Below are 41055 nucleotides of genomic sequence, written 5' to 3' on the forward strand. Positions count from 1 at the left end.
CCGCCTCCTCCAGCGCGGCGGCGGAGGTGTCGTAGGCGTCGATCAGCAGGGCGGTCAGCAGGTCGTCCCGGTGCGGGAAGACGCCCGCGACCGCGGCGGCGGGCAGGCCGCTCGCCCGCGCCACGGCGTCGGGTGTGAGCCCGGCCGGCCCTGTGGTGGCGAGAAGTTGACGGGCCGTTGACATGACGGCCGGCTGAGGGGTGTCTCCCCCGGAAGTGTCCATGGCCGCACGCTACCTGCCGGCCGGCAGGCACCCGGCCGGCAGGCACCCTTCCGGCGGCCCTACGGACTCCGCCGGTCCCCCGCCCCGGAGCCCTGCCGGGGCGGGGGACCGGAGTCCTCCCGGGACGCAGGTCCGGAGTCCTCCCGGGACGCCGGCCCGAGGCCGAACTCGCACCACACCGACTTGCCGCTCCCCCGCGACTCCACGCCCCACACGTCCGCAAGCCGGTCGACGAGGAGCAGGCCGCGGCCGGAGACGCCCGACTCGCCCGGTTCACGGCGGCGGGGCAGGGCACTGGAGCGGTCCTCGACCTCGACGCGGAGGCGGCGTTCGGCACCGGGGACCATGCGGATGGTCACCACGGCAGCGCCGTCCGTGTGCAGCAGGGCGTTGGTGGCCAGCTCGTCGGCGGCGAGCTCGATGTCGTCGGCCCGCTCCCGTACCCCCCAGGCGCGGACCGCCGTGCGGATCATGTGCCGGGCGGCGGACAGCGCTTCGGGGTCGGCGGGGGCGATGTGCTGCTGGAGCCGACCGCCCGGGCGGGCCACGCTGCCCTGCCGGCGCAGCAGGAGGATGGCCATGTCGTCCTCGCCGACGCGCTCCTCGACCACGTCGCACAGCCGGTCGGCGAGGTCGTGCAGGTCCTCGGGGCCCTCCTCGACGAGCCCGGCGAGCTGCCGAATGCCCTCGTCGAGGTCGGCGCCGGGCTGTTCGACCAGGCCGTCGGTGAACATCATCAGCGTCTCGCCGGGTTCGAGTTCCACGGTGGTCACCGGGTAGTCGAGCCGCCCGAACTCGGCGGACAGGCCCAGCGGCAGGCCACCGGCGACGGGCAGCCGGCGGGAGGTGCCGTCGGCGTGCCGCAGCAGCGGGTCTATGTGCCCGGCGCGGACCAGTTGCACGCTGCCGGTGGCCAGGTCGGCCTCGGCGTAGGCGCAGGTGGCGAAGCGGTCGGTGTCGAGCTCGTGGAGGAAGGCCGAGGCGCGGGCCATGACCGTGCCCGGGGAGTGCCCCTCGGCCGCGTAGGCGCGCAGCACGATACGGAGCTGGCCCATGACGGCGGAGGCGTGGGTGTCGTGGCCCTGGACGTCGCCGATGACGGCGGCGACCCGGCCGCCGGGCAGCGGGACCACGTCGTACCAGTCGCCGCCGATGTCGCGGCCCATCCGGGCCGAGCGATAGCGGACGGCGATCTGGGCGCCGGGCACCTCGGGGATCCGGCGCGGCAGCATGGCCTGCTGGAGGCCCTCGGCGAGGTCGTGCTCCTGGTCGAAGAGCATGGCGCGGGCGATGCTCTGGGCGAGGCTGCTGCTCAGGGCGATGAAGAGGTCGCGTTCCTGCCGGGTGAAGCCGCGGGCCTCGCGGTAGAGGAGGCCGAGCGCGCCGATGGGCCGGGCCTGGGCGATCAGCGGCAGGTAGGCGGCGGAGGAGATGCCGATGTCCTTGATCCGCTCCCACAGCCAGGGGTAGCAGCGGGCCCACTCCTCGCGGGACTCGATGAAGCGCGGGGTCATGGTGCGGATGACCTCGCTCATCGGGAAGTCGTCGTCGATCCGGGTGTAGCGGGTGCCGGGGATGAAGTGCTCGGACGGGCCTTCGGCGACGAGGTGGACGCGCCCGGACTCGACCAGTCCGAGGACGAGGAGGTCGGAGCCGAGGTGTTCGACGGCGCGGGCGTCCTTGAAGAAGTCGATGACGTCCTGGACGGTCCTGGCGTGGGCGAGGGCCGCGGTGGTGGTCTCGACGACGGTGGTCGTGTGGCGGCGGTCGCCGTTCTGCTCTCCCGGCCGGTCGGGCAGCCGCAGCTCCTCGTTCGCCTCGCGGAGGACGCCGAGGATCCGGCGGGGCCGGCCCGCCGCGTCCCGCTCGATGCGGCCCTGGGTGTAGGCCCAGCGGAGCCCGTCGGAACAGCGGACCCGGTGGTACGCGCCGTAGCTCTCGCTGCCGTCCTTCAGGGCCCGCGCCACCAGGGCGTCGAGCCGGGCGCCGTCCGCGCGCGGCACCCGGGCGGCGAGGTCGGTGACGTTGCCGTGGAACTCGCCGGGCGGCACGCCGAGGATGCCGAGGGCGACGGGGTCGAGGTGGAGCCGCCCGCTGAGCAGGTCCCAGTCGAAGGTGCCGACGTGGTTGACGGCGAGGCAGCGCTCCGGGCGGGCGGGCCAGTCGTCCGGCAGCGCTCCGGAGGCAGGCGTGGCTCCCCGATCAACCATGGATTCACTCTGCCACCTTTTGTCCGTTTCTTCGATGCGACTGGGCGGTCGACGGGGGCGGGCGGGGTACTCGGACGCCATGGAGTGGTTCACGGCGCCCGGGTACTGGCTGAGCCGCCTGGTCTTCCAGCGCGGGCTCGCCCTCCTCTACCTGGTCGCGTTCGCCTCGGCGGCGCTGCAGTTCCGGGCGCTGATCGGGGAGCGCGGCATGCTGCCCGTACCGCGCTACCTGGCGTACGTCCCCGCGCGCCGGATCCCGACCCTCTTCCGGTGGCACTACTCGGACCGCTTCTTCGCGGGCTGTGCCTGGGGCGGGGCGCTGCTGGCCGCCGCGGTGGCGGCGGGCGCGGCGGACCTGGTGCCGCTGTGGGCGGCGATGCTGATGTGGCTGGTGCTGTGGGGCCTGTACCTGTCGATCGTCAACGTCGGCCAAACGTGGTACGGCTTCGGGTGGGAGTCGCTGCTCCTGGAGACCGGGTTCCTGGCGGTGTTCCTGGGGAACGAGCGGACCGATCCGCCGGTGCTGGTGCTGTTCCTGCTGCGCTGGCTGCTCTTCCGGGTGGAGTTCGGCGCCGGACTGATCAAGATTCGCGGCGACCGCTGCTGGCGCGATCTGACCTGCCTGTACTACCACCACGAGACGCAGCCGATGCCCGGCCCGCTGAGCTGGTTCTTCCACCGGCTGCCGCGCCCGCTGCACCGGGTGGAGACGGCGGCCAACCACGTCGCCCAGCTGGTGGTGCCCTTCGGCCTCTTCGCGCCGCAGCCGGTGGCGAGCGTCGCGGCGGGGCTGGTGATCGTCACCCAGTTGTGGCTGGTCGCCTCGGGCAACTTCGCCTGGCTGAACTGGGTGACGATCGTGCTGGCGTTCGCGGCGGTGGACGGCGCCGCGATGGCGGACCTGTTCGGCCTGCCGGGCCACTCCCCCGCCCCCTCGGCGCCGGTCTGGTACGAGGTCCTGGTGGTGGCGGTGACCGTGCTCGTCGCCGTGCTGAGCTGGTGGCCGGTGCGGAACCTGCTCTCGCGGGGGCAGCGCATGAACATGTCCTTCAACGCGTACCACCTGGTCAACACGTACGGCGCCTTCGGGAGCGTCAACCGGAGCCGGTACGAGGTGGTGGTCGAGGGGACGTCGGACACCGTGCTCGGCCCGGAGACGGAGTGGCGGGAGTACGGCTTCAAGGGCAAGCCGGGTGATCCGCGCCGCCTGCCCCGGCAGTTCGCACCGTGGCATCTGCGGCTGGACTGGCTGATGTGGTTCGCGGGCATCTCCCCGGCCTACGCCCGGGACTGGTTCGGCCCCTTCGTCGAACGACTGCTCGACAACGACCGGGACACCCTGCGCCTCCTCCGCCACAACCCGTTCCCCGACGCCCCGCCCGCGCACGTCCGCGCCCGGCTCTACCTCTACCGCTTCACCACCTGGCGCGAGCTGCGCGCCACCGGCGCGTGGTGGCACCGCGAGCTGGTGCGCGAGTTCCTGCCGCCGGCGGCGCTGCGGCGCCCGTGAACCCCGAGACGGAAGGGAAACCCGATGGACCCCGTGGAGGCACTCGAACGGATCGCCTTCCTCCTGGAACGCGACGGGGCCCCGACCTACCGCGTCCAGGCGTTCCGGACGGCGGCCGGCGTGGTCGCCGCGATGCCCGCCGACGACGTCCGCCGCCGCTCGGAGGCCGGGTCGCTCACCGACCGCAAGGGCATCGGCCCCAAGACGGCGGCCGTCGTCGCCGAGGCGCTGCGCGGCGAGGTACCGGCCTACCTGGCCCGCCTCGAACAGGAGGCGGACCGGCCGCTGACCGAGGGCGGCGCGGCCCTGCGCGCGGCGCTGCGCGGCGACTGCCACCTGCACTCCGACTGGTCCGACGGCGGCAGCCCGATCGACGTCATGGCCCGCGCGGCCCGCGACCTCGGCCACGAGTGGGCGGTGCTCACCGACCACTCCCCCCGCCTGACCATCGCCCGCGGCCTGTCCGCCGACCGGCTCAGGGAGCAGTTGGACGTGGTCGCCGAGGTCAACGAGCGGATGGGCGACGGCTTCCGGCTCCTCACCGGCATCGAGTGCGACATCCTCACCGACGGCTCCCTCGACCAGGAGGACGAGCTCCTGGACCGGCTCGACGTGGTCGTCGCCTCCGTCCACTCCAAGCTGCGCATGGACGCGGAGAGCATGACCCGCCGCCTCGTCGCCGCCGTCGCCAACCCGCTCGTCGACGTCCTCGGCCACTGCACCGGCCGCCTCGTCGGCGGCAAGCGCCCCGAATCCGCCTTCGACGCCGAACTCGTCTTCACCGCCTGCGAACGCTTCGGCACCGCCGTCGAGATCAACAGCCGTCCGGACCGGCTGGACCCGCCACGGCGGCTGATCCAGCTGGCGCTGGAGACGGGCGTGCTGTTCTCGATCGACAGCGACGCGCACGCGCCGGGGCAGCTGGACTGGCAGGTGCTGGGGTGTGCGCGGGCGGAGGAGTGCGGGGTGCCGGCGGAGCGGGTGATCACGACATGGGGGCGGGACGCGTTGCTGGAGTGGGCGCGGGGGAAGTAAGTGGGCACACACGTCGACCCGTTGAGGAGTGGCCCGTCACAGGCCCGGTCATCCGCGGCCGAACCTCACCGTGGAGGCGCTACCAGGCCGATCTCGTAGGCGAGGATGACGAGGTGGACCCGGTCGCGTGCGTCGAGTTTGGTGAAGAGCCGTGCGAGGTGGGCCTTGGCGGTGGCCACGCTGATGCTGAGCTCTTCGGCGATCTCGGCGTTGGACCGGCCGCGGCCGACCAGGGTCAGGACCTCGCGTTCCCGGTCGGTGATGCCGTCGGCCACCGCCGGGCGGGTGGTGGTGGGTTCGGGACGCGCCACGAACTCCTCGATGAGACGGCGGGTGACGCTCGGAGCCATGAGGGCGTCTCCGGCGGCGACGACCCTGATCCCGTCGAGAATGGTCTTCAGCGGCGTGTCCTTGACGAGGAAGCCGCTCGCTCCGGCGCGAAGCGCGCCATAGACGTATTCGTCGTCGTCGAAGGTGGTGAGGACGAGCACGCGGGTCTTCGATTCCGGATCGGCGTTGATCTGGCGCGTGGCCTCGATGCCGTCCGTACCGGGCATGCGGATGTCCATGATGGCGACGTCCGGTCGTAGCCGTTGGATCAGTCGCACGGCCTCGGCACCGTCCCCTGCCTCCCCCGCCACCTCCAGGTCTGGGGTGCCGGTGATGAGGACGCGCAGGCCGGAACGGATCAGGGGCTGGTCGTCGACCAGCACGACACGGATCATCGTCCCACCTCCACGGGCACCGGAAGCCGGGCCGCCACCCGGAATCCGCCTTCGGGGCGCGGTCCGGCGGTGAACTCACCGTGCAGCAGACCGACCCGTTCGCGCATTCCGGCGATGCCGTATCCGGAGCCTGCGGCGGTGCCGCCCGAGCCGAGGTCGATGATGTCGACGGCCAGTTCGTCGGGGCGGTAGTCGACCGTGACGCTGCAGTCCCGGGTGCCGGAATGCCGCACGACGTTGGTGACCGCCTCCTGGATGATGCGGAACGCCGCCAGATCGACGTCGGGGGGCAGATCGCGAGGTTCTCCCCGCCACCTGACGTCGACGCGGACCCCGGCGGCCGCGGTCTTCCCGACCAGCCGGCCGAGGGCGGCCAGACCGGGGAGCGGATCCAGCGGCGCGGGCTCCGGTTCACTCCGGCGCAGCGCCCCGAGCATCCGCCGCAGGCCGGCGAGGGTCTCCCTGCCGGTGGCCTCGATGGCGTCCAGCGCGTTGCGCGTCTCGGCGGGCTGGGTGTCCAGGACCAGGCTGCCCACGCCGGCCTGGATGGTGATGATGCCGATGTTGTGGGCAACCATGTCGTGCAGCTCCCGGGCGATCCGCAGCCGCTCGTCCGTGATCGCCTGCTGCACGCTCTGGGCGCGAACCGTGTCCGCGTGCGCCCGGTTCTGACGGATCGTGTTGCCGATCAGCCAGGCGATGACGACAGTCGACGCCAGGGCGGCCGGCACCGAGAGGTTGAAGAAGTACCCGCGTCCCAGCCGCCAGACCGTGTACGCGGCCAGCACCCCGACCGGGAGCACGGCCGCGAGGACCGAGACACGCCGTGAGCGGGTCGCCGCGGTGTAGCCCACGCCCGCGTCGGCCAGGAGGAAGAGGACGACCGGTGTCTCCCGCACCGGCATCCCGATCGCGAACGAGGCGCCCGCGAGCGCGACGATCACGGCCGCCAGCGGCGCGCGGAACAGCAGCGACGTGCCCAGGGTCGTGACGACGGCGGTGACCAGCAACGGCGCGTCCTCGGTGTTGCCGTCGTACCGGAGCAGATGGTGCAGTTCGTCCGGCCGCTGGAACGTGCGTACCAGGATGAGGGCCGACCAGAAGGCCGCCACCCACACACCCGGTGGCACGCGTTTGAGCAGGGGTGTACGAGCGGTGGCGATCATCAGCCGATCCTATCGACGCGCTCCCGCCGGGGCATTGGCCCACAGACGTAATCCCCCGGGCTACCAGGAGGGCTCACAAGTGTGAACCGCCGGCCGATGCCGGCTCTACGCCCTCCCCGGCAGCTTGGACCCATGATCGAATCCACCCGGCTGACCAAGCGGTACGGCGACACCGTTGCCGTCGACAACCTGACCTTCACGGTGGAACCCGGCAAGGTCACCGGCTTCCTCGGCCCGAACGGCGCCGGCAAGTCCACCACACTGCGCATGATCCTGGGCCTGAACACCCCCACCAGCGGGTCCGTCACCGTGGACGGGGTTCCCTTCTCGCACCGCCCACGCGGGCTGCGCCACGTCGGCGCGCTGTTGGACGCCCAGGACGTCCACGGCGGACGCAGCGCGAGGGCGCACCTGACCGCCTTGGCGCGCGGCAACCGCATCCCGCCGGCCCGCGTGGACGAGGTCCTCCAGGAGGTCGGGCTGGCCAAGGCGGCGCGGCGCCGGATCGGAGGGTTCTCCCTCGGGATGAAGCAGCGTCTCGGCATCGCGGGCGCCCTGCTCGGCGATCCGCCGGTGCTGCTCTTCGACGAGCCCCTGAACGGTCTGGACCCCGAGGGCGTGCTGTGGGTGCGCGGCCTGTTCCGCCGTCTGGCGTCCGAGGGCCGCACCGTGTTCGTCTCCAGCCACATGATGGCCGAGATGGAGCACACGGCCGACCGGCTCATCGTCATCGGGCAGGGCCGGCTTATCGCGGACGAGAGCCTGCAGGGCTTCTCGGCTCGCCACGCCTCCCTGGGCGTGACCGTGGACACGCCCGACCTGGCGGCCCTGGAGGCCGTGCTGACCGCCGAGGGTGCGTCGGTGCGCCGCAAGGGCGACCAGAGGGGCCGGGTCACCGGCCTGACCGCGGCCCGGATCGGCGAACTGGCCCACCGACACCGCATCATGCTGCACGAACTCGCCACCCACACCTCGTCCCTGGAATCGGCGTTCATGTCCCTCACCGCCGACAGCGTCGAATATCTCGCAGGGGAAGCCCGATGAGCACCATGATGTTCTCCAGCGCCCGTCCGTCCGAGCGAGCCGCCGAGCCCGCGGCCCGGTTCGTCGACCTGCTCGCCGCTGAGTGGATCAAGATGCGATCCCTCCGGTCGACGTACTGGGTGCTCGCCCTCAGCGCCGTCGTCGCCATCGCGATCAACGTCAACGCCGTCCACTCGGACCTGACGTACATCGACCGGCCTCATCCCCCTCTCCCCGGCGTCCCTCCCTTCAGGTACGACCCGCTGCTCCACGGTCTGGGCAGCATCGCGCTCGACGTCCTGGCACTGGCCGCGGCCGGCTGCGGCGCCATCACGGTCTTCGGCGAGTACGCCACCGGAATGATCCGCACCACCCTCGCCGCCACCCCCGACCGGCGCGCGGTGATCACGGCGAAGGTGGCCCTCGTCACGGCGATCACGCTCGTCCTCGGTGTGATCGTCTCCGTGACGTCGTTCTTCACCACCAACGCGATGCTCGCCTCCCGCCACGTCGGACTCTCCCTCCACGACCCCGGCTGCCTGCGGGCCGTAGCGGCATACGCGCTGGTCATCCCGGTCTGCGCGCTCATCGGCCTGGCGTTCGGCGCCGTTCTGCGACACGCCACGGCCTCGATCGTCGCCGTCGTGGGGATGCTCTTCATCCTGCCCATGCTCTTCGGGGGCGAGAGGTACCGCCTCTTGAAGGAGATCGGCAACCACCTGCCGCTGGCCGCGCAGGCCCGGCTGGCGCTGAACCCCGGCGGCCACACCAGCCTCGGCGCACACCCGGCCACGATCACGGGCTCCTGGATCGCACTCGCGGCCTGGGCGCTCGTCTCGGTGACCGTCGCCGTGCTCGTCGTACGGCGCCGGGATGTCTGAGACGGCTCAGCGGACGGCCTCGGCAGCAGCGGCCGCTCCGGCACTCGCTCCCTGATCACCTGCCGCGAGCATCCCGGGGCGGGACGGGGCACCCCTCACGGCAACGAGCCCCGCACCGCGTCCCCCGCCAGTGGCACCAGCAGATCCCCGAACTCCTCCACCCGCCCCACCACCCCCTCCAACCCGAACACCAAATCCCCGGGCTCCCGACACGAGCCCACCTCGTCCCACGTCACCGGCGCCGCCACCCCCGCCGCGTCCCCCCGCAACCGCACCGTGTACGGCGCGGCCGTCGTCTTCGCGCTGGCGTTCTGGGACCAGTCGATGAGCACCTTCCCCTGCCGCTCCAGCTTCGCCATGGAGACGACGACCAGCCCCGGATGCTCGTTCGTCATCCGGGTGGCGAGCCCCTTCGCGTAGGCGCTGACGTCGTGGCCGGAGGCGGGGTGGATGGGGGCGTACAGGTGGAGGCCCTTGGAGCCGGAGACGACCGGGGAGGCGGTGAGCCCGTCGTCGTCCAGCAACTGCCGCAGCCGTTCGGCGACGCGGCAGCAGACGACGAGGTCGGTGCCGGGCCCGGGGTCCAGGTCGAGGACGACGCGGTCGTGGGCGTCGCGCCCGGCCGCGGCCGTCCACTGGGGTACGTGCACCTCGTACGCGCCGAGGTTGACCATGGCGACCAGGGCGGCGACCGAGTCGATCACCACCTGCTGCGTGGTGCCGTCCCGGTGCCGCACCGTGGCCCGCGGCACCCAGTCCGGCGCGCCGGGCGGCGGGTTCTTGGCGACCCAGCTCTCGCCGGCCGAGCCCTCCGGGGCCCGGACGAAGGAGGCCGGGCGCCCGCTGATGTGCGGGAGCATCGCGGGGGCGATGCGCGCGTAGTAGTGCAGGACGTGGGCCTTGGTGTGGCCGGTGGCGGGAAAGAGGACCCGTTCGAGGTGCGACAGGGAGAGCCGGTGGCCCTCGATCTCCACCGTCTGACGGCCGGACGCGGCGGGCACGGCAGTCCCCGGCCCCTCAGGACGCCCGCTTCTTGGCCAGGGCCTTCACCAGCTCCTCGCGGCTCATCGTCGAGCGGCCCGGGACGCCGGCGTCGGTGGCCCGCTGGTAGAGCTCGGCCTTGCTCAGCCCCTCCAGTTCGGCGGCGGCGGACTTCTTCGGCGTCTTCTTGCCCGCCTGCTTCTTGCCCGCCTGCTTCTCGGCCGCCTGCTTCTCGGCCGCCTGCTTCTCGGCCGCCTGCTTCTCGGCCGCCTGCTTCTCGGCCGCCTGCTTCTCGGCCGCCTGCCGGGTGCGCCGCTTCTCCGCCGCGTCCTTGAGCCGCACGGGCGGCCGGAGCTCGGCCTCCCCCTCCTCCTCGCCGGCCTTGCCCCCGCCGGTCTTCGCCTTCTCGATGCTCGCCTGGAGGGCGCCCATGAGGTCGATGACGTTGGTCGAGCGCGGCGCCGGCTCGCTCTTCTCCACCGTGCCGCCGGCCCGCTTGGTCTGGACGAGTTCGAGCACCTTCTCCTGAAAGGTGTCGTGGTACGTCTCGGGGTCCCAGTCCACGCTCAGCGCCTCCACCAGCTGGACGGCGGTGGCCAGTTCGCGTTCGGCGACCTTGGCCCGCTCCGGGAGCGTCCCGATCTCGGTGCGGGGGTCGCGGATCTCGTCGGCCCAGTGGAGGGTGTGCAGGGTCAGGATGTCGCCCTCGGCCTTCACCGCGACCAGGTACTCCCGGTTCCGCATCACGAACGTGGCGATCCCGGCCCGGTTGGACCGGCTCAGCGCCTCGTGCAACAGCGCGTAGACCTTGGCGTACTCCTTGCTCTTGGGCCCCAGGTAGTACGTCTTGTCGAAGTAGATGGGATCGACGGTGTCGAGGTCCACGAACCCGGTGATCTCCAGGGCCTTGGAGCGGCCCGGGGCGATCTCCTCCAGCTCACCGGGTTCGACGACGACGTAGTCGTCCCCCATGTCGTACCCCTTGACGATCTCCGCGAGGGGGACTTCCTCGCCGGTGCGCTCGTTGACGCGTTTGTTGCGGACGCGGTCGGAGGTGCCGCGTTGGAGCTGGTTGAAGCGGATGGTGTGGCTTTCGGTGGCCGAGAACATCTGGACTGGCAGGGCTACCAGTCCGAAGGTGAGGGCTCCGCTCCACACCGCGTGTGCCATGACGTCCTCCGGCTCGGGGGTTTGTTTCCATGGCACCCCGGTGCGGCGGAGATCGCATGTTGGGGTGCCCCGGTCCCGCCCCTTCGCCGATTCCCGGGGGCCAGCCCCCCCGGACCCCCTGAAACCGCGCTCCGCGCGGTTGTCCTCAAACGCCGGACGGGCTGATTCCAGCCCGCCCGGGGGTGCGGGGGCGCAGCCCCCGCAAGAAACGGGAAGGGGCGGGGCAGGGGCCTACCCCACTCCGACCTCAGCCAGCTCCCCACGCGCCGTCGCCGCGATCCCCTCCGCCCCGCACTCCTCCGCGATCCGGAGCCCTTCCCGAAGCGGCTCCGCCGCCTCCCGGGCCCGGCCGGCACCGCGCAGGGCGACGCCCAGATCGATCAGAGCGCAGGCGCGCTCATACCGGCACGGGGACTCCCCAAGATGCCGCACCGCCTGCTCCAGGCGGGCGACCGCCTCCTCCGGCCCGTCGAAGAAAGCCGCCCGGCGCAACGCCTCCCCCATCGCCGTATCACTACCGAACCGCATCGCGTACTTCAGCGACCGATCCGTGAGCTCCCGAGCCCGCTCCGGCTCATCCGGCGCGACCGCCGCGGCGAGGTCGAGGGACCAGGGCGCCCAGAGGACGTTGTGCCGGCCGCGCTCCTCCAGCCGCCGGCCCGCCGCCTCCAGTTCGGCGACGGCCTCCTTGGTGCGGCCGAGGGCGAGCAGCAGCCTGCCGAGGACGCAGGCGGCGTCGGGCATGACCATGGCGGGCGGGTAGGGCGGTCCGAAGGAGTACTTCTCGGCGACCGCCTGGGCCTCCGCGAGGTCGCCCTTGGCGAGCAGGGTGTCGATGAGCAGGCAGCTGCCGTCCCACTGGATGGGGACGCCGGGGCCGAGCCGGTCGGCGAGCCGCAGTCCGTCGCGGAGGAAGCTCTCGGCCTTCCGCAGGTCGCCGCGGCGGCGGTGGACGAGGCCGAGGAACTCGTGGGCGAAGGCCAGGTGCCCGCCGCGCCAGCCGGAGATCTCGAACTCCCGGACGGCCTCGGTGAACAGCTCCTCCGCCTTGTCCAGCCGGTCGCAGAAGGCGTAGGTGATGCCGATGATGCTGGGGAGTTCGAAGCCCCACTCGGTGTTGGTCCAGCCCATGCCGTCGGCGAGCCGCCCGTCGACCAGGGCTCGGTCGGCGAGCTCGACGACCTGGAGGACGTCCTCGCCCTGGATCATGGCGTCGAAGGCCCGCAGGGCGAGCAGGGCCCGTTCGGCGTTGTCCCGGCCGCTGAGCCGGTCGGTCAGGCCGGCGATCTCCCGGGACCGGGCGTGCGCGCCCTCCTCCTCCAGCTGGATGCCCTTCCAGAGGTAGTGGGCGGCCTGGAGGCGCATCCGGCCGGGGCCGTCGGGTGTCAGGCCGGCGTGCTCGGCCACCACCTCGGCGGCCTCGGTCAGCTGGCTGTTGTGGGCGTACGCCTGGGAGAGCCGGTAGGTGGCGTCGACGCGCAGCTCCTTGGGCAGCCCGGACAGGGCCAGGGCCGAGCGCAGGTGGTTGATGGTGGTGGGCGGCGAGGTCAGCAGGGCGGAGCAGCCCAGTTCGTACAGGACCTCGGCGCGCTCCTCCTCCGGCGGCGGCTCGGCGAGCGCGCGCTCCAGGCAGCGCTGGGCCGCCTCGGGGGCGCCGACGGCCAGGTGCTCGCGGGCGGCGTCGCGCAGCTGCCGGACGAGGTCGGGGTCGCCGTCCGGGTGCACCTCCAGCAGGTGCCGGGAGGCGGCGGCCGGGCCGTGGCCCGCGTTGGTGACCGCCCAGGCGGCGAGGCCGTGCATCGCCGTGCGGGCGGCGGGCGGGATGGCCCGGTAGACGGCGGTGGCGATGAGCGGGTGGACGAACTCCAGCTCCGCCGCGCCGGTGAGGATGCGGGCCTCGCGGAGCCGGTCGGCGCAGACGGCGCCCTCGGCCGGGCTCATGCCGGCGAGCATGGCCGCCACCCGTACCTGGATCTCGGTGCCGAGCACCGAGGCGCCCCAGGCGAACCGGGTGGTCGCGTTGCCCAGCCGCTCCAGCCGGGCGACCAGGCCGCTGCCGCGGGCGGCGGCGCCGAGTTCGCGCAGCAGGGCGGCGGACTCCTCCATGGGCCGCAGGTTGCGGTCCCGGGCCTTGGCGACGAGCTCGACGGCCTCGTAGGGGTTGCCGCCGGTGACGGCCCAGACCTCGCGGCAGAACGGGTCGTCTGCCTCCCGGCCCATGGCGGTGCGCACCAGCTCGGCGACGGCGCCGGGGGTCAGCGGGTGCAGGGTGACCGGGCGGTTGCCGCGGCCGTTCACCAGCTCGGTGAAGGCCGGTGAGTGCTTGGGGAGTTCGGCCGGCCGGTAGGCGACGGCCAGCAGGACGGGCACCTCCGTCAGCCGGACGGTGAAGGAGGTCAGCCAGGCGAGCGACGCCGCGTCGGCCCAGTGGGCGTCGTCGACGACGAGGACCAGCCGCTCCTTGGTGTAGGCGAACCGCGTGACGAGCCAGTCGAGTCCGTCGCGGACGCCCTGCGGGTCGGCCTGCGGGCCGACGGGCGGCGCGATGCCGAGGGCGGGGCCGGCGATGTCGTACCACTCGCCGAGGATCTCCCGCCGCTGCGGCTCCTCCATCGACGCCAGGGCGGGTTGCAGCAACTGCCGTACGACGTGGAAGGGGACGGACTGGGCCTGCTCGCCGCCGCGGGCGGCCAGCACCGTGCAGCCGCCCCGCTCGGCGGCCAGCCGCCGCATCTCCCCGAGCAGGGCCGTCTTGCCCACGCCCGCCTCGCCGTTGAAGAGGAGGAGTCCGCCGGACGCCCGGCCGCTCCCGTCCGCGCCGCCGCACAGGGCCTCCACGGCCCGCTCCACGGCGGCCACCTCCTGCTCGCGCTCGAACAGGGCGGTGTACGGGCGCCGTTCGTGCTCTTGCCGCGTCATGACGTGTCTCCCGTATGAGTGTGGTGGAGCGAGCCTAGCCGGACGTCCGGACGCCGGGGGGAGGGTTCGTCGGACAGATCCCCCGAGAGCATGATCCGCCGATCATCCGAACGTATTTCCAGGCCACTCAAAAACGTTTTCGACAACCCGCCCCCGGGGCCATTGTGATGCCTTTCGAATTCGCCCGTCAGCGCTTTCCGCGAATATGACAACTTCGCGCCGGGACTCCGCGCGACAGGCTACGCTCCATTCCCGCAGCGGTCGTGGCGACTGCGTCCCGCTGCCGCCGACCGTCGCGCCGACGCGACCGGAGAACCCCCGGCGAACCCGGGGGATCCCAGGGAATCCGGGAACTTCGGCCCCTGTCCGTATCCGTTCGCACCGGTTCGCATCCGCTCGATGTCCGTTCACGTCCGTCAGCACCCCCTGTCGGGCACCGGCGGCGGCGCCTCCCCGTGGTCCCACGTCGCCCCCGACTCATTCCCCCAAGCCCCGAGGAACTCGATGGTTGGTACTGGATCGTCACCTCAAGTCAGGCGGCCCGCCTCCTCCCTCATATGGCTGGTCCCCCCTGTGGTGCTGGCGGTCTGCACCGCCACCGCTGCCCTGCTCGTCCCCCTCTCCGTCCGCACCCCGACGGCCTGGTGCGGGACCGCCGCGACCGTGGCGGTCGCCCTGACCTCGTCGGAGGCCGCCCGCCGGGGCCGTGTCATCAACTCCCTGCGGCGCCGCTGCGCCGAACAGGAGGCCACCCTCCGTCGGCAGCTGGCCGAACAGGACGCCGCCACCAAGCGGTTGGCGGAAGAACTGCTCCCCCGGGCCATGGAGATGCTCCAGGGCGGCGCCTTCGCCGACGAGGTGGTCCGCGCCGTCGCGCCGCCCTCCTCGGACAGCACTCCCTACGCGGCCGAGCACCGCAAGATCATCCGGTTCGTGGTGGAGACGGTCCAGGCCGAGGAGGGCCTGCGCGACTCGGCCCACCGGGCGTTCGTCAACATCGCGCGCCGCGTGCAGGCGATCGTCCACCAACAGGCCACCGACCTCCGCGAGATGGAGGACCGGCACGGCAACACCCCCGAGGTCTTCAGCGACCTGCTCCACCTCGACCACGGCACCGCGCTGATCGGCCGGCTCGCGGACAGCATCGCCGTCCTCGGCGGCTCCCGCCCCGGCCGCCAGTGGAAGAACCCCATCCCGCTGTACAACGTGCTGCGCGGCGCGATGTCCCGGATCATGGACTACCGCCGCGTCGACCTGCACTCGGTCGCCGACGTCGCCATCACCGGACCGGGCGTCGAGCCCGTCATCCACGCCGCCGCCGAACTCCTCGACAACGCCACCCGGTACTCCCCGCCCGAGACGCGGGTGCACCTGACGGCCGTCGAGATCCAGTCCGGCGTCGCCATCGAGATCGAGGACGCGGGCGTCGGCCTCACCGACGAACACCGCCGCCGCACCGACCGGGTGCTGGCGATGGCCGACCGCGGCTTCGACCTCGACGACCTCGGGGAGACCCCGCGGCTGGGCCTGGCCGTCGTCAGCCGGCTGGCGAAGAGCTACGGCTTCCGGGTGTCGCTGCGGCCCTCGGCGTACGGCGGCGTGCGCGCCGTCCTCATCGTCCCCGCCGAACTGGTCACCGCCAGCGCCACGCCGGGCGGCGAGATCGCCCGCGCCGCCACGCTGCCGCCGCCCAAGGTCCGCAAGAAGCCCGGCCGTCCGCTGCCCGACCCCCCGCCCGCGATGGAGACCCCGGCCGTGGGATCCCACACCGCCAACGGCCTTCCGCAGCGCCGTCGGCGCGCCCTCGGCATGGCCGCCCGCGCGGCGGCGGTCGCCCCGGCCCCGGCCGAGACCGCACCGCGTACGGAGCCGGAGTCCGAGCCCACCCAGCCGGGCCTGTGGCTGGCCGCGTTCACCAGCGCCCTCAAGGGCGACGCTCCGGCGGGCGACCGGGGCCAGTCAAGTGATGACCCGTCAGACGAGAAAGAGTAGCCAAGTGACGCAGCAGCGGTTCAACATGGACTGGATGCTCAAGGATCTGGCATCCAGCGTGCCCCAGATCCGGCACGTGATCGTGCTGTCCTCGGACGGCCTGCGCATGGCTCAGCACGGCACGGACACCGACGCCGCCGACCGCCTGGCCGCCGCGTGCGCCGGGCTGCAGAGCCTGTCCACGGCGGTGGCCGCCGAATTCCCGCACGGAGACGGGCAGATGCGGCTGGTGGTGATCGAGGTGGACGGCGGATTCTTCTACCTCATGGCCGCCGGGGCCGGCGCGTTCCTGGCGGTGCTCGCCGACGACGACGTGGACGCCGGGCTGATGGGGCACCGCATGCGCGACCTCGTGGCCCGGATCGGCGAGCACCTCACCAGTCCTCCGCGCGTCACCGGGCCGGTGGCATGAGCAAACCCGAAAGGGCATGGGATCCCGGCAATCCGGACCGGCTGTACATCGTCACCAAGGGCTGCGGCGAATCGAAGCAGAGCTCCACCGGGCTGGACCTGGTGACCCTGATCGTCGCCCGTACGGAGACCGACCCCGGTCTCCAGCCCGAGCACGAGACGATCGTGCGCATGTGCGACTACCCGCTGTCCGTCGCCGAGATATCCGCTTACCTCACGCTGCCCGTCAGCACGGTGACCGTCCTGCTCAACGACCTGCTCAGCCGCGGTCATGTGGAAGCCAGGCCCCCGGTCCCCGTCGCTGCCCTTCCTGACGTAGGCCTCTTGGAGGCGGTGATGCATGGACTACAAAACCTCTGACCCCCACACCGGTCCCAGGAGGGAGGACATCCTCCCGGCCACCGCCGCGGCGGCGGTGAAGGTCGTGATCGTGGGCGGCTTCGGGGTCGGCAAGACCACCCTCGTCGGCTCGGTGAGCGAGATCAGACCGCTCACCACCGAGGAGACGATGACCCAGGCCGGCGTCGGCGTGGACGACATCGCGGGGATCGAGCAGAAGATCGAGACCACGGTGGCCATGGACTTCGGCCGCATCAGCATCAACGAACAGCTGGTGCTGTACCTGTTCGGCACCCCCGGGCAGGAGCGGTTCTGGTTCCTCTGGGACGGCCTCTTCGAGGGCGCCCTGGGCGCGGTGGTGCTGCTCGACACCCGTCGGCTGGAGGTGAGTTACGAGGTCGTGGGCATCCTGGAGGAGCGCGGCGTGCCCTTCGTGGTCGCCGTCAACGCCTTCCCCGGCGCCCCCGTCCACCCGGTGTCCGAGCTGCGGGCGGCGATGGACCTCCCCGAGTCCGTGCCGATCTTCGCCTGCGACGCCCGGGACCGCGCCTCCTGCCGCGACGCCCTGATGACCCTCATGCGGTACCTGTACAGCCTCGCTCACACCACCCCGGAGCCACAGTGACCCCTCCCGACGAGCACTCCCGTGCCGACGCCGCGCAGGCGGCCCCCCCGCCGCAGTGCCCGGCCCACGCCTACGGGGACGGCGGCGTGGCCCGGCTCTACGGGCCGACCGCCGAGGACGACCCGATGGGCCTGTACGAGCAGCTGCGCGAGCGGCACGGGGCGGTGGCGCCCGTGCTGCTCAGCGGGGACGTCCCGGCCTGGCTGATCCTGGGCTACCGGGAGAACCTCGACGTGACCCGGACGCCGTCGCGGTTCTCCCGCGACTCGCGGGTCTGGCGGGCCATGCGCGAGGGGCGGATCGGCCCGGAGCACCAGCTGGCGCCCATCACCACCTGGCAGCCCATCTGCTCGATGGCCGACGGGCAGGCGCACGAGCGGTGGCGCGGCGCCATCAACGACTCCATCGGCCGCTTCGACCGGCGCGGCGTGCGGCGGCACATCACCCGGTTCGCCAACGAGCTCATCGACGAGTTCTGCGCGACGGGCCGCGCCGACCTGGTGCACGCGTTCGCCGAGCCGCTGCCCATGATGGTGATGACGCAGCTCCTCGGCATGCACGACGAGTACAGCCCGGAACTGGTGCAGGCCGCCCGCGACATGATCAAGGCCAGCGAGACGGCGGTCCGCAGCAACGCGTTCGTGCAGGCGGCGCTGCGCCGGACGGTGGAGCGCAAGCACCGGGAGCCGGGGCCCGACTTCACCAGCTGGCTGCTGGAGCACGAGTCCAAGCTGTCGGACGAGGAGGTGCAGCAGCACCTGCGGCTGGTGCTGATCGCCGCGTTCGAGTCCACGGCGAACCTGATCGCGAACACCCTGCGGATGGTGCTCACCGATCCGCGGTGCCGGGCCAACCTGGCCGGCGGGCACATGACGCTGCCGGACGCGGTCGAGCAGACGCTGTGGGACGAGCCGCCGTTCATCACCATCCTGGGCCGCTGGGCGACCCAGGACACCGAGCTGGCCGGGCACCGGATCAAGGCCGGGGACGCCCTGGTCCTGGGACTGGCAGCGGCCAACGTGGACACGGCGATCCGGCCGGACCCCACCACGCCGGTGCACGGCAACCGCTCGCACCTGGCGTTCAGCGGCGGCGCCCACGAGTGCCCCGGCCAGGACATCGGCCGGGCCATCGCGGACACCGGCATCGACGCGCTGATGTCGCGGCTGCCGGACGTCCGGCTGGCGGTGGCCGAGTCGGAGCTGAGCTGGTCCTCGTCGCTGATGTCCCGTCACCTCCAGGCGCTGCCGGTGCAGTTCACGGCGGCGGCGCCGCTGCCGGAGGCCCCTCCCGCGCCGGAGGACGGGCCCCGGGAGCGGGAGGGGGATGGCGGTGCCGGTGATCAGACCTCGGCCGCCGACCGTTCGACGGCCGTCCCGGCCCCGCCGGCCGACGGCTCCTCCGCCGGGGCGCGCCGGGGGCTCGGCTCGTGGTGGAGGTCGCTGGTCCGGTGGTTCCGGGGGGTGTGAGCGAGGGCGTCGAGCTGGTCCCACCACCACGCGGCGGAGGGGATGGGCAGCGGGCCGGTCGCCGGGTCGCTGGGCGTGTCCCGCCAGGTGATGCCGTACGTGGCCCCCGGCACCGGAAGGTCGTACCGGTTCCGGGGGCTGGCGTAGCGGGGGGCCTCGTTCATCCAGCGGATGCAGCCGGCGATGTAGTGGCCCAGCGCTTCGAGGTAGCGCCTGAGGTCGGGTCCGGCGTCGCGGGCGATCCGGTCGCGGAGGTTGAGGAACAGGGTCATGGCCCGGTCCCGGGTGGCGAGGGCCTCGGTGAGGGCCTGTTCGTGGGAGGTGCCGTTGTGGTGGGCCAGGACGTTGACGATGTTCTGGTCGGTGGTCTCGTGGTCGTCCTCCTTGGCGTAGGAGAACAGGTCGTTGTCGCAGCTGACGACGAAGCCGGCGGCCTCGGTGAGCGCCTGGACGGGTGCGGAGGCCAGTTCGGTGGCGGGGACCTCGAAGCCGTTGGCGATCTCGCTCCAGGCGAGCGAGAAGCGGGTGCCGTTGATCGAGGGGCGCAGCGCCACGTAGTCGGAGAGCGTGGGCATGACGCCGCGTTCGATGTTGCTGACCTGCCAGGAGGCGCCGAACAGCCAGTCGCGCATGCCCTCGGCCACCCGGCGGAGCTGGACCGGGGTGGCCACGGCGCGGGTCCTGGCGGCGAGGTCTTCCAGGGCGGCGTCGAACGGCGAGTCGCCGAGCATGGCGGAGCCGGGCGCCTCCAGGCAGCGGGAGATCCGGGCGTTGAGGTCGACGATGTGGGCGGTGTTGACGTCGGCGGCGCCGGTGTCGTGCCAGATGTCGTCGAGGGCGAACGCCCAGTGGTTCCACTCGATGAAGAGGAGCAGGGGTTCGTCGCGGCCGTGGGGGATCATCCGGCAGCTGAAGTCGGTGCTGTGGGTGGCGATGCTCCAGGCCCGGTCGGTGGCGTCGCGGAAGATGCCGGTGGCGTCCAGCCAGGCGACGGCCTGTTTCTCCAGTGCGTCGCGGCGGGGGTGGACGGCATCGGGGATCGGGCAGTAGAAGGGGGGCAGCCGCCAGCCGATGGCGCTGGCGCGCGGCGGGGGTCCGTAGGGGACGAGCATGCTCAGTTGCCCTCCATCCGGAAGAGGAGCAGGCGGGTCTCGACGGCGTGGTCGCGCCAGGCGCGGAAGAGCTTGCCGTGAGTGAGGGCGGACTCGTGCAGCCGCTCCACGGTGATGGGGGACGGTTCGTCCTCCGTCCGCTGCACCCGGTCGAGTTCGGCGGTGGTCCAGGCCATGGACTGGACCCAGAACTCGGCGACGCGGTCGGTGATGTCCTCGTCCTGTTCGAGTTCGAAGCCGGCGGCGCGGGCGGCGGAGATGTACTCGGCGAGGGTGCCGAGGCGGGTCTTGTAGTAGCCGTCGATGAAGGTGGTCCACTCGGGCCGGCAGAGGAAGTGCTCCTGGATGCCGAACCAGCCGCCGGGGCGGAGGGCCTTGGCGACGACGCTGAAGAGGCGTTCGCGGTCCATGTAGCCGGAGCTCTCGATGGCGACGGCCGCGTCGTAGCCGGCCTCTTCGCAGAGGTCGTGGATGTCGCCGAGGACCGGGGTGACCAGGTCCTCGACGCCGGCCTCGCGGACGAGGTCGGCCATCACCGGGACGTGCTTGGCGGTGACGGTGATGGCGGTGACGTTGCTGCCGTACTCCTGGGCCCAGTAGATGGAGCCGCCGCCGATGCCGCAGCCGATGTCGAAGAGCTGGTGCGGCGGGTTCTCCGGGACGCCCCACAGCCGGGCGGCGTGGTCGAGGACGGTCTCCTGCGAGGCGCGCAGCCGGTTGCGCAGGACGCGCTGCGAGACGGTGGTGTTGGGGTGGACGCCGGGCTCGAACATGCCGACGTGAAAGTGGATCCGGGGGCCGGGGCCGTACTTGTGAAGGATCTCGGCGGTCTTCCGGGAGTAGTACGACGGCACCTGGGCCTCATCACACGCCGCATCCGAAGCTGCGGCCACTTCGGCAGCTGCGGTCACCTCGGCGACAAGGTTGTCCATGGGATCCCTCCGGGACGTCAACGATCGGTGGACGGATGGAAGGGGAGTCAGGCCGCGGGTGGTTGCCGCGCCCGGCGGCGACTGGATTGCCGTTCGATCACATGCGCGAGTCACGCCGCCCCCCCAGCAACAAGCGACCAGCATTCCTGTCCAGTTTTGCCCGCTACCTGCCCAGGGCGGGTCGGCGATAACCCGTGATACGTACCGGCGTACGCCTTTCTGACGCCGCGGGCCAGGATCGTTTCGTTTCACTTTGGACCGTATAGCGCCGTTTCCCCACCCCGTTGCGATGAGAAAGGCTGAAACTTGCACGCTGTTGTCGGGGTTTTGGCCTCGCCAGGAACCGATATCCGGACGCCCGGCAGATGGCCGGATCCCGTTCGTGCGTAGGGTGTACGGACGAACGTAGGGGGCGCTCTCACTTGTGAACGTGCGCCCTTTCACGGCGTCCCCCTGTTTCCGGGGCGACGCGGTGGGCCACAGCCGCCCCTCGGCCGGGCCCGCCACCCGCCGAGCACACTGGTCTCCGGCCGGAACCCCGGCCCCGACGAGGGAGAACGTGATGAGGGTGAGGTTCCCGGCGCGGGCGTCCGGGCCGGCGGGGGCGCTCGGACCCGCGTCCGGGCCGGCCGCCGCGGGCGGGCGGTGGCGCGCGCCCGGCGCGGTCGTCGCGGGTGCCCTCCCGGCCCTCGCCTTTCCCGCGCCCTCCCTGTGGTGGCTGGCCTACGTCGCCCTCGTCCCCTGGCTGCTGCTGGTCCGCTCGGCCGACTCGCCGCGCCGGGCCGCGCGGGAGGCCTGGCTGGGGGGCGCGGGGTTCCTGCTGGCCGTCCATCATTGGCTGCTGCCCAGCCTCCATGTCTTCATCCTGTTGCTGGCGGCGCTGCTGGGCCTGCTGTGGGTGCCCTGGGGGCTGCTGGTCCACCGGCTGCTGGGCGGCCGTCCGGGGCCCGGCCGGGTGGCGGCGGCCCTGGTGCTGGTGCCCGCGGGCTGGCTGCTGGCCGAGCTCGTCCGGTCCTGGGAGTATCTGGGCGGCCCCTGGGGGCTGTTGGGCGCGAGCCAGTGGCAGGTCCCGGCGGCGCTGCGGCTGGCGTCCGTCGGGGGTGTCTGGCTCGTCGGGCTGCTGCTGGTGGCCGTCAACACCGCGCTCGCCGCGGTGCTCGCGCTGCCCCGCGCCCGTCTCGCCGGCCTGGCCGGGCTGACCGGCTGCGCCGCGGTCACGGCCGGGGTGTGGTGGTGGGCGCCGCAGCCCCGGGCGGCCGGCACCGCGCGGATCGCGATCGTGCAGCCGGGCGTGGTCGACGGCCCCGGGAGCGTACGCCGCCGCCTGGACCGCGAGGAGGAGCTCACCCGCTCGCTGGCCGGCCGCGGCGTGGACCTGGTGGTCTGGGGCGAGAGCAGCGTCGGCACCGACCTCGGTGCCGACCCCGCGCTGCGCGCCCGGCTCTCGGCGCTGTCCCGTACGGTCGGCGCCGACCTGCTCGTCAACGTGGACGCGCGCCGCTCGGACCGGCCCGGCATCTTCAAGAGCTCGGTGCTGGTCGGCCCGGACGGCCCCACCGGCGACCGCTACGACAAGATGCGGCTGGTCCCCTTCGGCGAGTACGTGCCCGCCCGGTCGCTGCTGGGCTGGGCCACGTCGGTGGGCAAGGCGGCGACCGAGGACCGCAGGCGCGGGGACCGGCAGGTGGTGACGCGGCTGCCGTCCGGGCGCGGCGCGGGGCTGCGGATCGGCCCGCTGGTGTGCTTCGAGACGGCGTTCCCCGACATGAGCCGGCACCTGGCCGCCGACGGCGCCCGGGTGCTCGTCGCGCAGTCCTCGACCTCGTCGTTCCAGCACGGCTGGGCGCCCGGGCAGCACGCGTCGCTGGCCGCGCTGCGGGCCGCCGAGACCTGGCGGCCGATGGTGCACGCCACGCTGACCGGGGTGAGCGCGGTGGCCGACGCGCACGGCCGCACGGTCGGCCCCCGGCTGGGGACCGGCACCTCGGCGGCGGCCGTGTACGACGTCCCGCTGGCGAGCGGCACCAGCCCGTACGTGCGGGCCGGGGACTGGGCGGTGTACGCGGCGCTGGCCGCCCTGGTCCTCTGGTGCGGCGCCGAGGGCGCGCGGGCCCTCGTCAGGCGCCGTGCTTCTCCACGGCGTTGACGATCCGCTCGCACAGCGCGTGGGTGCGCAGGGCGTCCTCGGCGTCGAGGGTCCTGCCCTCCCGGACCGCGTCGAGGAACGCCGTCACGCACTGCTCGATACCGCGCTGCCGGGCGACCGGCGTCCAGTCGCCGCGCCGCCGCGCGGTGCGCGCGCCGTGGTGGTCGACGACCTCGGCGAGGTCGCGGACCTCCCGTTTCCGGTCCTGCCCGGAGACCTCCAGGATCTCCTCGACGGATCCGCTCCGGCGGTTCATGACGCCGAGGGCGGTGAACCCGTCGCCCGCGAGCGTGAGGACGAGGTGCTCCAGCAGGCCGTCGGCGACCCGGGCCCGGACGTCCACGTCCTCCACCGGGCCGGGTGCCAGGAAGCGGAGCGTGTCGACGACGTGGATGAAGTCGTCGTAGATCATCGACCGCGCGTCCTCGGCCAGGTCCACCCGGTTCTTCTGGAGGACGACGAGGTCGCGGGGGTGGTCGAGGCAGTCCGCGTAGCCGGGCGCGTACCGGCGGTTGAAGCCGACGGTGAGCGGTACGCCGCGGTCCTGGGCCAGGCCGACGAGGCGTTCGCAGTCGGCGAGTTCGCGGGCGAGCGGCTTGTCGACGAAGACCGGCACGTCCGCCGCCAGCAGCCGGCCGACGATCTCCGGGTGGACGGCGGTGGGGGCGTGCACGAGGACGGCGTCCGGGCCTGCGGCGAGCAGCGCGTCCAGGTCGGTGTGGCGGTGCGCCTCGGGTATGCGGTAGGCGTCTCCGACGGCGGCCAGGGTGGCGGGGGTTCTGGTCTGCAGGTGCAGTTCCAGTCCGGGCAGGGCGCCGAGCACCGGCAGGTACGCCTTCCGCGCGATGTCACCGAGTCCGATACAGCCGACCTTCACGTGGCCTCCTTGATGCGTGCGTCCATGCAGCATACGGGGGAGTTCCGGGCGCCCCCCGAGCGCTCCCGGCGCCGTGGGCCCGGGGGCGAAATGGCGTGGCGGCCCGTCCGGCTCCCGGGGAAGATGACCTCCATGACCGAACCCGAGCGGCGCAAGCCGCCCCACATCGCCGACGAACCCACCGCCCTGGAGGCGTTCCTGGAGTTCCAGCGGGCCACCCTGGAGCAAAAGTGCGCGGGCCTGGACGAGGCGGGGCTGCGCACCGCCTCCGTGCCGCCGTCCACGATGACGCTGCTGGGACTCGTCCGGCACCTGGCCGACGTCGAACGCCATTGGTACCGGCGGGTGTTCGCGGGCGAGGACGCGCCGCCGCGGTTCTACGACGACGAGAACCTCGAAGGCGACTTCGAGTTCCCCGCGGAGGCCACCTGGGAGGAGGCCCTCGCCGCCTGGCGGGAGGAGGTGGCGGCGGCCCGCGCGGCGGTGCGCGGGCGCTCGCTGGAGGAGCTGAGCGCGGCCGGGCACCACAAGACCGGGCAGCCGGTGGGGCTGCGGTGGATCCACCTGCACATGATCGAGGAGTACGCGCGGCACAACGGTCACGCGGACCTCATCCGTGAGCGCGTCGACGGCGCGACCGGGGTGTGACGTACGACGGGGGGTGTGACGTACGACGAGGGGGGCGCGCGGGCCTGACCGGCACTCCGCGTCACCCTTGAGGGGAATCCCCAACGCGGGCTGGAGCGGGCATGGTTGGGCGGATGTCCAGGATTCCCGCGACCGCCGTTCTGGTGGCGGTGGCGCTGTCGGCCACCTCCGGCTGCGTCTCCCTGCCCGGCCACCACCCGTCCCGGCACGGCCCCGCCAAGGCCGGCTGGGAGGTGCGGCAGGGGCGCGACCGCGAGTCCCTGGAGCGGACGGGCGCGGAGCCGCCGGGGGCGGGCGGGGTGCCGGGGGTGCCCGGTACGGGGGCGCCCGGGAGACCGGCGATTCCCGGGTCGCCGAGTGTGCCCGGCCTGCCGGGGTTGCCGGGCGTTCCCGGTCTGCCCGGAGTGCCGAGCGTTCCCGCGCTGCCCGGGATGCCGGGTATGCCCGGTTCCGACGTCCTGGGCCCGCCGTCCGTCGCCGCTACCGCAGGGCCGGGACCGGCACGGCGGGCGCCCCACCGCGAGGGGGCGGGCTCCGCCCCGCCCTCGGGTTCGGGCTCCGCCTCCGCCCCGGAGCACCGGCGCTCCTCGCCGAGCACGGGAGCGCGGACGGAGGAGCGCCGCACCGAGGCACCCCCGCCGCCTGCCGCCCCACCGCCGTCGGAGCACCGCGCCCCGCCACCCCCACCCAGGTCGGAACCGCGCTCGGAGCCCCGCTCGGACCCACCCCCGGCAAGCCCCCGACACCACCCCGAACCGGAACACCCCCGCCCGGCCCCCGCCCCCGAGCGACCACACCCGGCACCCCCGCCCCGGGCCCGCATGGGCACGTGCGCGATGGGCGAACAGTACGGCCGCTGGCAGCCGGGGAGCGATGCCTCACGCATCTGCCGTCAGGTGTACGGCGGTTGACGGCCCTCGGCCCGGCGGCCCGATGGCCACGCGGCACGGCGGTTGCGGCCCCTGACAACTTCCGAGGCGTCGGCCCCTTGAGGAACCCCGGCCCACCGACAGCACTGCTCGGCCTCCCACGCTGGAGGCCGTGGCCGGGACACGCGACTCACACCCCTCGAATCGGCGCCCACGCGGCCCTACGGCGTCCCCGGCACACCGACCACCCAGCCCGGCCGGACTCCCGGGCTCGACAGGCCCGGCAGGCCCGGCCCGACGCCCCCGGCCGGCCGCGCTCACCACCGCGTCACCCGCCCCCGTACCGCGCGGCCAGCGCCGCCACCGCCGTGGCGACCGCGGCGCGCAGTTCGGGCGGGCCCAGCACCTCGGCTTCGGCGCCCAGCCCCAGCAGGTCGCAGACGGCCACGGGCAGGGACTCCACCGGGAGCACGACCTCCGTCCACCCGTCGGCGTCCGGCGCCCCGGCCCCCGCCGCGGCTCGCGCGCCCGCGGCGCCGAACTTCGCCGGCAGCAGCCGCAGGACGCCGGGCGACACCCGCAGCCGGGCCTCGCCCTGGTGGCGCATCTCCTCCAGCCGGCGGGAGGTCGCCGCCCAGGTGGCCGCCAGGTCGAAGCCGGCCGGGCGCTCGAAGCGGCCTGGCAGCGTCTCGGCGGCGAGGACGCGGGAGACCCGGTAGGTGCGGATGTCCGTCTCGGCGCGGGCGACCAAGTACCAGATGCCACCCTTGAGGACGAGCCCCAACGGGTGCAGTTCCCGCCGCACTTCGCCCTTCCAGCGGCGGTAGTGCACGCGCAGGGCGCGCTGCCGCCACACGGCGTCGGCGACGGCCGCGAGGTGCGGCACGGGTTCGGCGTCGCGGAACCAGCCCGGCGCGTCCAGGTGGAAGCGCTCCGCGACGCGCCGCGCCCGCTCCCCCGCGCCGGCCGGGAGGGCGGCCTCCAGCTTGAGCCGGGCCGCGGCGAGGTCGGCGCCCAGGCCGAGTTCGGCCGCGGCGCCGGGCACGGTGGCGAGGGCGAGGGAGCCCGCTTCGTCCTCGGTGAGGCCGGTGAGGCGGGTGCGGTAGCCGTCGAGCAGCCGGTAGCCGCCCGCCGGTCCGCGGTCGGCGAGGACCGGGACGCCGGAGGCGCCGAGCGCCTCGACGTCCCGGTAGACGGTACGGACCGACACCTCCAGCTCCGCCGCCAGCTCGGGGGCGGTCATCCGCCCCCGGTTTTGCAGCAGGAGGAGCAGGGAGAGGAGGCGGTCGGCGCGCATCCCGGCATCGTCCCACCCCCCGTTTCCGTACCTGACGGAAGGTGTCAGGTACGGGCGGGAGGCTGTGCGGGAGCCGCCCGGACCGTACGGGCGGTCCGACGCCGCCCCCCGCGGCCCGATCCGGAGGACCACCGCATGACCACGCACACCGACTCCACGTTCACCTTCCTCGACTGGGACGAGCACGAGCTCGGTCGGACGGAGGGCGGCACCCGCCTCGCCCGGGCGACCGTCCGCAACACCTACACCGGCGTCATCGAGGCGGCGGACACCCACTGCGCGTACACCATCGCCTACGCCCCGGACGGGACCGGCACCTTCTCCGGCTACCAGCTGTTCGACGGCGCGGTCGCCGGCCGGAAGGGCGGCTTCGCGGTGCGCGAGACGGGTACCTTCGACGAACGCGGCACCGTGCGCTGCTCGTTCGAGGTGGTGCCCGGCTCGGGCAGCGGGGAGCTGGCCGGCCTCGCGGGCAGCGGCTGGTACACGGCGGAGCACGGGATCAAGGCCGTCCCCTACCGGTTCGAGCACACCGCCGGCTGAGCCGGGCAGCGGCGGGGTCAGGCCGCGCCGCCGGACCCCGGCTCCGGCCCCGCTCAGACCTCCAGGTCCGGGATGCGCCAGTCGATCGGCTCGTGTCCCTGCGCCGCGATGGCCTCGTTGATCTGGGTGAAGGGGCGGCTGCCGAAGAAGCGCTTGGCCGACAGGGGCGACGGGTGGGCACCCTTGACGACGATGTGCCGCGACTCGTCGATCAACGGGAGCTTCTTCTGCGCGTAGTTGCCCCACAGCACGAAGACCGCCGGGTCGGGCCGCGAGACGACGGCGCGGATCACGGCGTCGGTGAACTTCTCCCAGCCCTTGCCCTTGTGGGAGTTGGGCTCCCCGCCGCGGACCGTGAGCACCGCGTTGAGCAGCAGGACGCCCTGCTCGGCCCAGGGCATGAGGTAGCCGTTGTCCGGCACGTCGTAGCCCAGCTCCTCGCGCATCTCCTTGTAGATGTTGCGCAGGGAGGGCGGCGTCTTGACACCGGGGCGCACGGAGAAGCACAGGCCGTGGCCCTGGCCGGCACCGTGGTAGGGGTCCTGGCCCAGGACGAGGACCTTGACCCGGTCGTAGGGGGTGGCCTCCAGGGCGGCGAAGACCTCGCCGCGCGGCGGGTACACCGGCGCCTTCGTCCGCTCCTCCTCGACGAAGTCGGTCAGCTCCTTGAAGTAGGGCTTCTCCAGCTCCTCGCCGAGGACTGCGCGCCAGGACTCGGGCAGCACGTCGGTGACCGTCACTTCAGCAACCTCCGGGATCGGTTCTCTTTCTCGTCCGAGAACTTACCGGTGACCACTGACAACGCCCGCCGCGCGGGTGCCGGGGCCCAGCGGACCCCGGTCCCCGCCTACTCAGTCCCCGGCCCCCGCCCGCTCGGACAGCGACGTTCGCCCGCTCGGACGGCAGCGTTCAGACCGCGGCGTTGAGGAAGCGGCCGCCGTCGAGGACGAGCGTCTGCCCGGTGATCCAGGCCGCCGCGTCGGACAGCAGGAACGCCACCGCGCCCGCCACGTCCTCGGGTGCGCCGAGCCGGCCGAGCGGGTAACCGGCCGTGGCCTCCTCCTCGCGCCCCTCGTAGAGGGCGGCGGCGAACTTCGTCTTGACCACGGCGGGCGCCACGGTGTTGACGCGGACGCCGGGCGCCATCTCGTGAGCGAGCTGGAGCGTGAGGTTGGCCATCGCGGCCTTGCTGATGCCGTAGGCGCCGACGAAGGGGGACGCGGAAAGTCCGGCGATGGAGCCGATGTTGACGATCGCCCCGCCGTTCTCCTTCTGCCACGCCCGCCACGTCTGCTGAGCGAAACCGAGGGCGGAGACGACGTTGGTCTCGAAGACCTTGCGGGCGACGCCGAGGTCGGTCTCGGTGATCGGGCCGAACACCGGGTTGGTTCCCGCGTTGTTGACGAGGTGGTCGACGCGGCCGAAGGTCTCCATGGCCCGTTCGACGGCGGTGGCCTGGTGGGCCTCGTCGTGCGCCTTGCCGGGCACGCCGAGCGCCCGGTCGGCGCCGCCCAGCCGTTCGACGGCCTCGGCGAGGGCGGTCGCGTCGCGGCCGGTGACGACGACGCGGTCGCCCCGGGCGACCAGGGCCTCGGCGATGGCGTAGCCGATGCCGCGGCTCGCCCCGGTGACCAGCGTCACCTTCCCGGCGGCGGTGTCAGAGGTGGTCATGGCTGCGCGTCCCCGTTCAGTCGAGCGGCCCGCCGGCCACGTACAGCACCTGGCCGGAGACGAAACCGGCGTTCTCGCCGGTGAAGAAGGCGATGGCGTGGGCGACGTCCTCCGGCTGCCCCACCCGTCCCACGGGGATCTCGCCGGCCGCGGCGGCCTGGAGGTCCTCGAACCCGATGCCGATCCGGGCGGCGGTGCCGGCCGTCATGTCGGTGGCGATGAACCCGGGGGCGACGGCGTTGACGGTGACGCCGAACTTGCCGAGCTCCTTGGCCAGGGTCTTGGTGAAGCCCTGGAGACCGGCCTTGGCGGCCGAGTAGTTGGCCTGGCCCCGGTTGCCGAGGGCGGAGCTGCTGGAGAGGTTGACGATGCGGCCCCAGCCGGCGTCGACCATGTGCTTCTGGCAGGCGCGGGCCATCAGGAACGCGCCCCGCAGGTGCACGTTCATGACGGTGTCCCAGTCGCCCTCGCTCATCTTGAACAGCAGGTTGTCGCGGAGCACCCCGGCGTTGTTGACGAGCACGGTCGGCGCGCCGAGCCCCTCGGCCACCCTTGCGACGGCGGCGGACACCTGTTCCGCGTCGGAGACGTCGCAGCCGACGGCGAGGGCCTCGCCGCCGGCACGGGAGATCTGCTCGACGGTGTCCGCGCAGGCCGCCTCGTCGAGGTCAAGGACGGCGACCGCGCGGCCCTCCACGGCGAGGCGCAGGGCGGTCGCGGCGCCGATGCCGCGGGCGGCGCCCGTGACGACGGCCACCCGCCGTTCGCTGGTCAACATGGGGACTCTCCTCACCTCGGGCGGCGTCCCCGACCGGCGGGAGCGGGCCGGGCGGCCCCTCGGACGGTGGGTGAGCAACCGCTCAGTAGCTTCGGCCGATCAGACGCTAGAAGCCCCGCCATCCGCTGTCAACGCCCCGGCACCGGCCCCGCTCCCTACCGGACCAGCAGGTCGAGCAGGCGTTCCGGCTCGCCCCGCGGGTCGAGGGTGAGCCCGGTGTGCACCGGTCCCGGCTGGACGACCGTGCTGCGCGGCGCGATCAGCCAGCGGAAGCGCCGTCCGGCGTCGTCGCAGGCGGCCTGCCCGGCCCTCTCGCCACCGGCGCAGACGCCCTCGACGGCGCGGAGCGCGGCCCGCACCCCGGCGACGTCCGCCGCGGGGTCGAGCGCGAGCAGCCGGGCCTCGTCGAGGTGGACGCGGGCCTCGACGAACGCCCGCGCCTGGCAGTAGACGACGACGCCCGCGTTGATCTGCTCCCCGCGCTCGACGCGCGGCACGACCCGCAGCAGCGCGTACTCGAAGACGTCCCGCTCCTTGGCGTCCTTCATACGGTCCGTCACTTCCCGGCCTTCCTGTTGTCCAGCCTGACCCGCACCCACTCGGGCGCCTGCGAGGGCTTGTCTGCGCTGCGCTCGCCGAGGGTGACGCGGTCGCCGATGCCGGCCGCCCGGGCGAGCAGCACCTCGACGTAGGCCCGGCGCACCGCGTCCGGCCCGTCGAAGCCCGGTTCGTCCGCCAGCCAGACGTCGGGGACGTCGGCGACCACGCCGGTCAGCAGCTCCTCGGTGACGAGCGGCGCGAGCTCGGCCGTCGCGGCGGCGAGGTCGGGGGCGAAGGTGGCCAGGACGTGGTCCGAGGCGTCGTACCCCTTGTCCGCGGCGGCGCCGGCGGACGGCCAGTTGTGGTGCCAGATCATGGTGGCGCCGTGGTCGATGAGCCACAGGGCGCCGTGCCAGACCAGCAGGTTGGGGTTGCGCCAGGAGCGGTCGACGTTGCCCACCAGCGCGTCGAACCACACCACGCGCCCGGCCTCGGCTGCGTCCACCTCGAAGGCGAGCGGATCGAAGCCGAGCGCGCCGGGCAGGAAGTCCATCCCCAGATTCAGGCCGCCACTCGACTTCAGCAGCGCCTGCACCTCCTGGTCCGGCTCCCCCCGCCCGATCACCGGATCGACGTCGACCCCCACCAACTCCGGAACCCGCAGCCCCAGCGCCCGGGCGAGCTGCCCGCAGATCACCTCGGCCACAAGGGTTTTGCGCCCCTGACCCGCCCCGCTGAACTTCACGACATACGTCCCGAGGTCGTCGGCCTCGACGATCCCGGGCAGCGACCCGCCCTCACGCAACGGCGTGACGTAACGGGTGGCGGTGACTTCCGTCAGCATGTTCTCAGGCTCCGCGGTTCTCTCGACGTGCCACGAAGTGAGCATAGTAACCGAGCGTGACCACCCTTGATCACCTTGATTGGGTCCACCCCCGTCACACGGACGGCTCCTGGTCCGGGGCGTCCCCGGCCGGTTCGCGGTCGGCGAGTGCGCGGCCGGTCGCGCGCAGCGCGTCGACCGTGGCCCGGACGGACGGGCGGGTGTCAGCGTCGGCGCGCCATACGGCGAAGACGTGCCGGCGCATCGCCTGTCGCACCGGGACCATGCGCACCCCGTCGGGAACGGACCCGCGGCCCAGGCGCGGGGAGACGACGACGCCGAGGCCGGCGGCGACGAGGACGAGCTGGGTGTGGTGCTCGTCGGCCATGTGCGCGATGCGGGGCTCGACGCCCTGGGCGCGCAGGGTGCCCAGCAGCCATTCGTGGCAGAACTCGCCCTTGGGCCAGGAGACCCACTCGTCGTCGGCGAAGTCCTCCAGGGAGACGTCGCGGCGGCCGGCGAGCGGGTGGCCGGTGGGCACGGCGACGTCCACGGGGTCGTCCAGGACCACGGCCTTGGACAGCCCGGCGGGCAGGGGAAGCGGCCGGTTGGTCCAGTCGAGGACGACGGCGACGTCGAGGTCGCCGCGGTCGACCCGCCGGACGGCCTCCTCCGGGCGCATCTCCTCGGCGATCACAACGAGGTGGGGGTGGTCGGCGCGGAGCCTGGTCAGAACGGCCGGAAGCATGCCGCGGACGGCCGTCGGGAAGGCGCCGAGCAGCAGCCGGCCGACGGCCCGGCCGCGCTGCGCCTCCAGGTCCGACCGGGCGAGGGCGACCTGCGACAGGATGCGCTCGGCGTGGGCGGCGAGCAGCCGACCGGCGTCGGTGAGGCGGATGCCGCGGCCCTGCCGGGCGAGGAGCCGCTCGCCGGTCTCGCGCTCCAGCTTGGCCAGTTGCTGGGAGACGGCGGAGGTGGTCACCCGCAGTTCCGCGGCGGCGGCGCTGACGGATCCGTGTCGGGCGACGGCGTCGAGCGTGCGCAGGCGCTCCAGATTCAACATCTCAGCGATGCTACGTGAACACGTGTACGAGAATTTGCTTGTTCTAAGAGGTCCGTTCCGACATCTTGAGCCGCATGAGCACCGTCACCCCACGTCCCCCCACGGCCGTCCCGGCCACTCCCGCTTCCCCCGTCTCCCTCGCCTCCCCCGCCCCCGCCGTCGACTGGCGCGTCCGGTTCGGCATGCTCGCCCTCGTCTGGGGCTTCAGCTTCCTCTTCATCCGGCTGGGGACCGACGGGTACGCCCCGCTCTTCGTCTCCCTGGGACGCATGCTGTTCGGTACGGCGGTGCTCGCCACGGCCCTGCTCGTCAAGCGGCAGCGGCTGCCCCGCTCGGCGCGGACCTGGGCGCACCTGACGGTGGCGGCGTTCCTCCTCAACGCGCTGCCCTTCTCCCTGTTCGCCTACTCCGAGCTCCGCATCCCCTCCTCGCTCGCGGGCATCTGCAACGCCACCACGCCCCTGTGGGGCATGGTCTTCTCGCTGGTGGCACTGTCGGAGGACCGTCCGACCCGGCGCCGGTTCGCGGGACTCCTCCTCGGCTTCGCGGGGGTCCTCGTGGTGCTCGGCGCGTGGAACGGCTTCTCCGGTCAGGACCCGTGGGGCACCGCCATGGCCCTGACGGCGTCGGCCAGTTACGCGATCGGCTGGATCTATGTGCGGCGCATGCTCTCCGGCACGGGCGACTCCCATCTGTCCCTCTCCACCGGCCAGTTGCTCATCGGCACCGCGCAGCTCGCCGTCGTCGCCCCGCTGGCGGCGCCGCTGCCGTCCGCCTTCCACCCGGTGTCGCTGCTGGCGATCGCCGCGCTCGGGGCGCTGGGCACCGGCCTCGCCATGCTCGTCCAGTACGGGCTGGTGGCCGAAGTCGGCCCCACCACTGCGGCGCTCAGCACCTACTTCATCCCCGTGGTGGCGACGGCGGCCGGAGCCGCGCTGCTCGGCGAGGACCTGACCTGGAACACCCCGGTCGGCGCACTGATCGTGCTGGCCGGCGCGGCACTGACCCAGGCCCGGGGCGCTCGGGAAACCCGGGGCACCTCGCGACCCAAGGCCGCCCGCGCCACCCCGACGGCCGCGAGGACCGCGAGGACCGCGCCGAACGGCGACGACACGTAGCGGCACCGGCCAGACCCCCGACAAGAGGCGGCCCGCCCGCGCCACCACTCGCCGGGCCCCACCGCGCGGTGCGCACAGCCGAGCCGCAGCGTCACGCGCACCCGCCCGCCCGACGCGCCGAACGGTGACGGCGCACAGGGGCACGACGGGAAGCGGCTCGCGCACCACCACTCGCCGGGAACGCCCCCACCGGAACCGCAAGGCCGCGCTCGCAGTGCGCGCGGCCGAGTCGCAGTGTCACGCATGCCCGCCTCGCCGGACCCCCGGACTGCGGCGGCGCGCAGAGGCACGACGGGAAGCGGCTCGCGCACCACCCGCTCACCGGAGGCACCCCCACCAAAACCGCGGCGCCGCGCTCGCGATGCGAGCGGCCGAACCGCAGCGTCACGCACACCGCCTCGCCGGATGCGCCCGGACTGCGGCGGCGCACAAGGGCGCCGGGCAGCGGCACGGTGGGAAGCGGCTCGCCGTCCCCCTTGCCGGCCGAGACGTCGCGGAGGCGCCGCGCTCCCCTGCACCGCGCGACCGCGCCGCCGCGCTCGCCCCGACAGCCGGGCCCCGACACCTCGCAGCCCTCACCCCCTCAGCCCTCACCCCCCCAGCCCGACCGTCCTCCCCACTCAGCCGTAACGCCCCGCCGGCCCCGGCGCGGTCGCGGATGCCAGGACGTCCGCGACCGGCTCTATGTCGTCCGGGCCCAGGGCCGACACCGTGATCCGCACCCCGGGCGGCGAGGTCAGCCGGAACCGGGCGCCGGGTGCCACCGCGTAGCCGGCGCGCAGCAGCCGGGCCACGGCGCCCGTCTCGTCCGGCACCGGCAGCCAGACGTTCATCCCGCTGCGCCCGCGCGCCGCCAGTCCCCGCTCCCGCAGGGCGCGGACGAGCGCGTCGCGCCGGCGTCCGTACGCGGCGGCCGTCGCCGCCGGGTCGACGGCGCCCGTCCGCCACAGGTGCAGCACCGCGTCCTGGAGGACGTGGCTCACCCAGCCTGGCCCGAGGCGCTGCCGGCCGCGCACCCGGTCCACGGTCACGGCGTCGCCGGTGAGCACGGCGAGCCGCAGGTCGGGGCCGTACGCCTTGGCGACGGAGCGTATGAACGCCCAGTGCCCGGTGGCCCCGCCGAGCGGATGCGGGGGCGTGTCGACGATGCCGTGCCCGTGGTCGTCCTCGACGAGCAGCGCCCCGGGGTGCGCGGCGAGGACGCTCCGCAGCTCGCGTGCGCGGTCCGCGCCGACGAGGGCTCCCGTGGGGTTCTGCGCGCGGGTGGTGACGACGAGGGCCCGGGCTCCGCCCTCCAGGGCGCGGGCGACGGCTTCCGGCTCCGGGCCGTCGTCGTCCACCGCGACGGGGACGGGCCGCAGGCCGAGCGCCGGGACGAGGTCGAGGAGGCTCCCCCAGCCCGGATCCTCGACCGCGACGGCGTCGCCCGGGCGCAGATGGGCCGTCAGCACCCGTTCCAGCCCGTCGAGGGCGCCGGAGACCACCGCGACCGGCCCGTCCGGCACACCGTCGGCGGTGAAGGCGGCACGCGCCATCCGCTCCAGCTCGGTGTCGACCGGAGCGTCACCGTAGAGCACGGGCGTCCGGGCCGAGCGCTCGGCCGCCGCCGCGAGCGCGGCGCCGAGCGGGGGCAGCAGAGCGGGGTCGGGGTTGCCCGTCGCCGCGTCGCACACCCCCGCCCCCACCTCCACCCCTATGAGCTCGCGGGGCGCGCTGGCCGGGCGGGGCCGCACCCGGCTGCCGCGTCGGCCCGCGGTCTCGATCACCCCGCGGTCGCGCAGGATCCGGTAGGCGGACGCCACCGTGTTGTGGTTGACGCCCAGGCTGACGGCCAACTCCCTGAGCGGCGGCAGCAGTTCCCCCGGAGGGAGGCGGCCGTCGCCGACGGCGCGCTCCACGCTCTCCGAGATCTCCGCCGCACGACGGCCCGTGATCCGATACTCTCCTAGCACAAACCCGATTATGCACTAGTGCAATGGAGTCCGCAATGGCTTCCCCGGCATCCTCAGCCTCTCCGGCGTCTCCGGCTTCCCCGGCCCCGACACCCGATCCGGATCCGACGTCCGCTCCGGACCCGATGCCCGCCCCGCCCCCCGGCGGGACGTACGAGCGCACCCCCCGCACCACCCCCACCCGCTACCGCGACCGCGCCTCCTACGACCGCGAGCTGGTCCACGCCATCCTCGACGACGGCTACCTGTGCCACCTCGGCTTCGTCCGCGACGGCGCGCCGGTCGTCCTGCCGACGCTCTACGGACGCGTCGGCGAGCGGCTGTACGTGCACGGGTCCACCGGCTCCGCCCCGCTGCGCGCCGCCGGGGAGGCCGCCGAGGGCATACCCGTCTGCGTCACCGTCACCCACGTCGACGGCCTCGTGCTGGCCCGCAGCGCGTTCAACCACTCCGTCAACTACCGCTGCGTCGTGGTGCACGGCACCGCCCGCCGGGTGACCGACCCGGAGGAGCTGGCCACCGCGCTCGACGCCCTGGTGGACCAGGCGGTGCCCGGCCGGGCGGCGGACTCCCGGCCGGGCTCGCCCAAGGAGCTGGCCGCCACGGCGGTGCTCCGCGTCGACCTCGCGGAGGTCTCCGCCAAGGTCCGCACCGGCGGCCCCGGGGACGACCCGGAGGACCTCGCCCTGCCGTACTGGACGGGCGTCGTTCCCGTGACCACCGTGCGCGGGACGCCGGTCCCGGCGGACGACCTCGCCCCCGGCGTCCCGCTCCCCGGCTACCTCACGCCCCGCCCCGGCCACGAGGACTGACCGGCCCGACGTCCGCGCCGGCCTCCGGAGCCCCGACCGGAACGACCGGAACGGCCGTCGCGGCCGTCGCGGCCGTCGCGGCCGTCGCGGCCGTCGCGGCCGTCGCGGCCGTCGCGGACCGTGCGGTGCGTCCGGCCCCGCGCGTCTCCACCACGGCCAGCCCCGCCACCGCCGCCATCAGCACCACCGTGCCCAGGACGGTCGCGGCCGTCAGCCGCTCCCCCAGCACCGTCACCGCGATGACCGCCGCGGTGACCGGCTCCAGCAGGGTGATCACGGTGGCCGTGGTGGCGCGTACGGCCTGCAGCCCGGTGAAGAACAGCGCGTAGGCCAGCGCCGTCGGCACGGTCACCAGGTAGCCCATCAGCAGCAGCGTGCGCCCCAGTCCCTGGGCGCTCGGCAGTACCCCGCCCGCCAGCGCGAACGGCAGCAGGAGCACGGTGCAGACGCCGAACGAGGTCAGTGTCGTGGTGAAGGGGTCCGTCGCCCGGCCCGCCCGGCCGAGGTGCCGGGCGTGGACGGCGAACAGCGCGTACCCCGCCGCCGACAGCAGCGCCAGCGCCACCCCGGCCGGCCGTACGGTGGCCGAGCCGCCGCCGAGCACGAGGACGGCCAGCCCGGCGAGGGCCCCGGCGACGGCCAGCCGGCCGCCCGCGCCGAGCCGTTCGCCCATCAGCAGCCGGCCGCCGAGCGCCGCCAGCACGGGCGCGGCGCCCAGGGTGACGACGGTGCCGACCGCTGTGCCCGTCGCGTCGACCGCCGCGAAGAAGGCCGCGTTGAAGACGGTGAGGCCGAACCCGTTGACCAGGGCGGCCGTCACCCGGTGCCGTCGTGGCCCGGCCGGCCGCGGACGCCCGGCCGCACGCCGCGAGGGCACCAGGAACCGGACGGCCAGCAGCAGCGCGAAGCCGCCGGCGCAGCGCCAGAAGGTGAGCGCGACGGGGCCGAGGCCGCTGCTGTCGATCGCCAGGGTCGCGGTGGCCCCGGTGGTCCCCCAGGTCAGGGCGGTGAAGGTGACGTACAGCAGACCGCGCCCGGCGGACGGGATCCGCGGGGCGTCGGGGCGTACGGAGGGAAAAGACGACACGGACGTGTCGGACATGGCTGTTCTCCCGCAGAAGACGTGAAAGATCGCGTGGTCTTCGGACGCGGGCAGCGGCAGTCGCCCGGGCGCGCGTCATGGCGCACCGGGTCGGTCTCCCGGAGAGAGGAAAAGAGCCGCCCGCGCTAGGCGGCGGGAGGCGGAAGAACAGCACTCGTAGGCATGATCACATCTTAGGACCGGGGCGACCCGCCGGACAACTCCCTCCCGCCGGACAACTCCTTCCCACCGGCCCGCACTTCCTCCGCAGGACCGGCCCCGAGCCCGTCACCCCCGCCCCGCACCCCGCCGTCCCGCACTTCCTCCGCACGGCCGGCCCCGAGCCCGTCACCCCCGCCCCGCACCCCGCCGTCCCGCGGCGCCGAGCGCTGCGCGACGAACGCCCCGAGCAGCACCACGGCGCCGCCCACCAGCTGCGGAACGGACAGCCGCTCGTCCAGCAGCACCCACGCGAGCACCGTCGCGACGACCGCCTCCAGGCAGGCCACGACCCCGGCCACCTGCGGGGACAGCAGCCGCACCGACACGACGCCGGTGAGGTAGGCGGCCACGGTGGCGACCAGCACCAGCCACGCCAGCAGGGTGACGGCCGGGACGTCCCCGCCGCGCAGTCCGGCGCTCCCGGCGAGCACGCCGGCGTCCATGGTCCAGGGCCGCGCCACCGCGGTGAGGACGAGGGCGCCGAGGAGGAAGCCGTAGGCGATGACGCCCACCGGGTCGGCGGCCTCGGCGCCGTCGCCCCCGTGGTCGGACAGGACGAAGTAGCCGACCTGGCAGACGGCACCGCCCAGGGCGAGCAGCAGCCCCAGGGCGTCGAAGCGCAGCCCGGACCACACCTCGACCACGCAGGCCAGCCCGCCGACCGCCAGCACCACGCCGGCCGTCGCGGCCCGCGACACCGCCCGCCGCCGGACGAACCGCACCCAGCCCAGCACCAGCGCGGGCGCCAGGTACTCGACGAGCAGGGCGACCCCGACCGGGATCCGCGAGATGGCCGCGAAGTAGCAAGCCTGGACGCCCGCGACGGCCAGCAGGCCGAACCCCGCGAGCAGCGCGGGGCGGCGCGTCACCAGGGCGCGGTGCCGCCAGGCGACGGGCAGCAGCACCAGGGCGGCGCCGGCGGCGCGCAGCCAGACGACGTGGAGCGGGTCGAGCCCCGCCTCGATCAGCGGCTTGGCCGCGACCCCCGAGCCACCGAACGCGAGCGCGGACACCAGGGCGAGGCCGAGCCCCGTCCCCCTTCCGCCGGACACCGGTTCCTTTCGCATCGCCGCATCATGTCAGGCTCCGACAGGACCGTCACCGGTATGGCTCCTGACCCATCGTCCGGCGGGCGGGACGCGCAGCCCCTCGACGTCGATCCCGGCGCGTTCCAGCACCTCCACGGCCCGGCAGCGGGGGTCGAGGACCAGGGCGGCCAGCAGGTCGAGCCCTTCGACCGGGACCGGCCCGCGGGCGGCGGCCCGCGCGGACGCCTCGCCCATGGCGGTGGCGGCGGCGGGCGACCAGCCGGGAACCCCGCCCTCCGGCAGCAGCGGCAGCGCCCGGGAGTCCTCGACGGAGCCGCGCCAGCGCAGGCCGTACCCGATGCTGCGCTGGACGAGGTAGCCGAGCAGCCGTACGACCCGGTCCGGGCCGCCGGGCAGCGCCAGCCTGGTCTCGGGGTCCGCTTCCAGCAGGGAGTGCAGCAGGTGCGCGGTGTCGATCTGCCGGTCACCGTCACGCTGGGCGCGCCTGCGGGCACCGGCGACCGCCGCGGCCACCGCCGTGCTCAGCGGCGCCTCGCCCGCCCCGCCGATGTCAGGTGTACGGCTTTGCACCCTCCCACCCCATCAGTCCCGGGCGGCGGAAGCATCCCCGGACGGAAGCATTCGCGCGTCCCCCTCCGGTTGGGCGCGAACGCCCGCGCGCTCCTCCTTGAGGAGGAGACGCGCGGGCGGCGTCACAGGGTGTCAGTCCCCTTCGGCGAGGATGAGGTACAGCTTCCGGCGCGTCTCGTTGACGACGTCCAGGGCCTGCTCCCGCTGCTCCGCACTGCCGGTGCGCCAGACCTGCCCGAACGCCTCCATCAGCGCGAAGCCGGCCTGCCTGACCTCCTGCGCGGTCTCGCGGTCGACGCCGCCCGCGACCTGCTCCCAGGGGGCCGCGGAGCCGGCGTCGGCCTCCGCGCGGCCGTCGTCGGTGAGCGCGAAAAGCTTCTTGCCGCCCTCGCTCGCGCTGCTGATCAGCCCCTCGTCCTCCAGCAGCTGCAGGGTGGGGTACACCGACCCGGGGCTGGGCCGCCACGCGCCGCCGCTGCGCTCCGCGATCTCGCGGATCATCTCGTAGCCGTGCATCGGCCGGTCCTTGAGCAGCGCCAGGATCGACGCCCGCACGTCACCGCGCCGCGCCCGGCCGCCCGGACCACCGCGCCCCCGCCCCCCGAACGGAGGCCCGCCGAAGGGCGGCCCGAACGGACCGAACGGACCGAAGGCACGCCGCCCGCCCCGCTCGCCACCACCGCGCCGGTCGAAGCCGGGGTGCTCGTGTCCATGAGGTCCATGGGGTCCATGGGGATGCCGCATATCGTTCCTCCAGTTCATCGATCGTTCGCGATGCTACGACGATATATCGGTAACACCGGGACGACAAGGCCCCGCGACGACACTTGGCTCGGCGGGCACTGTCCATCTCATTGACATGTGCACGAAAATCATTCCGGTGAACATCCTCAGCGAACGCCAAACGCCCCGCGGGAGCGAACGTCAAACGCCCCGCGGCCGAACCCGCGGACAAACCCACGGACGAGGAGCGAGAATCTCGCTCCTGCTCACCGCCCTCCTAGCCGGCTCCGCCCTCTTCCCGCCGACGGCCTCCGCCGTCGGCAAGCCCCCGGAGCAGATCTGCGGCCACACGGTCCAGGGCCGCATCCTGGACAAGTACCGGGAGTACCGGGACACGCTCGGCTGCCCCCAGACCGACGAGCAGACCGCTCCCGACGGGGTGGGCCGGTTCAGTGTCTTCGACGGCGGCTCGATCTACTGGAGCCCCTCCACCGACGCCCACGTCATCTGGGGCCTCATCCGCGACAAGTGGGCCGCCATGGGCTGGGAGAAGGGCTCCCTCGGCTACCCCACCAGCGACGAGCTGTCTCTCCCCGACGGCGCCGGGAAGCGCCAGGTGTTCCAGGGCGGCTCGCTCTACTGGCATCCCACGCGCTCCAACGGCGTCCACCCCGTCTGGGGCGTCATCGGCCGGCGCTGGGGAGACGCGGGCTGGGAAGGCGGAGTGTACGGCTACCCCATCACCGACGAACTCCAGCAGGAGGGCGTCACCCAGATGTTCGAGCGCGGCCCCATCCGGTGGTCGCCGAACGAAACCGCGAACCCGCTGATCCCGCGCACGAACGCCCATTTCTTCCAGGGCAGTCCGACCCCGGGCGACCTGAAGGAGAGTGCCACGCTGCTGCCCAAGGGCCCCGACCGGGGCATCGTCGTGGTGCGCGGCTACATCGGCGACGACGGCGACCCGGTCAACCACTCCCTGGGCAACCACCGCCTGTGGAGCACCGAACCCGAAGCGAGCTCGAAGGTGGCCATCGCCTGGGACACCGCCACGGGCCAGGTCGGGATCTACGTCGACCAGTCCTGTGTCGGGAACCTGACCTGCCGTAACGCCAAGCCCCTGGTGCGCACCGAGCACGCCAAGGTGGTCCAGGACGACCGGACCCCGCGGAACGAGTACTGGGTGGAGCCCTACGGCAACGGCGGCATCCGGGTGGACGTGTCGGCGGTCAACTCGTTCGTGGACGTCCCGGGCTCGCAGTGGGCGGATCTCGGCCGGATCAACGCGACGTTCCACATCTACCCGCACGGCTACGACGACAAGAACAGGAGCTTCACCGGCTTCGACACCGACACGAACAAGGACAGGTACCCGTCCTGGGAGGTCCTGCGCTACCCGCGCCTGCTGGCGGACTCCGGCTCCCCGCAGGCCCTGTGGCAGGGCACCGTGTGGCAGGGCTCCATCAAGGACCTGAAGGCCCCGCAGCACCTGTGCCACCGGAACCACCCGGACCGCCCATCCGCCGACATGACCTGCGGCTGACGCTCCA

Annotated in this window: 35 protein-coding genes and 2 pseudogenes; 15 read left to right on the top strand and 22 right to left on the bottom strand. The window is 73.6% G+C overall.

Translation table 11 applies throughout. From position 1 onward, the window contains the following. Together JNW98_RS16710 and JNW98_RS16715 are read right to left on the bottom strand one after the other, a co-directional pair. Positions 1-184: pseudogene (locus JNW98_RS16710) on the bottom strand (TetR family transcriptional regulator); the annotation flags it as partial. 98 nt (positions 185-282) lie between these two features. Next, the gene (locus JNW98_RS16715) at positions 283-2433 is read right to left on the bottom strand and encodes a SpoIIE family protein phosphatase (RefSeq protein ID WP_223769032.1); all 2151 of its coding nucleotides are present in this window, start codon (positions 2431-2433) and stop codon (positions 283-285) included. 79 nt (positions 2434-2512) lie between these two features. On the opposite strand from JNW98_RS16715, the gene JNW98_RS16720 reads away from it, so the two are divergent. Both JNW98_RS16720 and JNW98_RS16725 read left to right on the top strand, forming a co-directional pair. Continuing rightward, entirely contained in the window at positions 2513-3943 is a 1431-nt protein-coding gene (locus tag JNW98_RS16720; protein WP_223769033.1) for a lipase maturation factor family protein, read from the top strand. A gap of 24 nt (positions 3944-3967) precedes the next feature. After that, positions 3968-4978 carry a PHP domain-containing protein gene (locus JNW98_RS16725; protein ID WP_223769034.1) on the top strand — a complete coding sequence of 337 codons (1011 nt, stop codon included), beginning with the start codon at positions 3968-3970 and terminating at the stop codon, positions 4976-4978. A 65-nt stretch (positions 4979-5043) separates the two neighbouring features. Here JNW98_RS16725 and JNW98_RS16730 read toward each other — a convergent pair whose 3' ends face one another. Together JNW98_RS16730 and JNW98_RS16735 are read right to left on the bottom strand one after the other, a co-directional pair. After that, positions 5044-5703 (bottom strand): response regulator transcription factor, encoded by a 660-nt coding sequence (locus JNW98_RS16730; RefSeq protein ID WP_223769035.1) that lies wholly within the window; start codon positions 5701-5703, stop codon positions 5044-5046. Continuing rightward, complete coding sequence (locus JNW98_RS16735; RefSeq protein WP_223769036.1) at positions 5700-6869, bottom strand: sensor histidine kinase; 1170 nt, start codon at positions 6867-6869, stop codon at positions 5700-5702. Before JNW98_RS16735 ends, JNW98_RS16730 begins: the two co-directional genes overlap by 4 nt. A 132-nt stretch (positions 6870-7001) precedes the next feature. Between JNW98_RS16735 and JNW98_RS16740 the strand changes: the two genes are divergently transcribed. Together JNW98_RS16740 and JNW98_RS16745 are read left to right on the top strand one after the other, a co-directional pair. Continuing rightward, positions 7002-7913, top strand: a complete 912-nt coding sequence (locus JNW98_RS16740; RefSeq protein WP_223769037.1) for an ABC transporter ATP-binding protein — start codon at positions 7002-7004, stop codon at positions 7911-7913. Beyond that, complete coding sequence (locus tag JNW98_RS16745) at positions 7910-8773, top strand: ABC transporter permease (RefSeq protein ID WP_223769038.1); 864 nt, start codon at positions 7910-7912, stop codon at positions 8771-8773. Before JNW98_RS16740 ends, JNW98_RS16745 begins: the two co-directional genes overlap by 4 nt. A gap of 95 nt (positions 8774-8868) precedes the next feature. Here the strand turns inward: JNW98_RS16745 and ligD are convergent, their stop codons facing one another. From ligD to JNW98_RS16760, 3 genes are all read right to left on the bottom strand, one after another. Then, positions 8869-9774: a non-homologous end-joining DNA ligase gene (gene ligD, locus JNW98_RS16750; protein ID WP_223769039.1), complete on the bottom strand. Its 906-nt coding sequence runs from the start codon at positions 9772-9774 to the stop codon at positions 8869-8871. A gap of 16 nt (positions 9775-9790) precedes the next feature. Next, a complete protein-coding gene (gene ku, locus JNW98_RS16755; RefSeq protein ID WP_223769040.1) occupies positions 9791-10924 on the bottom strand; it encodes a non-homologous end joining protein Ku in 1134 nt (377 codons plus the stop codon). Between the two features lie 231 nt (positions 10925-11155). Then, complete coding sequence (locus JNW98_RS16760) at positions 11156-13843, bottom strand: ATP-binding protein (RefSeq protein WP_223769041.1); 2688 nt, start codon at positions 13841-13843, stop codon at positions 11156-11158. Between the two features lie 504 nt (positions 13844-14347). Here JNW98_RS16760 and JNW98_RS16765 point away from each other — a divergent pair. The 5 genes from JNW98_RS16765 to JNW98_RS16785 are packed head-to-tail and all read left to right on the top strand — an operon-like array spanning position 14348 to position 18679. Continuing rightward, on the top strand, positions 14348-15835 hold the full coding sequence (locus JNW98_RS16765; protein WP_223769042.1) for a sensor histidine kinase: 1488 nt from the start codon (positions 14348-14350) through the stop codon (positions 15833-15835). 4 nt (positions 15836-15839) lie between these two features. After that, positions 15840-16247: a roadblock/LC7 domain-containing protein gene (locus JNW98_RS16770; protein ID WP_004954301.1), complete on the top strand. Its 408-nt coding sequence runs from the start codon at positions 15840-15842 to the stop codon at positions 16245-16247. Then, positions 16244-16606 (top strand): DUF742 domain-containing protein, encoded by a 363-nt coding sequence (locus JNW98_RS16775; RefSeq protein ID WP_223769043.1) that lies wholly within the window; start codon positions 16244-16246, stop codon positions 16604-16606. Before JNW98_RS16770 ends, JNW98_RS16775 begins: the two co-directional genes overlap by 4 nt. Next, a complete protein-coding gene (locus tag JNW98_RS16780; protein ID WP_223769044.1) occupies positions 16587-17210 on the top strand; it encodes a GTP-binding protein in 624 nt (207 codons plus the stop codon). The genes JNW98_RS16775 and JNW98_RS16780 overlap by 20 nt, the downstream gene beginning before the upstream one ends. Then, positions 17207-18679 (top strand): cytochrome P450, encoded by a 1473-nt coding sequence (locus JNW98_RS16785; protein WP_223769045.1) that lies wholly within the window; start codon positions 17207-17209, stop codon positions 18677-18679. The genes JNW98_RS16780 and JNW98_RS16785 overlap by 4 nt, the downstream gene beginning before the upstream one ends. Before the next feature lie 287 nt (positions 18680-18966). Here JNW98_RS16785 and JNW98_RS16790 read toward each other — a convergent pair. Both JNW98_RS16790 and JNW98_RS16795 read right to left on the bottom strand, forming a co-directional pair. Then, positions 18967-19791 (bottom strand): annotated as a pseudogene (locus tag JNW98_RS16790) (terpene synthase family protein); the annotation flags it as partial. 2 nt (positions 19792-19793) lie between these two features. Beyond that, on the bottom strand, positions 19794-20723 hold the full coding sequence (locus tag JNW98_RS16795; protein WP_223769046.1) for a class I SAM-dependent methyltransferase: 930 nt from the start codon (positions 20721-20723) through the stop codon (positions 19794-19796). Between the two features lie 562 nt (positions 20724-21285). Here JNW98_RS16795 and lnt point away from each other — a divergent pair. Beyond that, a complete protein-coding gene (lnt, locus tag JNW98_RS16800; RefSeq protein ID WP_223769047.1) occupies positions 21286-22869 on the top strand; it encodes an apolipoprotein N-acyltransferase in 1584 nt (527 codons plus the stop codon). Here lnt and JNW98_RS16805 read toward each other — a convergent pair. After that, positions 22841-23746 (bottom strand): Gfo/Idh/MocA family protein, encoded by a 906-nt coding sequence (locus JNW98_RS16805; protein WP_223769048.1) that lies wholly within the window; start codon positions 23744-23746, stop codon positions 22841-22843. The two genes, lnt and JNW98_RS16805, sit on opposite strands and share 29 nt — an antisense overlap. A 132-nt stretch (positions 23747-23878) precedes the next feature. Between JNW98_RS16805 and JNW98_RS16810 the strand changes: the two genes are divergently transcribed. Continuing rightward, positions 23879-24394 (top strand): DinB family protein, encoded by a 516-nt coding sequence (locus tag JNW98_RS16810; RefSeq protein WP_223769049.1) that lies wholly within the window; start codon positions 23879-23881, stop codon positions 24392-24394. 1197 nt (positions 24395-25591) lie between these two features. Here the strand turns inward: JNW98_RS16810 and JNW98_RS16815 are convergent. After that, on the bottom strand, positions 25592-26560 hold the full coding sequence (locus JNW98_RS16815) for a helix-turn-helix transcriptional regulator (protein WP_223769050.1): 969 nt from the start codon (positions 26558-26560) through the stop codon (positions 25592-25594). 135 nt (positions 26561-26695) lie between these two features. Here JNW98_RS16815 and JNW98_RS16820 point away from each other — a divergent pair, with 135 nt between their 5' ends. After that, the gene (locus JNW98_RS16820) at positions 26696-27103 is read left to right on the top strand and encodes a DUF3224 domain-containing protein (RefSeq protein ID WP_223769051.1); all 408 of its coding nucleotides are present in this window, start codon (positions 26696-26698) and stop codon (positions 27101-27103) included. A gap of 53 nt (positions 27104-27156) precedes the next feature. On the opposite strand, the gene JNW98_RS16825 is transcribed toward JNW98_RS16820, so the two are convergent. From JNW98_RS16825 to JNW98_RS16850, 6 genes are all read right to left on the bottom strand, one after another. Further along, positions 27157-27843, bottom strand: coding sequence for a uracil-DNA glycosylase (locus JNW98_RS16825; RefSeq protein ID WP_223769052.1), 687 nt, complete (start codon positions 27841-27843; stop codon positions 27157-27159). Positions 27844-28012: 169 nt separating this feature from the next. After that, positions 28013-28774, bottom strand: a complete 762-nt coding sequence (locus JNW98_RS16830) for an SDR family oxidoreductase (RefSeq protein WP_223769053.1) — start codon at positions 28772-28774, stop codon at positions 28013-28015. A gap of 16 nt (positions 28775-28790) precedes the next feature. Further along, the gene (fabG, locus tag JNW98_RS16835) at positions 28791-29552 is read right to left on the bottom strand and encodes a 3-oxoacyl-ACP reductase FabG (protein WP_223769054.1); all 762 of its coding nucleotides are present in this window, start codon (positions 29550-29552) and stop codon (positions 28791-28793) included. A gap of 155 nt (positions 29553-29707) precedes the next feature. Beyond that, positions 29708-30100, bottom strand: coding sequence for a DUF3037 domain-containing protein (locus JNW98_RS16840; RefSeq protein ID WP_223769065.1), 393 nt, complete (start codon positions 30098-30100; stop codon positions 29708-29710). 8 nt (positions 30101-30108) lie between these two features. Then, positions 30109-30936, bottom strand: coding sequence for a HipA family kinase (locus tag JNW98_RS16845; RefSeq protein WP_223769055.1), 828 nt, complete (start codon positions 30934-30936; stop codon positions 30109-30111). Between the two features lie 94 nt (positions 30937-31030). Continuing rightward, the gene (locus JNW98_RS16850; protein WP_223769056.1) at positions 31031-31978 is read right to left on the bottom strand and encodes a LysR family transcriptional regulator; all 948 of its coding nucleotides are present in this window, start codon (positions 31976-31978) and stop codon (positions 31031-31033) included. A gap of 74 nt (positions 31979-32052) precedes the next feature. Here JNW98_RS16850 and JNW98_RS16855 point away from each other — a divergent pair, with 74 nt between their 5' ends. Then, a complete protein-coding gene (locus JNW98_RS16855; protein ID WP_223769057.1) occupies positions 32053-33096 on the top strand; it encodes a DMT family transporter in 1044 nt (347 codons plus the stop codon). Positions 33097-33716: 620 nt separating this feature from the next. Here the strand turns inward: JNW98_RS16855 and JNW98_RS16860 are convergent. Then, positions 33717-35048 (bottom strand): aminotransferase class I/II-fold pyridoxal phosphate-dependent enzyme, encoded by a 1332-nt coding sequence (locus tag JNW98_RS16860; protein ID WP_223769058.1) that lies wholly within the window; start codon positions 35046-35048, stop codon positions 33717-33719. Positions 35049-35173: 125 nt separating this feature from the next. On the opposite strand from JNW98_RS16860, the gene JNW98_RS16865 reads away from it, so the two are divergent. Continuing rightward, positions 35174-35860 (top strand): pyridoxamine 5'-phosphate oxidase family protein, encoded by a 687-nt coding sequence (locus JNW98_RS16865; RefSeq protein ID WP_223769059.1) that lies wholly within the window; start codon positions 35174-35176, stop codon positions 35858-35860. On the opposite strand, the gene JNW98_RS16870 is transcribed toward JNW98_RS16865, so the two are convergent. The 4 genes from JNW98_RS16870 to JNW98_RS16885 form a co-directional block, all read right to left on the bottom strand. Next, positions 35832-36962, bottom strand: coding sequence for a DMT family transporter (locus tag JNW98_RS16870; RefSeq protein WP_223769060.1), 1131 nt, complete (start codon positions 36960-36962; stop codon positions 35832-35834). The genes JNW98_RS16865 and JNW98_RS16870 overlap by 29 nt on opposite strands. A gap of 173 nt (positions 36963-37135) precedes the next feature. Further along, complete coding sequence (locus JNW98_RS16875) at positions 37136-38230, bottom strand: EamA family transporter (RefSeq protein WP_223769061.1); 1095 nt, start codon at positions 38228-38230, stop codon at positions 37136-37138. Positions 38231-38242: 12 nt separating this feature from the next. Continuing rightward, positions 38243-38782, bottom strand: coding sequence for a Clp protease N-terminal domain-containing protein (locus JNW98_RS16880; protein WP_223769062.1), 540 nt, complete (start codon positions 38780-38782; stop codon positions 38243-38245). Positions 38783-38914: 132 nt separating this feature from the next. Continuing rightward, positions 38915-39526 carry a PadR family transcriptional regulator gene (locus JNW98_RS16885; protein ID WP_223769063.1) on the bottom strand — a complete coding sequence of 204 codons (612 nt, stop codon included), beginning with the start codon at positions 39524-39526 and terminating at the stop codon, positions 38915-38917. A gap of 136 nt (positions 39527-39662) precedes the next feature. Here JNW98_RS16885 and JNW98_RS16890 point away from each other — a divergent pair, with 136 nt between their 5' ends. Beyond that, the gene (locus tag JNW98_RS16890; RefSeq protein ID WP_223769064.1) at positions 39663-41048 is read left to right on the top strand and encodes an LGFP repeat-containing protein; all 1386 of its coding nucleotides are present in this window, start codon (positions 39663-39665) and stop codon (positions 41046-41048) included. Positions 41049-41055 lie beyond the last annotated feature (7 nt).

It is taken from the genome of Streptomyces huiliensis (assembly GCF_020037025.1).
GTDB classification, from domain to species: domain Bacteria; phylum Actinomycetota; class Actinomycetes; order Streptomycetales; family Streptomycetaceae; genus Streptomyces; species Streptomyces huiliensis.

What these genes read in the sequence shown, in the direction of transcription:
- JNW98_RS16715 (WP_223769032.1), bottom strand. Translation starts at nt 2,433, where the DNA reads ATGGTTGATCGGGGAGCCACGCCTGCCTCCGGAGCGCTGCCGGACGAC.
- JNW98_RS16720 (WP_223769033.1), top strand. Translation starts at nt 2,513, where the DNA reads ATGGAGTGGTTCACGGCGCCCGGGTACTGGCTGAGCCGCCTGGTCTTC.
- JNW98_RS16725 (WP_223769034.1), top strand. Translation starts at nt 3,968, where the DNA reads ATGGACCCCGTGGAGGCACTCGAACGGATCGCCTTCCTCCTGGAACGC.
- JNW98_RS16730 (WP_223769035.1), bottom strand. Translation starts at nt 5,703, where the DNA reads ATGATCCGTGTCGTGCTGGTCGACGACCAGCCCCTGATCCGTTCCGGC.
- JNW98_RS16735 (WP_223769036.1), bottom strand. Translation starts at nt 6,869, where the DNA reads ATGATCGCCACCGCTCGTACACCCCTGCTCAAACGCGTGCCACCGGGT.
- JNW98_RS16740 (WP_223769037.1), top strand. Translation starts at nt 7,002, where the DNA reads ATGATCGAATCCACCCGGCTGACCAAGCGGTACGGCGACACCGTTGCC.
- JNW98_RS16745 (WP_223769038.1), top strand. Translation starts at nt 7,910, where the DNA reads ATGAGCACCATGATGTTCTCCAGCGCCCGTCCGTCCGAGCGAGCCGCC.
- ku (WP_223769040.1), bottom strand. Translation starts at nt 10,924, where the DNA reads ATGGCACACGCGGTGTGGAGCGGAGCCCTCACCTTCGGACTGGTAGCC.
- JNW98_RS16760 (WP_223769041.1), bottom strand. Translation starts at nt 13,843, where the DNA reads ATGACGCGGCAAGAGCACGAACGGCGCCCGTACACCGCCCTGTTCGAG.
- JNW98_RS16765 (WP_223769042.1), top strand. Translation starts at nt 14,348, where the DNA reads ATGGTTGGTACTGGATCGTCACCTCAAGTCAGGCGGCCCGCCTCCTCC.
- JNW98_RS16775 (WP_223769043.1), top strand. Translation starts at nt 16,244, where the DNA reads ATGAGCAAACCCGAAAGGGCATGGGATCCCGGCAATCCGGACCGGCTG.
- JNW98_RS16780 (WP_223769044.1), top strand. Translation starts at nt 16,587, where the DNA reads ATGGACTACAAAACCTCTGACCCCCACACCGGTCCCAGGAGGGAGGAC.
- JNW98_RS16795 (WP_223769046.1), bottom strand. Translation starts at nt 20,723, where the DNA reads ATGGACAACCTTGTCGCCGAGGTGACCGCAGCTGCCGAAGTGGCCGCA.
- lnt (WP_223769047.1), top strand. Translation starts at nt 21,286, where the DNA reads ATGAGGGTGAGGTTCCCGGCGCGGGCGTCCGGGCCGGCGGGGGCGCTC.
- JNW98_RS16810 (WP_223769049.1), top strand. Translation starts at nt 23,879, where the DNA reads ATGACCGAACCCGAGCGGCGCAAGCCGCCCCACATCGCCGACGAACCC.
- JNW98_RS16815 (WP_223769050.1), bottom strand. Translation starts at nt 26,560, where the DNA reads ATGCGCGCCGACCGCCTCCTCTCCCTGCTCCTCCTGCTGCAAAACCGG.
- JNW98_RS16820 (WP_223769051.1), top strand. Translation starts at nt 26,696, where the DNA reads ATGACCACGCACACCGACTCCACGTTCACCTTCCTCGACTGGGACGAG.
- JNW98_RS16830 (WP_223769053.1), bottom strand. Translation starts at nt 28,774, where the DNA reads ATGACCACCTCTGACACCGCCGCCGGGAAGGTGACGCTGGTCACCGGG.
- fabG (WP_223769054.1), bottom strand. Translation starts at nt 29,552, where the DNA reads ATGTTGACCAGCGAACGGCGGGTGGCCGTCGTCACGGGCGCCGCCCGC.
- JNW98_RS16840 (WP_223769065.1), bottom strand. Translation starts at nt 30,100, where the DNA reads ATGAAGGACGCCAAGGAGCGGGACGTCTTCGAGTACGCGCTGCTGCGG.
- JNW98_RS16845 (WP_223769055.1), bottom strand. Translation starts at nt 30,936, where the DNA reads ATGCTGACGGAAGTCACCGCCACCCGTTACGTCACGCCGTTGCGTGAG.
- JNW98_RS16850 (WP_223769056.1), bottom strand. Translation starts at nt 31,978, where the DNA reads ATGTTGAATCTGGAGCGCCTGCGCACGCTCGACGCCGTCGCCCGACAC.
- JNW98_RS16855 (WP_223769057.1), top strand. Translation starts at nt 32,053, where the DNA reads ATGAGCACCGTCACCCCACGTCCCCCCACGGCCGTCCCGGCCACTCCC.
- JNW98_RS16865 (WP_223769059.1), top strand. Translation starts at nt 35,174, where the DNA reads ATGCCCGCCCCGCCCCCCGGCGGGACGTACGAGCGCACCCCCCGCACC.
- JNW98_RS16870 (WP_223769060.1), bottom strand. Translation starts at nt 36,962, where the DNA reads ATGTCCGACACGTCCGTGTCGTCTTTTCCCTCCGTACGCCCCGACGCC.
- JNW98_RS16875 (WP_223769061.1), bottom strand. Translation starts at nt 38,230, where the DNA reads ATGCGAAAGGAACCGGTGTCCGGCGGAAGGGGGACGGGGCTCGGCCTC.
- JNW98_RS16885 (WP_223769063.1), bottom strand. Translation starts at nt 39,526, where the DNA reads ATGCGGCATCCCCATGGACCCCATGGACCTCATGGACACGAGCACCCC.